59 protein-coding genes and 1 tRNA gene (2 of these 60 running past the window's edge) are annotated in these 56,225 nt (G+C 73.6%); 47 read left to right on the forward strand and 13 right to left on the reverse strand.

All coding sequences use genetic code 11. From position 1 onward, the window contains the following. Together G9H71_RS06160 and G9H71_RS06165 are read right to left on the reverse strand one after the other, a co-directional pair. On the reverse strand, positions 1-785 hold the 5' portion of the coding sequence (locus tag G9H71_RS06160; protein ID WP_166279659.1) for a baeRF2 domain-containing protein. 343 nt of this gene lie to the left of the window's left edge; only the first 785 of its 1,128 coding nucleotides appear in the window; its start codon is at positions 783-785; its stop codon lies beyond the left edge, outside the window. Further along, positions 782-1,435, reverse strand: coding sequence for a nucleotidyltransferase family protein (locus G9H71_RS06165; RefSeq protein ID WP_166279662.1), 654 nt, complete (start codon positions 1,433-1,435; stop codon positions 782-784). Before G9H71_RS06165 ends, G9H71_RS06160 begins: the two co-directional genes overlap by 4 nt. 132 nt (positions 1,436-1,567) lie before the next feature. On the opposite strand from G9H71_RS06165, the gene G9H71_RS06170 reads away from it, so the two are divergent. Both G9H71_RS06170 and G9H71_RS06175 read left to right on the forward strand, forming a co-directional pair. Beyond that, positions 1,568-1,981: a DUF2795 domain-containing protein gene (locus tag G9H71_RS06170; RefSeq protein ID WP_166279665.1), complete on the forward strand. Its 414-nt coding sequence runs from the start codon at positions 1,568-1,570 to the stop codon at positions 1,979-1,981. Between the two features lie 119 nt (positions 1,982-2,100). Continuing rightward, positions 2,101-2,766, forward strand: coding sequence for a VOC family protein (locus tag G9H71_RS06175; protein WP_166279667.1), 666 nt, complete (start codon positions 2,101-2,103; stop codon positions 2,764-2,766). Positions 2,767-2,781: 15 nt separating this feature from the next. On the opposite strand, the gene yczE is transcribed toward G9H71_RS06175, so the two are convergent. After that, positions 2,782-3,447, reverse strand: a complete 666-nt coding sequence (gene yczE / locus G9H71_RS06180) for a membrane protein YczE (RefSeq protein WP_166279670.1) — start codon at positions 3,445-3,447, stop codon at positions 2,782-2,784. A gap of 150 nt (positions 3,448-3,597) precedes the next feature. On the opposite strand from yczE, the gene G9H71_RS06185 reads away from it, so the two are divergent. After that, on the forward strand, positions 3,598-4,872 hold the full coding sequence (locus G9H71_RS06185; RefSeq protein ID WP_166279673.1) for an FAD-binding protein: 1,275 nt from the start codon (positions 3,598-3,600) through the stop codon (positions 4,870-4,872). A 133-nt stretch (positions 4,873-5,005) separates the two neighbouring features. On the opposite strand, the gene G9H71_RS06190 is transcribed toward G9H71_RS06185, so the two are convergent. Continuing rightward, a complete protein-coding gene (locus G9H71_RS06190) occupies positions 5,006-5,644 on the reverse strand; it encodes a YitT family protein (protein ID WP_166279676.1) in 639 nt (212 codons plus the stop codon). 101 nt (positions 5,645-5,745) lie between these two features. Here G9H71_RS06190 and G9H71_RS06195 point away from each other — a divergent pair, with 101 nt between their 5' ends. Then, complete coding sequence (locus tag G9H71_RS06195; RefSeq protein ID WP_331272784.1) at positions 5,746-6,210, forward strand: Lrp/AsnC family transcriptional regulator; 465 nt, start codon at positions 5,746-5,748, stop codon at positions 6,208-6,210. A 54-nt stretch (positions 6,211-6,264) separates the two neighbouring features. Here the strand turns inward: G9H71_RS06195 and G9H71_RS06200 are convergent. Beyond that, positions 6,265-6,339: transfer RNA gene (locus G9H71_RS06200), tRNA-Arg, on the reverse strand. A gap of 111 nt (positions 6,340-6,450) precedes the next feature. Between G9H71_RS06200 and G9H71_RS06205 the strand changes: the two genes are divergently transcribed. The 30 genes from G9H71_RS06205 to G9H71_RS06350 all read left to right on the forward strand — a co-directional run bounded on the left by G9H71_RS06205 (position 6,451) and on the right by G9H71_RS06350 (position 35,123). Next, positions 6,451-6,846 carry a response regulator transcription factor gene (locus G9H71_RS06205; RefSeq protein WP_166279679.1) on the forward strand — a complete coding sequence of 132 codons (396 nt, stop codon included), beginning with the start codon at positions 6,451-6,453 and terminating at the stop codon, positions 6,844-6,846. Positions 6,847-6,953: 107 nt separating this feature from the next. Next, a complete protein-coding gene (gene argS, locus G9H71_RS06210) occupies positions 6,954-8,615 on the forward strand; it encodes an arginine--tRNA ligase (protein ID WP_166279681.1) in 1,662 nt (553 codons plus the stop codon). Positions 8,616-8,617: 2 nt separating this feature from the next. Then, positions 8,618-10,036, forward strand: a complete 1,419-nt coding sequence (gene lysA / locus G9H71_RS06215) for a diaminopimelate decarboxylase (protein ID WP_166279684.1) — start codon at positions 8,618-8,620, stop codon at positions 10,034-10,036. A gap of 1 nt (position 10,037) precedes the next feature. After that, the gene (locus G9H71_RS06220) at positions 10,038-11,321 is read left to right on the forward strand and encodes a homoserine dehydrogenase (RefSeq protein WP_331272785.1); all 1,284 of its coding nucleotides are present in this window, start codon (positions 10,038-10,040) and stop codon (positions 11,319-11,321) included. Positions 11,322-11,435: 114 nt separating this feature from the next. After that, positions 11,436-12,506, forward strand: coding sequence for a threonine synthase (thrC, locus tag G9H71_RS06225; RefSeq protein WP_166279687.1), 1,071 nt, complete (start codon positions 11,436-11,438; stop codon positions 12,504-12,506). Positions 12,507-12,572: 66 nt separating this feature from the next. Then, positions 12,573-13,484 (forward strand): homoserine kinase, encoded by a 912-nt coding sequence (gene thrB, locus G9H71_RS06230; RefSeq protein WP_166280535.1) that lies wholly within the window; start codon positions 12,573-12,575, stop codon positions 13,482-13,484. Positions 13,485-13,967: 483 nt separating this feature from the next. Continuing rightward, the gene (gene rho, locus G9H71_RS06235; protein ID WP_331272787.1) at positions 13,968-16,304 is read left to right on the forward strand and encodes a transcription termination factor Rho; all 2,337 of its coding nucleotides are present in this window, start codon (positions 13,968-13,970) and stop codon (positions 16,302-16,304) included. A gap of 267 nt (positions 16,305-16,571) precedes the next feature. Then, positions 16,572-17,558: an SPFH domain-containing protein gene (locus G9H71_RS06240; protein WP_166279690.1), complete on the forward strand. Its 987-nt coding sequence runs from the start codon at positions 16,572-16,574 to the stop codon at positions 17,556-17,558. A 1-nt stretch (position 17,559) separates the two neighbouring features. Continuing rightward, positions 17,560-17,835, forward strand: coding sequence for a hypothetical protein (locus G9H71_RS06245; RefSeq protein ID WP_231134274.1), 276 nt, complete (start codon positions 17,560-17,562; stop codon positions 17,833-17,835). 145 nt (positions 17,836-17,980) lie between these two features. Beyond that, the gene (rpmE, locus tag G9H71_RS06250; protein WP_166279693.1) at positions 17,981-18,214 is read left to right on the forward strand and encodes a 50S ribosomal protein L31; all 234 of its coding nucleotides are present in this window, start codon (positions 17,981-17,983) and stop codon (positions 18,212-18,214) included. A 114-nt stretch (positions 18,215-18,328) separates the two neighbouring features. After that, entirely contained in the window at positions 18,329-19,417 is a 1,089-nt protein-coding gene (prfA, locus tag G9H71_RS06255; protein WP_166279696.1) for a peptide chain release factor 1, read from the forward strand. After that, entirely contained in the window at positions 19,414-20,295 is an 882-nt protein-coding gene (prmC, locus tag G9H71_RS06260; protein ID WP_331272788.1) for a peptide chain release factor N(5)-glutamine methyltransferase, read from the forward strand. Before prfA ends, prmC begins: the two co-directional genes overlap by 4 nt. Further along, entirely contained in the window at positions 20,292-20,939 is a 648-nt protein-coding gene (locus tag G9H71_RS06265; protein ID WP_166279699.1) for an L-threonylcarbamoyladenylate synthase, read from the forward strand. The genes prmC and G9H71_RS06265 overlap by 4 nt, the downstream gene beginning before the upstream one ends. A gap of 100 nt (positions 20,940-21,039) precedes the next feature. Continuing rightward, complete coding sequence (tsaE, locus tag G9H71_RS06270; protein WP_331272789.1) at positions 21,040-21,534, forward strand: tRNA (adenosine(37)-N6)-threonylcarbamoyltransferase complex ATPase subunit type 1 TsaE; 495 nt, start codon at positions 21,040-21,042, stop codon at positions 21,532-21,534. After that, positions 21,531-22,217 carry a tRNA (adenosine(37)-N6)-threonylcarbamoyltransferase complex dimerization subunit type 1 TsaB gene (gene tsaB / locus G9H71_RS06275; protein ID WP_166279702.1) on the forward strand — a complete coding sequence of 229 codons (687 nt, stop codon included), beginning with the start codon at positions 21,531-21,533 and terminating at the stop codon, positions 22,215-22,217. Before tsaE ends, tsaB begins: the two co-directional genes overlap by 4 nt. 26 nt (positions 22,218-22,243) lie before the next feature. Further along, complete coding sequence (locus tag G9H71_RS06280) at positions 22,244-22,861, forward strand: L-threonylcarbamoyladenylate synthase (RefSeq protein WP_231134275.1); 618 nt, start codon at positions 22,244-22,246, stop codon at positions 22,859-22,861. After that, entirely contained in the window at positions 22,851-23,846 is a 996-nt protein-coding gene (tsaD, locus tag G9H71_RS06285) for a tRNA (adenosine(37)-N6)-threonylcarbamoyltransferase complex transferase subunit TsaD (protein ID WP_166279705.1), read from the forward strand. The genes G9H71_RS06280 and tsaD overlap by 11 nt, the downstream gene beginning before the upstream one ends. Before the next feature lie 117 nt (positions 23,847-23,963). Continuing rightward, positions 23,964-25,259 carry a serine hydroxymethyltransferase gene (locus tag G9H71_RS06290; protein WP_166279708.1) on the forward strand — a complete coding sequence of 432 codons (1,296 nt, stop codon included), beginning with the start codon at positions 23,964-23,966 and terminating at the stop codon, positions 25,257-25,259. Between the two features lie 27 nt (positions 25,260-25,286). Then, positions 25,287-26,393, forward strand: a complete 1,107-nt coding sequence (locus G9H71_RS06295; protein WP_166279711.1) for a glycosyltransferase family 4 protein — start codon at positions 25,287-25,289, stop codon at positions 26,391-26,393. Between the two features lie 201 nt (positions 26,394-26,594). Beyond that, a complete protein-coding gene (locus tag G9H71_RS06300; RefSeq protein WP_166279714.1) occupies positions 26,595-27,026 on the forward strand; it encodes a hypothetical protein in 432 nt (143 codons plus the stop codon). 24 nt (positions 27,027-27,050) lie between these two features. Continuing rightward, positions 27,051-27,263 (forward strand): hypothetical protein, encoded by a 213-nt coding sequence (locus G9H71_RS06305; protein ID WP_166279717.1) that lies wholly within the window; start codon positions 27,051-27,053, stop codon positions 27,261-27,263. A 55-nt stretch (positions 27,264-27,318) separates the two neighbouring features. Continuing rightward, positions 27,319-28,149 carry a F0F1 ATP synthase subunit A gene (gene atpB / locus G9H71_RS06310; protein ID WP_166279720.1) on the forward strand — a complete coding sequence of 277 codons (831 nt, stop codon included), beginning with the start codon at positions 27,319-27,321 and terminating at the stop codon, positions 28,147-28,149. Positions 28,150-28,204: 55 nt separating this feature from the next. Then, positions 28,205-28,411, forward strand: coding sequence for an ATP synthase F0 subunit C (atpE, locus tag G9H71_RS06315; protein WP_166168766.1), 207 nt, complete (start codon positions 28,205-28,207; stop codon positions 28,409-28,411). A 38-nt stretch (positions 28,412-28,449) separates the two neighbouring features. Continuing rightward, on the forward strand, positions 28,450-29,055 hold the full coding sequence (locus tag G9H71_RS06320; protein ID WP_166279723.1) for a F0F1 ATP synthase subunit B: 606 nt from the start codon (positions 28,450-28,452) through the stop codon (positions 29,053-29,055). Position 29,056: 1 nt separating this feature from the next. Beyond that, entirely contained in the window at positions 29,057-29,866 is an 810-nt protein-coding gene (locus G9H71_RS06325) for a F0F1 ATP synthase subunit delta (RefSeq protein WP_166279726.1), read from the forward strand. Positions 29,867-29,961: 95 nt separating this feature from the next. Next, positions 29,962-31,659: a F0F1 ATP synthase subunit alpha gene (atpA, locus tag G9H71_RS06330; protein WP_166279729.1), complete on the forward strand. Its 1,698-nt coding sequence runs from the start codon at positions 29,962-29,964 to the stop codon at positions 31,657-31,659. 3 nt (positions 31,660-31,662) lie between these two features. Further along, on the forward strand, positions 31,663-32,565 hold the full coding sequence (locus G9H71_RS06335; RefSeq protein WP_166279731.1) for a F0F1 ATP synthase subunit gamma: 903 nt from the start codon (positions 31,663-31,665) through the stop codon (positions 32,563-32,565). 29 nt (positions 32,566-32,594) lie between these two features. After that, positions 32,595-34,046: a F0F1 ATP synthase subunit beta gene (gene atpD / locus G9H71_RS06340; RefSeq protein ID WP_166279734.1), complete on the forward strand. Its 1,452-nt coding sequence runs from the start codon at positions 32,595-32,597 to the stop codon at positions 34,044-34,046. 220 nt (positions 34,047-34,266) lie between these two features. Beyond that, positions 34,267-34,635, forward strand: coding sequence for a F0F1 ATP synthase subunit epsilon (locus G9H71_RS06345; protein ID WP_166279737.1), 369 nt, complete (start codon positions 34,267-34,269; stop codon positions 34,633-34,635). Between the two features lie 47 nt (positions 34,636-34,682). Continuing rightward, complete coding sequence (locus G9H71_RS06350) at positions 34,683-35,123, forward strand: DUF2550 domain-containing protein (protein ID WP_166279740.1); 441 nt, start codon at positions 34,683-34,685, stop codon at positions 35,121-35,123. A gap of 109 nt (positions 35,124-35,232) precedes the next feature. On the opposite strand, the gene G9H71_RS06355 is transcribed toward G9H71_RS06350, so the two are convergent. Further along, positions 35,233-35,823: a cob(I)yrinic acid a,c-diamide adenosyltransferase gene (locus tag G9H71_RS06355; protein ID WP_166279743.1), complete on the reverse strand. Its 591-nt coding sequence runs from the start codon at positions 35,821-35,823 to the stop codon at positions 35,233-35,235. Between the two features lie 15 nt (positions 35,824-35,838). On the opposite strand from G9H71_RS06355, the gene murA reads away from it, so the two are divergent. Next, on the forward strand, positions 35,839-37,170 hold the full coding sequence (gene murA / locus G9H71_RS06360; RefSeq protein ID WP_166279746.1) for a UDP-N-acetylglucosamine 1-carboxyvinyltransferase: 1,332 nt from the start codon (positions 35,839-35,841) through the stop codon (positions 37,168-37,170). A 64-nt stretch (positions 37,171-37,234) separates the two neighbouring features. On the opposite strand, the gene G9H71_RS06365 is transcribed toward murA, so the two are convergent. Continuing rightward, a complete protein-coding gene (locus G9H71_RS06365; RefSeq protein ID WP_231134277.1) occupies positions 37,235-37,564 on the reverse strand; it encodes a hypothetical protein in 330 nt (109 codons plus the stop codon). Between the two features lie 176 nt (positions 37,565-37,740). Between G9H71_RS06365 and G9H71_RS06370 the strand changes: the two genes are divergently transcribed. The 3 genes from G9H71_RS06370 to G9H71_RS06380 all read left to right on the forward strand — a co-directional run bounded on the left by G9H71_RS06370 (position 37,741) and on the right by G9H71_RS06380 (position 40,772). Then, the gene (locus G9H71_RS06370) at positions 37,741-38,049 is read left to right on the forward strand and encodes an STAS domain-containing protein (protein WP_166279749.1); all 309 of its coding nucleotides are present in this window, start codon (positions 37,741-37,743) and stop codon (positions 38,047-38,049) included. Between the two features lie 124 nt (positions 38,050-38,173). Beyond that, positions 38,174-40,060: a Na+/H+ antiporter gene (locus G9H71_RS06375; RefSeq protein ID WP_331272791.1), complete on the forward strand. Its 1,887-nt coding sequence runs from the start codon at positions 38,174-38,176 to the stop codon at positions 40,058-40,060. Positions 40,061-40,127: 67 nt separating this feature from the next. After that, complete coding sequence (locus G9H71_RS06380; protein ID WP_166279755.1) at positions 40,128-40,772, forward strand: HD domain-containing protein; 645 nt, start codon at positions 40,128-40,130, stop codon at positions 40,770-40,772. Between the two features lie 148 nt (positions 40,773-40,920). Here G9H71_RS06380 and nucS read toward each other — a convergent pair whose 3' ends face one another. Together nucS and G9H71_RS06390 are read right to left on the reverse strand one after the other, a co-directional pair. Beyond that, positions 40,921-41,595, reverse strand: coding sequence for an endonuclease NucS (gene nucS / locus G9H71_RS06385; protein WP_166279758.1), 675 nt, complete (start codon positions 41,593-41,595; stop codon positions 40,921-40,923). A gap of 110 nt (positions 41,596-41,705) precedes the next feature. Further along, a complete protein-coding gene (locus G9H71_RS06390; protein ID WP_166279761.1) occupies positions 41,706-42,137 on the reverse strand; it encodes an STAS domain-containing protein in 432 nt (143 codons plus the stop codon). A 101-nt stretch (positions 42,138-42,238) separates the two neighbouring features. Here G9H71_RS06390 and G9H71_RS06395 point away from each other — a divergent pair, with 101 nt between their 5' ends. The 4 genes from G9H71_RS06395 (at position 42,239) to G9H71_RS06410 (ending at position 45,064) form a co-directional block, all read left to right on the forward strand. Next, positions 42,239-42,526 carry a hypothetical protein gene (locus G9H71_RS06395; protein ID WP_166279764.1) on the forward strand — a complete coding sequence of 96 codons (288 nt, stop codon included), beginning with the start codon at positions 42,239-42,241 and terminating at the stop codon, positions 42,524-42,526. A gap of 9 nt (positions 42,527-42,535) precedes the next feature. Next, positions 42,536-43,318, forward strand: coding sequence for an alpha/beta fold hydrolase (locus G9H71_RS06400; protein ID WP_331272792.1), 783 nt, complete (start codon positions 42,536-42,538; stop codon positions 43,316-43,318). A 324-nt stretch (positions 43,319-43,642) separates the two neighbouring features. Then, a complete protein-coding gene (locus G9H71_RS06405) occupies positions 43,643-44,596 on the forward strand; it encodes a tetratricopeptide repeat protein (RefSeq protein ID WP_166279767.1) in 954 nt (317 codons plus the stop codon). A gap of 99 nt (positions 44,597-44,695) precedes the next feature. Then, positions 44,696-45,064, forward strand: coding sequence for a phosphomannose isomerase type II C-terminal cupin domain (locus tag G9H71_RS06410; RefSeq protein WP_166279770.1), 369 nt, complete (start codon positions 44,696-44,698; stop codon positions 45,062-45,064). On the opposite strand, the gene G9H71_RS06415 is transcribed toward G9H71_RS06410, so the two are convergent. From G9H71_RS06415 to G9H71_RS06430, 4 genes are all read right to left on the reverse strand, one after another. Further along, positions 45,049-45,630: a metal-dependent hydrolase gene (locus G9H71_RS06415; protein ID WP_166279773.1), complete on the reverse strand. Its 582-nt coding sequence runs from the start codon at positions 45,628-45,630 to the stop codon at positions 45,049-45,051. The two genes, G9H71_RS06410 and G9H71_RS06415, sit on opposite strands and share 16 nt — an antisense overlap. 20 nt (positions 45,631-45,650) lie before the next feature. Continuing rightward, entirely contained in the window at positions 45,651-46,874 is a 1,224-nt protein-coding gene (locus tag G9H71_RS06420) for a right-handed parallel beta-helix repeat-containing protein (protein ID WP_331272793.1), read from the reverse strand. After that, the gene (locus tag G9H71_RS06425) at positions 46,871-48,841 is read right to left on the reverse strand and encodes a right-handed parallel beta-helix repeat-containing protein (protein WP_166279775.1); all 1,971 of its coding nucleotides are present in this window, start codon (positions 48,839-48,841) and stop codon (positions 46,871-46,873) included. Before G9H71_RS06425 ends, G9H71_RS06420 begins: the two co-directional genes overlap by 4 nt. A gap of 75 nt (positions 48,842-48,916) precedes the next feature. Beyond that, a complete protein-coding gene (locus G9H71_RS06430) occupies positions 48,917-50,179 on the reverse strand; it encodes a glycosyltransferase (protein WP_407939681.1) in 1,263 nt (420 codons plus the stop codon). Positions 50,180-51,082: 903 nt separating this feature from the next. On the opposite strand from G9H71_RS06430, the gene G9H71_RS06435 reads away from it, so the two are divergent. The 5 genes from G9H71_RS06435 to G9H71_RS06455 form a co-directional block, all read left to right on the forward strand. Continuing rightward, positions 51,083-52,300: a glycosyltransferase gene (locus G9H71_RS06435; protein WP_166279781.1), complete on the forward strand. Its 1,218-nt coding sequence runs from the start codon at positions 51,083-51,085 to the stop codon at positions 52,298-52,300. Between the two features lie 163 nt (positions 52,301-52,463). Further along, positions 52,464-53,954 (forward strand): CpsD/CapB family tyrosine-protein kinase, encoded by a 1,491-nt coding sequence (locus G9H71_RS23485; protein WP_166279784.1) that lies wholly within the window; start codon positions 52,464-52,466, stop codon positions 53,952-53,954. Beyond that, positions 53,951-54,814, forward strand: a complete 864-nt coding sequence (locus G9H71_RS23490) for a glycosyltransferase family 2 protein (protein WP_166279787.1) — start codon at positions 53,951-53,953, stop codon at positions 54,812-54,814. Before G9H71_RS23485 ends, G9H71_RS23490 begins: the two co-directional genes overlap by 4 nt. Next, entirely contained in the window at positions 54,811-56,157 is a 1,347-nt protein-coding gene (locus G9H71_RS06450) for a hypothetical protein (RefSeq protein ID WP_231134278.1), read from the forward strand. The genes G9H71_RS23490 and G9H71_RS06450 overlap by 4 nt, the downstream gene beginning before the upstream one ends. 17 nt (positions 56,158-56,174) lie before the next feature. Beyond that, on the forward strand, positions 56,175-56,225 hold the 5' end (the start) of the coding sequence (locus G9H71_RS06455) for a glycosyltransferase family 4 protein (RefSeq protein ID WP_166279793.1). It continues 1,014 nt past the right edge of the window; only the first 51 of its 1,065 coding nucleotides appear in the window; its start codon is at positions 56,175-56,177; its stop codon lies beyond the right edge, outside the window.

Below are 56,225 nucleotides of genomic sequence, written 5' to 3' on the forward strand. Positions count from 1 at the left end.
CGGAACAGCTCGACCTGGTCCTGGGTGTCCCGCACGACCTTCGCGGCGATCGCCTGGCGGACGTCCTCCTGCACGGCCTGCTCGTCGGACCCGGCCGCGCGGCCGCCGGAGTCGAGCGTGACCACCGCTTCCTTGCCGCGGGTGCCGAGGTGCTGCTGGAACAGCTCGTTGGCCCGGGTGTCACCGGTCACCGCGAGCAGCGGGATCGAGGTCTCGGCGAGGATCGTGTCGATCTGCTTGGCGACGTCGGTCGCGTTCGACTCCCAGAGGTTCTCCGCGCGGTGCTCGTAGCGACGGTAGGACCAGCCGCCCGCGTGGACCTTCGAGATGTGGTGCTCGCCGCCCTTGACCTCGGTGTGCTGCTCGGACTGGCCGAGCGGGCCGACCACGTCGATGTCGGCGCCGGTGCGGTCGATGTGCACCAGGACGTACGGCAGGGTCTGCCCGAGCGTGAGGGCCAGCGGCCCGAGGTCGGGCACCGGGGCGTACGACGCCCGCTCGGGGATGCGCCCGGGGACCGCCGAGGAGAAGAGCACCTCGGTGCCGGCGCCGACGAGGACGAGCGTGTTGTCGCCCGGCACGCCGGTCGGAGCGGTCGCGACCGGCTCCAGCGCGTCGAGCAGCTCGTCGGGGGCGCCGGCCTCCGCGAGCTGCTCGCGCTGGGCGCGCCAGCGCAGCTCGACCTCGTGGGCGCCCGTCTCGGTGGAGCGTGTCGCGTCGAGGTACGCGGTCACGAACGGCCCCTTCGCGGAGTACAGGTCGCGAAGGTGGGACAGGCGGGTCATGCGCTCTCCTCCTCGGAAGTGCTGCTGCTGTGCGAGACGCCGCTGCCGGCGATCGCGTAGACGCCCTCGTGGACGGGCTGCGTCCCCTCCTGCCCCTCGGGAGGGGCGGTGATGCCGAGCCCGTCCGTCAGCGTGAGAAAAGCTCGGGCGTACGGCGAGTCCGCCGTCTCCTCGCGGACGCGCCCCCAGTCGACCTGCTCGCGCAGGGACCGCGCCACGGCGAGCAGCGGGGACATGTTGCAGTGGTGGGCGGAGAGCGCGAGCAGCTTGCCGATGAGGATGTCGCTGGCGTCGAGCACCGGCATCCGGACCGACCCGACCTCGACCTCCTCCGCGCGCTCGAGCATGGCGTCGGTCACGGGGCGCCCGTTGGCCGCGTGGATGAGGTCGACGAGCCGGTCGTCGTGGAACACCTTGACCAGCCAGTCCTCCGGGCAGCTCTCGTGCTTGAGGCCGGCCTCCGTCAGGGCGTCGATCGCCCGCGGCACGTCGGCCTCGCGCAGGAAGAAGTCGGTGTCGTGGATGCTCGGCGGGCCGCCCCGCGCGTAGACCGCGTACCCGCCGGCGAGCGCGAACGGGATGTGGGCCTTCTTGAGGGTGACGGCGACGACCTTCGTCGTCTCGATGAGGTCGGACTCCAGCGCGCTCATGCCGAATCCGGTACCCGCGGCTGTCGGAACGGAACCGGACGTTACCGATCACCCCCTCCGGGTACGGCTCCGACACGACCGCAGGGCCGACCGAGAAACGGCAGGTCGACCGACAGAGGAGGACGGCGAAGCATGACCATCGAGCGCGGCAGTGACAAGCACGGGGCACGCGCGGACGAAGCCCTCGCCGGCGAGGTGGAGGGCGCGATGCGCGCCGGCCGCTCCACCCACGCCCAGGAGTGGAAGGACCCCGAGCCCTCGGGCGAGGACCAGCCCGACGTCGACCTCAACCCCAACGGCACGCTGACCGGCGGGACCGCAGCGGGCGTCGACAGCGGGGACATCGAGGGCCGCAGCCAGTTGGCGACGTTCCTCGGCAAGGAGGTCTGGCCGGCGACCGCGGACGTGCTGCGGGCGACGGCGGAGGAGAACCAGGCGCCGGACCGGGTGCTGCAGCAGCTCGCAGGGCTGCCCGCGGGCCGGTCGTACGACAACGTCCAGCAGGTCTGGGAGGACCTCGGCGGCGGCCGCGAGGAGCGCTTCTAGCACCGGCTCGACGGCTCCTCGGGCGGGTGCTGCAGCCCGCCCGGGGAGCCGACGGCCAGGGACGGGACGGGGCGCCGGGGCTCTCCGGCCGTGGTGCCCGGCCGCTAGCCTGCTGCGGCATGGGGCTGGTGCGCTGGAAGGACCTCTGCATCGACGCGACCGGCCCGGACCGGGTGTCGCGCTTCTGGTCGGCGGCTCTGGGCCGCGAGCGGGAGCTCCAGGAAGGCGGCGACGCGGTCCTCCGCGGCGCGGTTCCGGCGCAGACGGTCTGGGTGAACCAGGTGCCCGAGGCGAAGACGGTCAAGAACCGAGTCCACCTCGACCTCGTCGCGCCCGACGTGCAGCCGCTCCTCGAGGCCGGCGCGACCCGCTCCGGCGAGTTCGGCTACGACGGGCACGAGTGGACGGTCCTGCTCGACCCGGAGGGCGGGGAGCTCTGCGTCTTCAGCGACCCGCGCGAGCCGACCGCCCTCGTGGTGGACAGCAACGACTCCGTCGCCGACGCCGCCTGGTGGGCCGAGCTGCTCGGCGGGACGCCGACGACGGCGCCCGGCGGGCTGCCCCGCTGGGTGTCGGGGGTCCCCGGCCTCCCGTTCGACGTGCTGAAGTTCGTCGGCGTGCCCGAGCCGAAGACCGTCAAGAACCGGGTGCACTGGGACGTGACCGGGCGGGTCGAGGACGTCGTCGCGCGCGGCGCCCGGGTGCTCGCCGACCCGCACGGGCAGGCGCGCTGGCACGTCCTCGCGGACCCGGCCGGCAACGAGTTCTGCGTCTTCGCACCGTGACGATCGGCAGGGGCCTCAGCCGCCTGTACGCACCTCGAACCGCGGCAGCATGGCCTGGACGAGCGGCCCGATCGCGAGGGCGTAGAGCACTGTGCCGACCCCGATCGTGCCGCCGAGGGCCCAGCCGATCGCGAGCACGGTGAGCTCGAGCGACGTCCGCACGAGCCGGACCGACCGCCCGGTACGCCGCACGAGCCCGGTCATCAGGCCGTCACGCGGTCCCGGGCCGAGCTGGGCGCCGATGTAGGCGGCCCCGGCGACGGCGTTCAGCACGACGCCGGAGACGAGGAAGGCCACCCGTGCCCACATCGGGCCGGGCGTGTCGACGACCGCGAGGGTCGCGTCGACGGCCACCCCGATGACGAGCGCGTTGCTCACCGTGCCGACGCCGGGCCACTGGCGCAGTGGGATCCAGAGCAGCAGGACGAGCACGCCCGTGACGATGACGACGGTGCCGAACGACAGCGACGTGCGGGCGGCGACGCCCTGGTGGAACGCGTCCCACGGGTCGAGCCCGAGCCCGGCCCGGATCATGAGCCCCATGGAGAACCCGTAGAGCACGAGCCCCGCCTGCAGCTGCACGAGCCGGCGGGCCAGCCGGCCGGCGCGCAGCTGGGCGAGCGGGGAGGGCAGGGGCGGAAGGCCGGCGGCCGGGCGGACGACGTCGGTGGCACTGGTCACGGGCAGACCCTGCCACGATTGGCTCTCCTGTTGCAGGTCCATTTCTGCAGCAGTGGCCCACGCCCAGGTCCGAGCCCGCCGGGCCGGACCCCGGAAGCCCGGTTAGCGTGGGCGGACCACTGCACTCGAGAACGGGCGGCGACGGGCGGCATGACGCGATCGGCGATGAACTGGGCCGGCAACATCACCTTCGGTGCCGAGCGCTGTGCCGCACCCGCCTCCGTGGCCGAGCTGCAGCGGCTCGTCGCGGGCGCCGAGCGCGTGCGGGCTCTCGGCTCTGGGCACTCGTTCAACCGGATCGCCGACACGAACGGGCTGCAGATCGCCGTCGAGACCCTGCCGCGCAGCGTCGAGGTGTCGGGGGAGAGCGGGCGCCCGGTCGCGGTGGTCCGCGGCGGCGTCCGCTTCGCCGACCTGACCGGAGAGCTCGAGGCAGCGGGCTATGCGCTGCACAACCTCGGGTCGCTGCCCCACATCTCGGTCGCAGGGGCGTGCGCCACGGGCACGCACGGCTCGGGTGTGGGCAACGGCTGCCTCGCCACCGCCGTGTCCGCCCTGGAGCTGGTCACCGCCACCGGCGACCTTGTCACCCTGACCCGCGCGGGCGACCCGGACCGGCTCGCCGGCGCCGTCGTCGGCCTGGGCGCCGTCGGCATCGTGGTGGGCGTCACGCTCGACCTGCAGCCGACGTTCTCGGTCCGGCAGTACGTCTACGAAGGGCTGACGGCCGGCGTGCTCCGCGAGCGCTTCGAGGAGGTGCTGTCGGCGGCGTACAGCGTGAGCGTGTTCACCGACTGGCGCTCTGACGACCTGCGCCAGGTGTGGCTGAAGCAGCGCGTCGACGAGCCGGCCTCCGCGGTCGGCGGCGCGGAGTGGCTCGGCGCCCGGCTGGCCGACGGCCCGCGCAACCCCGTGCCGGAGATGTCGTCGATCCACTGCACCGAGCAGCTCGGCGTGCCGGGGCCGTGGCACGAGCGGCTGCCGCACTTCAAGCGCGGGTTCACCCCGAGCAGCGGCGAGGAGCTGCAGAGCGAGTACTTCGTGTCGCGCCAGGACGCCGTCGCCGCGTTCGACGCGCTCTCCTCGATCCGGGAGCAGATCGCGGGCGTGCTGCAGATCAGTGAGATCCGCGCGATCGCCGCCGACGAACTCTGGATGAGCATGTCGTACGGCCAGGACGCCGTCGCGTTCCACTTCACCTGGATCAAGGACACGGCCTCGGTCATCCCGGTCGTGCGCGCCGTCGAGGAGCAGCTCGAGCCGTTCCGCGCGCGCCCGCACTGGGGCAAGGTCTTCGAGACCCCGGCATCGGTGGTGGGCGGCCTCTACGAGCGGATGCCCGACTTCGTGGGCCTGCTCGCGGAGCTCGACCCCGAAGGGAAGTTCCGCAACGCGTTCCTGGACGAGTACGTCCCGCGCGGCTGAGCGCCGGAGGCAGGAAGTGCGCACGTGTGAACGCGTGTTCGCATGTGCGCACGCGCGCCTCCATCCGGGTGATGCGCACGCCCTGCCCCCACGAGGCGTGACGGGGGCTCGTTCCTCCCGAGAGGGGGGGCCGTCACGCCCCGAGATAGCGCCCCGGCCGGTGGTTCATCGCGAGCACGAGGTTCACGACGAGGGCGCCGGCGACCGAGACGAGCACGGTGCCCGCCGGCAGCACGAGCGCGGACAGGGCGAGGACGCACGCGTCCAGGGCCAGCTGCACGTAGCCGGCGCGCCAGCCGAGCCGTTCCTGCGCGAGCAGCGCGACGACGTTGAAGCCGCCGAGGCTGGCCCGGTGACGGAAGAGGATGAGCATCCCGACGCCGGCGGAGAGGTTGCCGACCAGCGCGCCATAGACCGGCTCCAGCGCGGAGACCGACATCGCGTGCGGGTGCAGCAGCAGGAACGCGGTGACGAGCACCGTCGCGACGACGGAGCGGACGGCGAAGCCCCAGCCCTTGCGCAGGCCGGCGAGGAGGAGGAACGGCGAGTTCACGGCGACGTAGACGGCGGCGAACGGGACCGGCAGCGCGTGGCCCAGCAGCAGCCCGACGCCGGCCGTGCCCCCGGTCACCGCGCCGGCGGTGTCGATCAGGAACAGGCCGAGCGAGGCCAGGAAGGCGCCGGTCACCAGGCTGACGAGGTCCTCGACCGCGGAGTGCCGCGGCGGGGGCGCGGCCTCCGGCGCCGGGCGGGCCACCGAGTCGACGATCATGGGCTACAGGATGGTGTCGGTGCTGCAGGACGAGCAACAGGCGTGCGACGCGCTGAGCATTCTGCCGCGCTGAGCGGGATCAGGTGTGTCACTCTGCTCAGGTGGACCAGCTGGACGCCCGGATCCTCCTCGCCCTCGACGACGACCCTGACGCGACGAGCCTCGCCCTTGCCCGCCGCCTCGGCATCGCGCGCAACACGCTGCAGGCGCGGCTCCAGCGGCTGGCGGCCTCGGGTGCGGTGCGCGAGTTCAGCCGCCGGGTCGACCCGGCGGCGCTCGGGCGCGGGCTGGTGGCGTTCGTCTCGATCGAGCTGAGCCAGACGACGGGCCGGCGCGCCCCGGCCGCGCTGCGGGCGTACCCCGAGGTAGTCGAGATGCACTCCACGACCGGGCAGAGCGACCTGCTGCTCAAGGTGGTCGCCCGCGACCCGGCCGACCTGCACCGGCTGACGGGGGAGTTCCTGACCGTGCCGGAGGTGGTGCGCACGAGCACGACGATCTCGCTGCAGGAGGAGATGCCACTGCGGCTGCGGGCGTTGCTGGAGGCCGTGGCGGGGGAGGGCTGAGGGGCCGCGCACCCGGTGGCCGCCCCGGCGCGGAGCCGCCGGGAGAGGTCCTGCTGGTGCCCCCGGCAGGATTCGAACCTGCGCACACGGCTCCGGAGGCCGATGCTCTATCCCCTGAGCTACGGGGGCTCGGGCGGGCCAAACGATACCAGCGTGCCGGGCGGGTGCGCGGTCGCCCCGGCGCGGGGCCAGTTCCCGATCGCCCCGCGGGGCGGCATCGGCCGCGGCTAGCCTGGCCGCGTGGCGCGCGTCCTCGTCGTCGACGACACCGACAACATCCGGAACCTCATCGTCATGAACCTCACCCTCGAGGGGTTCGAGGTCGTCACCGCGGTCGACGGGCTCGACGCCCTCGAGAAGGTGGTCGACGCCGCCCCCGACGTGATCACCCTCGACGTGGTCATGCCGCGGCTCGACGGCTTCAAGACCGCGGAGCGGCTACGGGCGGACCCGCGGACCCGCCACATCCCCATCGCGATGGTGAGTGCGTCGGCGCAGGCGTCGGACCTGCGGCGCGGCACGGAGACCGGCGTCGACGCCTACGTCACCAAGCCGTTCGACCCCGACGAGCTGGTCCGGGTCGTACGCGGGCTGGCCGAGACGGGCAGGAGCCCGGTCCCGGACAGCCCGGCCTGAGAGCACCCGCCGCCGTCGCCTGCGCCCGGCCGACCGGGCCGGCGGCGAGCGGGTGAGCGCGGGACGACGGCGCAGGACCGGGGTGGCCAGCCCGGTAGGCTCGACGGGTGACTCCCTCCGATCTCGCCGATGCCGTCCTCCGCGCCGTACGCGAGGCCGTCGACGCGGGTGAGCTGTCGGTGACGCCTCCCGCCGCCGTGGCCGTGGAGCGCCCGAAGCAGAAGGAGCACGGCGACTACGCGACCAACATCGCGCTGCAGCTCGCCAAGCCCGCCGGGCGCCCGCCGCGCCAGGTCGCCGAGCTGATCGCCGCCCGGCTGCGGCCGACGCCGGGCATTGCCGAGGTCGACATCGCCGGGCCGGGCTTCCTCAACGTACGCCTGGAAGCCGCCGCGGCCGGCGTGGCCGCGCGCCGCATCGTCGAGGCCGGCGCGGAGTACGGCCGCAACGACTCCCTCGCCGGGCAGCGCGTCAACCTCGAGTTCGTCTCGGCCAACCCGACCGGGCCGCTGCACCTCGGGCACGTGCGCTGGGCGGCGGTCGGCGACTGCCTGGGCCGCCTGCTCGACGCCTCCGGGGCGGCGGTCACGCGCGAGTTCTACGTCAACGACGCCGGCGCCCAGATGGACAAGTTCGGCGCCTCCATCAGGGCCCGGGCGCTGGGGGAGGAGCCGCCCGAGGGCGGCTACCTCGGGGCGTACGTCAACGACCTCGCGCGCGAGGTGCTGGCCGCCCGGCCCGACATCCTCGAGCTGCCCGAGGACGAGCAGAGCGCCGCGTTCCGCGAGGAGGGCTACAAGGCCCAGCTCGCCGAGCAGCAGCGCACGCTCGAGTCGTTCCGCACGCACTTCGACGTCTGGTTCTCCGAGCGCACGCTGCACGCGGGCGGCGGCGTCGAGAAGGCGATCGCGACGCTGCGCGAGCAGGGCCACGTCTACGACTCCGAGGGCGCGGTCTTCCTGCGCACGACGGACTTCGGCGACGACAAGGACCGCGTCCTGGTCAAGAGCGACGGCAGCATGACCTACTTCGCCGCCGACTGCGCCTACTACCTGGACAAGCGCGGCCGCGGCTTCGACCGGCTGGTCTACATGCTCGGCGCGGACCACCACGGCTACGTCAACCGGCTGCGCGCCATCGCGGCCTGCGCCGGCGACGACCCGGAGACGACGGTCGAGGTGCTCATCGGGCAGTTCGTCAAGGTCGTGCAGGGTGGGGAGGAGCTCAAGCTCTCCAAGCGCGCCGGCAACGTGGTCACCCTCGAGGACGTGGTCGACCTGGCCGGGGTCGACGCGGTCCGCTACGCGCTCGCGCGCTCGTCGACCGACTCGACGCTCGTCCTGGACATCGACCTGCTGACCAAGCAGGCCAACGACAACCCGGTGTTCTACGTGCAGTACGCGCACGCCCGCATCAGCGGCGTGCTGCGCAACGCGCGCGACCTGGGGATCGAGCGGGGCGACGCCGAGAGCTTCGACCCGTCGCTGCTGTCGCACGAGCGCGAGGCGGACCTGCTCGGGGCCCTCGGCGAGTTCCCGCGGGTCGTCGCCACCTCGGCGGAGCTGCGCGAGGCGCACCGCGTGGCGCGCTATCTCGAGGCGCTCGCCGGCACCTACCACCGGTTCTACGACGCGTGCCGCGTGCTGCCGATGGGCGACGAGGAGCCAACCGACCTCAACCGCGCCCGGCTCTGGCTCTGCGAGGCCACGCGCGTCGTGCTCGCCAACGGCCTGGCGCTGCTGGGCGTCAACGCTCCGGAGCGGATGTAGCCATGCGCGCACACGAGGCCGGCGCCCTCCACGGGCAGGCCGGGGACCACGGCCCCGCCTGGCTGCGGGTGCCCGACGACGTCAACGCGCTCGTGCCGGTCCTCTGGTCCGAGCACGTGGCGCGCGCCGAGGACGGGGCGCTGCGCGTGGCCGGCCTCGACGTCCGCGAGCTGGCGCAGGAGTTCGGGACGCCGGCCTACATCCTGGACGAAGCAGATTTCAGGAACCGGGCGCGTGCCTTCCGTGAAGCGTTCGCGCCGGCGACGGTCTACTACGCGGCCAAGGCGTTCTTCTCCGTCGCCGTCGCCCGCTGGGTGCTCGAGGAGGGGCTCAGCGTCGACGTGAGCACCGGCGGCGAGCTCGCCGTGGCCCTCGCGGCCGGGGTGCCCGGCGAGCGGCTCGTCTTCCACGGCAACAACCGCTCGGCGGCGGAGCTGGGCCGGGCGATGGACGCCAACGTCGCGCGCATCGTCGTGGACTCCTACGACGAGATCGAGCGCGTGGCGCGGGTCGCGGCCGAGCGCGGCATCCGGCAACGCGTGATCGTGCGGGTCACCGTCGGGGTCGAGGCGCACACCCACGAGTTCATCGCGACCGCGCACGAGGACCAGAAGTTCGGGCTCTCGCTCGCCGGCGGTGCGGCCGACGAGGCCGTACGCCGCATCCTCGCGGCGCCCTCGCTCGAGCTCGTCGGCCTGCACAGCCACATCGGCTCGCAGATCTTCGACACGGCCGGCTTCGAGATCGCCACGCGCCGGCTGCTCGGCATGCTCCACCGGCTGCGCGGCGAGCACGGCATCGAGCTGCCCGAGGTGGACCTCGGCGGCGGCTTCGGCATCGCCTACACCACCCAGGACGACCCGCAGCCGCCCAGGGTGCTCGCCGAGAGCATGCGCGCCATCGTCGAGCGTGAGTGCGCCGCGCTGGGCATGGACGTCCCGCACGTGTCGATCGAGCCGGGCCGCGCCATCGCGGGGCCGACGACGTTCACCCTCTACGAGGTCGGCACGGTCAAGGACGTCGCGCTCGACGGCGGCCGCCGCCGCACCTACGTCGCCGTCGACGGCGGCATGAGCGACAACATCCGCACCGCGCTCTACGACGCGAGCTACTCCGCGACGCTGGCGTCGCGCCGCTCGGACGCCGGGCCGGTGCTCTCGCGGGTGGTCGGCAAGCACTGCGAGAGCGGCGACGTCGTGGTCAAGGACGAGTTCCTGCCCGCCGACGTGGCGCCGGGCGACCTCGTCGCCGTGCCCGGCACGGGCGCCTACTGCCGGTCGATGGCCAGCAACTACAACCACGTCCCCCGGCCGCCGGTCGTGGCCGTGCGTGACGGGGCGGCCCGGGTGCTGCTCCGGCGCGAGACCGAGCAGGACCTGCTGCGCCTCGACACCGGGCTCGACGTGGAAGAGGGGGCCTGAGGTGGACAAGCCGCTGCGCGTGGCGCTGCTGGGCTGCGGGGTCGTCGGCAGCGAGGTCGCGCGACTGATCGTCGAGAACGGCGACGACCTGGCCGCCCGCGTCGGGCGGCCGCTCGAGCTCGCCGGCATCGCCGTGCGCCGCAAGCGCGAGCGTCCCGGCCTGCCCGTCGACCCCGACCTCTTCACCACCGATGCCACCGGCCTCGTCAGCCGGGACGACATCGACCTCGTCGTCGAGGTCATCGGCGGCATCGAGCCCGCGCGGTCGCTCATCCTCGCGGCGATGAAGAACGGCGCGTCGGTCGTCAGCGCCAACAAGGCACTGCTCGCCGAGGACGGCGCGACGCTCTTCGCGGCCGCTCAGGAGCACGGCGTGGACCTCTACTACGAGGCCGCCGTGGCCGGTGCCATCCCGATCCTGCGCCCGCTGCGCGAGTCTCTCGTCGGCGATCAGGTGCAGCGTGTTTTGGGAATCGTGAATGGCACGACGAACTTCATCCTTTCGAGCATGGACGAGACCGGCGCCGGCTTCGCGGAGGCGCTGGACGAGGCAACGGCGCTCGGCTATGCGGAGGCCGACCCGACCGCCGACGTCGAGGGCTTCGACGCCGCCGCGAAGGCCGCGATCCTCGCCTCGCTCGCCTTCCACACCCGCGTCCCGCTGGGGGCCGTGCACCGCGAGGGCATCACGGAGGTCACCGCCGCGGACGTCGCGAGCGCCAAGGCGATGGGGCACGTGGTCAAGCTGCTCGCGATCGCCGAGCTCGTCGACGGCGCCGTGGCCGTCCGCGTCCACCCCGCCATGATCCCGCGCGAGCACCCGCTCGCCAGCGTGCGCGACGCGTTCAACGCCGTCTTCGTCCAGTCCGCCGCCGCCGGCCAGCTGATGTTCTACGGCCGCGGTGCCGGAGGCGCGCCCACCGCGAGCGCGGTGCTCGGCGACCTCGTGGCGGTCGCCCGCCACCGCACCGGGGGCGGGCTCGGGCCGGGGGAGTCCTCGTACGCCGACCTGCCCGTGCGCCCGATGGGCGACACGCTCACGCGCTACCACGTCAGCCTCGACGTCGACGACCGCCCCGGCGTCCTCGCCGCGGTCGCCACGGCATTCGCCCGGCACGGCGTGTCGATCCAGACGGTGCGCCAGGAGGGCCACGCGGACGACGCGGTGCTCGTCCTCGTGACGCACACGGCACGCGATGCCGACCTCGCCGCCACGGTCGAGGAGCTGCGCGCGCTCGAGATCGTGCGCGACGTCAGCAGCGTGATGCGCGTCGAGGGCGTCTGAGGTCCACGCTCCGGAAACGTCGTCTCACATCGTGAGCGGCGACGCCGAAAACAGCGGGCCAGCCCGCAAAATTCGCCTACGCTGTACCCGCATCCCACGCACCTGGAGGCCCGCGTGAGCCCGCGCACCGCCCCGTGGCGGGGTGTCGTGGAGGAGTTCCGCGACCGCCTGCCCGTCACCGCCGACACCCCGGTCGTCACCCTCCTCGAGGGCAACACCCCGCTCGTGCCCGCCGGTGAGCTGTCCGCCCGCACAGGCTGCGACGTCTATCTCAAGGTCGAGGGCGCCAACCCGACCGGCTCGTTCAAGGACCGCGGCATGACCGTGGCCATGAGCGTCGCTATCGGTGAGGGGGCCAAGGCGGTCATCTGCGCCTCGACGGGCAACACCAGCGCCTCGGCCGCGGCGTACGCGGCCCGGGCCGGCGTGCGCAGCGCGGTCCTCGTGCCGCAGGGCAAGATCGCCACCGGCAAGCTGGCGCAGGCCGTGATCCACGGCGCGACGATCCTGCAGGTCACCGACGGCGGGTTCGACGAGTGCCTCGTCCTCGCCCGCGAGCTGTCCGAGCGCTTCCCGGTGGCCCTGGTGAACTCGGTCAACCCGGTCCGCCTGCAGGGGCAGAAGACCGCCGCGTTCGAGGTGGTCGCCGCCCTCGGCGACGCGCCCGACGTGCACTGCCTGCCCGTGGGCAACGCCGGCAACGTGTCGGCCTACTGGATCGGCTACACCGAGGACCACGCCGCGGGCAACGCCACCCGGCGGCCGCGCATGTGGGGCTTCCAGGCGGCGGGCGCCGCTCCGCTCGTCTCGGGCCAGCCGGTGCCCAACCCCGAGACCATCGCGACGGCCATCCGCATCGGCAACCCGGCCTCGTGGGCGCTCGCGGTCGCCGCGCGCGACGAGTCCGACGGCGTCGTGGAGGCGGTGACCGACCAGCAGATCCTCGCCGCACAGCGGCTGCTCGCCGACCGCGAGGGCGTCTTCGTCGAGCCGGCGTCGGCGGCGGGCGTCGCCGGGCTGCTCGCGCGGACGGAGCGCGGCGAGGTCGACCCCGGCCAGCGCATCGTCTGCACGGTCACCGGCCACGGCCTCAAGGACCCGCAGTGGGCCATGCCCGAGGGCGTGCAGCCGGTCGCGGTCCCCGTCGACGCCGGCGCCGCCGCTGCCGCGCTCGGGCTCGCCTGACCGGCGGTGGCAGGCTCCCCCGCCGATGGCGGCGGCCTCGGCCCGGTCGACGTCGATGCCCCTGACCTGGGGGGCGCGGCACTCGTGGACGGCCCCGTGCGGCTGCAAGTGCCCGCGACGAGCGCCAACCTCGGCGCCGGGTTCGACGCGTTCGGCCTCGCCGTCGGCCTGTTCGACGACCTCACGTTCCAGGCGGCGCAGTCCGGCGTCCAGGTCGAGGTCGAGGGGGAGGGCGTGGACGACGTCCCCCGGGACGAGCGACACCTCGTGGTGCGCGCCATGGCCGCGGCGTTCGACGCGATGGGCGTGCGCATGCCCGGCGTCGCGCTGGCCTGCCACAACCGGATCCCGCACGGCCGCGGGCTGGGCTCGTCGTCCGCCGCGATCGTCGCCGGAGTGCTCGGCGCGCGTGCGCTGGTCACGGACGGGGAGCGGCGGCTGGACGACGCCGCGGCGCTCGACGTCGCCGCCCGCCTCGAGGGCCACCCCGACAACGTGGCGCCCTGCCTGCTGGGCGGCTTCACGATCGCGTGGCAGGAGGACGCCGGGGCGCGCGCCGTACGCCTCGAGCCGGCCGCCGGCCTCGCCGCCGTGGCCTACGTCCCCGCCGAGCCGGTCGCGACCGAGCACGCCCGCCGGCTGCTCCCGGCGACGGTCCCGCACGCCGACGCGGCGCGCAACGCCGGCCGCGCCGCGCTCCTGGTCCACGCGCTGACCGCCGACCCCTCGCTGCTGCTTCCGGCGACGGAGGACCGGCTGCACCAGGGCTACCGCGAGCCGGCCATGCCGCGCAGCGCGGCCCTCGTGGCCCGGCTGCGGGCGGACGGCGTGCCGGCCGTTATCTCGGGTGCCGGCCCGACGGTGCTGGCACTTGTCCCGGCCGCTGACGCCGAGGCGCTCGCTGCGGCGGGGGAGCCGGGCTTCCGCGCCCTGCCGCTGACGATAGAGCGCGCCGGCGTCCGGCGCCCCGCCGGCTGACGCAGGACGACCGCTCGCCACCCCGTCAGCTCGTGGGCCGACGGATGACGCGCGTCGTCCCCGTCGACGTGCCGCTCCCGCACCACGCTCGGCTCGGGGGCTGGGCGTCAGCCCGCCGCGCCAGGTATCCTCGTGTCGGGCAGATCGCGCGGCACTTCCGCGTTATAGTCGTTGTGCGCCGACCGACCTTCGGGCTTCCGGTGCGTTCGACCGTCTCGACGGCTCCCGCTGCGATGTGGCGCTCGCGACACATCGACCCCCAAGCGTGCTGCATGCCCGTGCCGCCCCCGGGCTGCTGGTCGCTTCTCGGTACGCGGGAGGCGCGAGCCCTTCGACCCGTCGCCGAGGCGACGGTTCACCCCCCATTCAGCCCGCCGATCCCGGCGGGAACACCCCGGTAGCCCCGGGGTCGCTGACCGGGACCCTCCCCGACAGGGGCAGGGACGCATCTCCCGGCCGAGCTCGTCAAGGGAAGGACCCTTCGTGAGCGACACCATCGACCTCCTCACCGCGCCCGATGGCGGGCGTGCCGAGGAGCCGCGCGGAGCACAGGCCCCGGCCGACTCCGCGCCAGCATCCGGTGCCGACGCAGACGTACCCGCGCAGTCCCCCTCGCGCGGCCGCCGCCGTGCTCCCGGCCTGGCCGGCATGGTGCTCCCCGAGCTCCAGTCGCTCGCGGCCGAGCTGGGCATCGGCGGGACCGCCCGGATGCGCAAGCCCGCGCTGATCGAGGCGATCCAGGCCCGCCAGGCGGGCGGCACGAACGGCGCCGCCGCGGCCGACGCCGCGCCGTCCAACGGCGCCGCTGCCGCGCAGGCCCCCGCCGCCGATGCGCCGGCCGCCACCCGCCCGGCCCGGACCCGGCGTACGCGTGCCGAGCGCCCGACCGAGCAGCCCGCGCTCGACCTGCAGAACGGTGCCGCCGCAACTGCTCCGGCCGAGGCCACGGAGCTCGCGCGTACGGCTGCCCCGTCGACCGAGGAGCGCCCGACCGAGGAGCGCCCGACCGAGGAGCGCCCGGCCGAGACCGCGCGCGCTGCGACGCCGGAGCCTTCCACGCCCGACACCGAGAGCGCGCCCGAGCGCGAGCCGCGGGGTGACCGGCGCGACCGTCAGGAGCGCGGGGACCGCCAGGACCGTGGCGAGCGCGGGGACCGCCAGGAGCGCGGCGACCGGCAGGACCGCGGCGAGCGCGGAGACCGTCAGGAGCGCGGGGACCGTCAGGACCGTGGGGACCGGCAGGACCGTGGGGACCGGCAGGACCGCGGCGAGCGCGGAGACCGTCAGGAGCGCGGGGACCGCCAGGAGCGCGGCGACCGCGGCGAGCGCGGCGAGCGGCAGGACCGCGGCGAGCGCGGCGACCGCCAGGACCGTGGCGAGCGGCAGGAGCGCGGCGACCGCCAGGACCGTGGCGAGCGGCAGGACCGTGGCGAGCGGCAGGACCGCGGCGAGCGGCAGGACCGCGGCGAGCGCGCCGACCGCCAGGAGCGCGGTGACCGTGGCGACCGCAACGACCGTGGCGACCGCAACGACCGTGGCCCGGCGACCGAGGACGACGACGACCTCGACGGCGGGCGTGGCCGGCGTCGGCGCGGCCGCTACCGCGACCGCGCCGGGCGCCGACGCGGCCGTGACGGTCAGCTGCTCGACGCGCCGGGCGAGCCGGAGGTCGGCGACGACGACGTCCTGGTGCCCGTCGCCGGTGTCGTCGACATCCTCGACAACTACGCCTTCCTGCGCACCAGCGGATACCTCCCCGGGCCGAACGACGTCTACGTCTCGCTCGCCCAGGTGCGGCGGCACGGCCTGCGCAAGGGCGACGCCGTCACCGGCGCGGTCCGCCAGCAGCGCGACGGCGAAGCGCGCCGGGAGAAGTTCAACGCCCTGGTCCGGGTCGACTCCGTCAACGGCGGGGACCCGGAGAAGGCGCGTGCGCGCGTCGAGTTCAACAAGCTGACGCCGCTCTACCCGCAGGAGCGGCTGCGGCTGGAGACCGACCCGAGCGTCTTCACCACGCGGATCATCGATCTCGTGGCCCCCATCGGGAAGGGCCAGCGCGGGCTCATCGTGTCCCCGCCGAAGGCCGGCAAGACGATGGTCCTGCAGGCGATCGCCAACGCCATCGCGGTGAACAACCCCGAGGTCCACCTCATGGTCGTGCTCGTCGACGAGCGCCCCGAAGAGGTCACCGACATGCAGCGCTCGGTCAAGGGCGAGGTCATCGCCTCGACCTTCGACCGCCCGGCCGACGACCACACCACGGTCGCCGAGCTCGCGATCGAGCGGGCCAAGCGCCTGGTGGAGATGGGCCACGACGTCGTCGTGCTGCTCGACTCGATCACCCGCCTCGGACGTGCCTACAACCTCGCCGCTCCGGCGAGCGGGCGCATCCTCTCCGGCGGTGTCGACTCGGCGGCGCTCTACCCGCCGAAGCGCTTCTTCGGTGCTGCCCGCAACATCGAGAACGGCGGCTCGCTGACCATTCTCGCGACAGCGCTCGTGGAGACCGGGTCCCGCATGGACGAGGTCATCTTCGAGGAGTTCAAGGGCACCGGGAACATGGAGCTCAAGCTCGACCGCAAGCTCGCGGACAAGCGGCTCTTCCCGGCCGTCGACGTGGACGCCTCCGGCACCCGCCGTGAGGAGATCCTCATGGACCGCTCCGAGCTGCAGATCGTCTGGAAGCTGCGCCGGGTGCTGTCGGCGCTCGAGCAGCAGCAGGCGCTCGAGCTCGTCATCGGCAAGCTGCGCGAGACCAAGAGCAACGCCGAGTTCCTGCTGCAGATCCAGAAGACCACGCCGGGCGCCGACCACGACTGACGCGCGCGGCCGCGAGGCCGGATCCGGGACGGCCGGGCACCCCCTCACGGGGTGCCCGGCCGTTCTGCGTCCCGCCACCACGTACCCCGAGGCCCTCTCGCGGTCCGGAGGTCACCTCCGCGGTGCCAGGCCGCCGCGAAGGTGACCGCCACGCCGCCGAGGTCGTTGGCGCTCGCGCCCGGGCCGATGCCTCGGGGAGGTGCGCTCGGCGGCAAAAAGTGATATCACTTTGCTATCGCACATCACCGCACACCGAGGGGGTAGCCGATGACCGCCACCACTCCCGCACCGGCCGGCCAGGGCAGCGTCCCGCCGGTCGACGCGCCGCCGCAGGACCGTCCGGTCGGCCACGCCGGCACCCGGGTCGAGATCGACGAGCACACCGCCTGGCAGGCGAACGGGCTCTGGGCCGTGCTCGGCGTGCTGGCCCTGGTAGCGCTGGCCGCGTGGCAGGTCGTGCGGGTCGTCGGCTTCGAGGAGCAGACGCCGGCGAACGTCGTCCCCGCCGCCGTGATCGCGGGGGTGTGCGTGCTGCTGGTGCTCGTCGTCCTCGGCTCGCTGACCGTCGTCGCCCCCGGGCGCACCAACGTCGTTCAGTTCTTCGGCCGCTACGTCGGCACCGCGCGCCGCACCGGCCTGGTCTGGCTCCCTCCGCTCACCAGCCGGCGGGGCATGAGCGTCCGGGTGCGCAACTTCGAGACCAGCCACCTCAAGGTCAACGACGCCGACGGCAACCCGGTCGACATCGCGGCGATCGTCGTGTGGCAGGTCGCGGACACCGCGAAGGCGACGTTCGCGGTCGAGGACTACACGGCGTTCGTGGAGATCCAGGCCGAGGCGGCGCTGCGTCACGTGGCGACCACGCACCCGTACGACAGCGGCGACCCTGGCGCGACGTCGCTGCGCGGGTCGACCGACGAGGTGGCCGGCGAGCTCGCCGTCGAGGTGGCCGAGCGGGTCGCGGTCGCCGGCGTCGAGATCGTCGAGGTGCGCATCAGCCATCTCGCGTACGCCCAGGAGGTCGCGCAGGCCATGCTGCAGCGCCAGCAGGCCGGGGCCATCGTGGCGGCCCGCGAGCGGATCGTCGACGGTGCGGTCGGAATGGTCCGGATGGCGCTGGACAAGCTCGCGGACGAGGCGATCGTCGAGCTCGACGACGAGCGCAAGGCGGCGATGGTGTCGAACCTGCTCGTCGTCCTCTGCGGCGACAGCCGGGCGACCCCCGTGGTGAACACGGGCACGCTCTACTCCTGACGTGTCCGGCGACCAGAGCGCGGACGAGCAGGGCGCGCCGCCCCCGCAGCGGGGCAAGGGGCGCCACAGCGTGCTCCTGCGGCTCGACCCCGGCGTTCACGAGGCGCTGGTGCGCTGGGCCGGGGACGAGTTGCGCAGCGTCAACGCGCAGATCGAGCTGCTGCTGCGGCGCGCCCTCGCCGAGGCGGGGCGGCTGCCGGGGGACGTACGCCCGGTACCGCGCCGCGGGCGGCCGCGGCGTACCGAGGACGACGGCCGGCCCGACCAGCGGGGCTGACCGGCGGGAATCGCAGCCCGGGGCCCCGCGTTGATGCGTCTGGCACACTGTGCCTGACGGTTCCGGTCCACGGCGAGGCGGCGCGACGAGAGCGCCGGGCACACCAGCCGACCCGGCGACCCCCAGACCCGAGAGGCGGTTCGGCATGAAGCCCGAGATCCACCCGCAGTACAACGTCACGACCGTGACCTGCACCTGCGGCAACACGTTCCAGACGCGCAGCACGGCGGCGAACGGCGTCATCAACGCCGACACGTGCTCGGCCTGCCACCCGTTCTACACCGGCAAGCAGCGCATCCTCGACACCGGCGGCCGCGTGGCCCGCTTCGAGCAGCGCTTCGGCAAGAGCGGCAAGGGCGCGCAGGCTCCCACCAAGTAGCGACTCCACGGCGCCGGTCCGGCGGGCAGCAGCCCGTCCGGCCGGCGCCGTTCGCATGTCCGGGCGAGTGCCACGCTGGCCCGGGACGTCAGCACCCCCGAGGAGGAGCCTCCCGTGAGCGACCCCGCCACCCCGGCCTCGCTCGACGCGCTCGTCTTCGAGCACGCCGAGCTCGAGAAGCGGCTCGCCGACCCTGCCGTGCACGCCGACCAGGCGGAGGCGCGGCGGCTCGGGCGGCGCTACGCCGAGCTCAGCCCGATCGTCGAGGCCGTCCGGCAGCTGTCCGGCGTCGAGGACGACCTGGCCACCGCGCGCGAGCTCGCGGGGGAGGACCCCGCCTTCGCACAGGAGGCGGTCGAGCTGGAGCAGCGGCGCGCCGAGACCGAGGAGCGGCTGCGCCACCTGCTGCTGCCGCGCGACCCCGACGACGACCGCGACGTGATCCTGGAGATCAAGGCGGGCGAGGGCGGGCAGGAGTCGGCGCTCTTCGCCGGCGACCTGCTGCGGATGTACCTGCGCTACGCCGAGCGGCAGGGCTGGAAGGCCGACGTCATCGACTCCGAGGAGAGCGACCTCGGCGGCTTCAAGGACGTCAAGGTCGCCGTGAAGGCGCGCGGCCAGGTCGAGCCGGGCGCCGGGGTGTGGGCGCGGCTGAAGTACGAGGCGGGCGTCCACCGCGTCCAGCGCGTCCCCGTGACCGAGTCCCAGGGCCGCATCCACACCTCCGCGGCCGGTGTGCTCGTGCTGCCGGAGGCCGAGGACGTCGACGTCGCGATCGACATGAACGACCTGCGCATCGACGTCTACCGCTCGTCCGGCCCCGGCGGGCAGAGCGTCAACACGACCGACTCCGCAGTGCGCATCACCCACGTGCCGACCGGCGTCGTCGCCAGCTGCCAGAACGAGAAGTCCCAGCTGCAGAACAAGGAGCAGGCGCTGCGCATCCTGCGCGCCCGGCTCCTGGAGAAGGCCAAGGAGGAGGCCGACGCCGCCGCCTCCGCCGAGCGCAAGAGCCAGGTGCGCACGGTCGACCGCTCCGAGCGCGTGCGCACCTACAACTTCCCGGAGAACCGCATCTCCGACCACCGGGTCGGCTACAAGGCGCACAACCTCGACGCGGTGCTCGACGGCGACCTCGACGGCGTCGTCCAGGCGCTCGTCGACGCCGACACCAACGCCAAGCTGGCGGCGGCCGGCGCGTGACCGCGTCCGGCAACCCCGCGCAGGAGCTGCTCCGCGTCGGCGCCCAGCGGCTCGCCGACGCGGGCGTCGCCTCCGCTCGCCACGACGCCGAGGCGCTGCTCGCGCACGCCAGCGGGCTCAGCCGCACGCAGCTGCTCACGCTGGGAGCCGGCGACGAGGTTCCGGGGGCGGCGGCGTACTCCGCACTCGTGGAGGAGCGGGCCGCGCGCGTCCCGCTGCAGCACCTGACCGGGCGGGCGTGGTTCCGCCACCTCGAGCTCTCGGTGGGGCCGGGGGTCTTCGTGCCACGGCCGGAGACCGAGATCGTGGCGGGGGAGGCGGTCGACGAGGCGCTCCGGCTGCTCGCAGCCGGCCGTGCGCCGACCGTCGTGGACCTGGGGACCGGGTCCGGCGCGATCGCAGCCTCCGTGGCCACCGAGGCCCGCGGCGCGCGCGTGCTGGCCGTCGAGAAGGACGTCGACGCGCACGCCTGGGCGGCCCGCAACCTCGAGGGCACGGGGGTGGAGCTGCGCCTCGGCGACCTGGGCGACGCCTTCGACGACCTCGACGGGCAGGTGGACGTCGTGGTCAGCAACCCGCCCTACATCCCGCCGGACGCGGTGCCGGTGGACCCCGAGGTCCGCGACCACGACCCCGAGCTCGCGCTCTACGGAGGCGGGGAGGACGGGCTCGACGCGCTGCGCGCCGTGGAGCGTACGGCCCGCCGGCTGCTGCGCCCCGGCGGCCTCCTCGTGATCGAGCACGCGGACAGCCAGGGGGAGTCGGCGCCCGCCGCGCTGCTGGCTACGGCAGCATGGCGCGACGTGACCGACCTGCCAGACCTCGCGCACCGACCCCGCTACGTTCGAGCCCGTCGCGTCGAGGGGAGCCGGCGGTGAGCCGTCGCTTCCACACCGACGACGTCTTCATGCGCAAGCGCGGGCTGGACGCCGCAGCGGCGGCCGCCAAGCGCGGCGACCTCGTGGTGCTCCCGACCGACACCGTCTACGGCGTCGGCTGCGACGCCTTCTCCCTCGACGGGGTGGCCCGGCTGCGGGAGGCCAAGGGGCGCGGGCGGGACATGCCCCTGCCGGTCCTCGTCTCCGGCCCCAAGGCGCTCGACGGGCTTGCCTACGGCCTGCGCCCGGTCGCGCGCGACCTGGTGTCCGCGTTCTGGCCCGGGCCGCTGACGCTGCTGTGCACGGCCCAGCCGTCGCTGCAGTGGGACCTCGGCGAGGCGAACGGCACCGTCCAGGTCCGGATGCCGCTGCACCCCGTCGCCATCGAGCTGCTCACCGTCGTGGGGCCGATGGCCGTCACGGCGGCCAACCGGGCCGGCTTCCCGGCGCCGCGTACCGCCGAGGAGGCGCGCGAGCAGCTCGGCGAGTCCGTCGCGGTGATCCTCGACGCCGGGGCCAGCGAGCAGGCGGTCCCGTCGACCATCGTCGACGTCACCGGCGTCGTGCCGCGCGTGCTCCGCGAGGGGGCGCTGTCGATGGAGCTGCTGCAGGAGGTCGTGCCCCACATCGGCACGGCGGTGTGAGCCTTCGGGCGCAGGCTCCGGGGCGGCCCGCAGCCCCGGCGATAGACTTTGTGCCGCCCCGGCGGCGGGCAAACGACGGAAGACGGCTTCAGGAGCTGGGGTGCACGAGCTGACGTACGCGGTGGCGGGCCGCGCGGGCACCACCGAGCTCGCGGCCCGCCTCGCCCCGGAGCTGCGCGCAGGTGACGTCCTGCTGCTGCGCGGCACCCTGGGCTCGGGCAAGACGGCCTTCGTGCAGGACCTGTCGGCGGCCCTCGGCTACGAAGGCCCGGTCACGAGCCCGACCTTCACCCTCGCCAACTTCTACGAGTGCCCCGGCCTCACGGTGCTGCACGTCGACGCCTACCGGCTCGACAGCGTCGCGGAGTTCCGCGACCTGGGGCTCGTGGACTACGCCGAGCGCAGCGTCACGGTCGTCGAATGGGGCGACCTGGTGGCCGAGGACTACCCGGGCCACCTGCTCGTCGAGGTGGCGCTCGTGCCCGACTCGGAGGAGGCCCGCGTGTTCACGCTCTCCGGGGGCTCGCCCCGCTGGGCCGCCCTGCTGGACGGCCTCGCGGCGCTGCCGGGCAGCGAGCTGCGGGTGACCGGATGAGCGCGTCGACGTCCGCGAGCCCGAGCGCGGCCTCGCTCGCCGTCGAGACCTCGCGCTCGACCTACTCGGTCACGCTGACCCGCGGCGGCGAGCGCTCGAGCGACCGGACGAGCCGCTTCGACGCGGACTTCGACGGCATCGCGGGACTGGTCCGCCGGGTCCTCGCGGCCGCCGACTGCCCGGTCTCCGACGTCGAGGCGATCGCCGTCAACAGCGGCCCGGGCAACCTCACCTCGGTACGCGCGGGGCTGTCCTACGTCAACGGGCTGTCCTTCGCGACCGGGGCCCCGGTGCACTACGCCTCGACGCTCGAGGTGCTGGCCTTCCTCGCCGAGGGCGAGGCGGCCGGCCGTCCCGTGCTCGTCGCCCACCCGGCCCGCGGCGCGCAGAGCTCGATCAGCTACCTCGGCCTCTTCGGAGCGCAGGGCGCGCCCTCGTTCTGGTTCGGGCCGGTGGAGGAGGCCGCCGAGCGCCTCGCCGGCCTCCCCGAGGTCGTGGTCGCGGGCGCCAACCGGCGCTACGCCCTCGGCGGGCTGGCCGGCCTCGCGCTGCACGACTCCGGCGTCGACGCGGCGTCGTCCGACGGCCTGGCTGCGATGCTCGACGCGGGACGGCTGCAGCTCGCGACGGCACCGGTCGCGCCGGTCACCGAGGAGTCCGCGCTCTTCGCCCAGCCCGCCTGACCTGCCCCGCCACGGGAGGAGCCCACATGGCGACCGTCATCACCCAGGACCGCATGGGCGAGGCGGCCGACGTCGTCCTCGGCGGCGGCGTCGCGCTCGTTCCGACCGACACGGTCTACGGCCTCGCGGTGTCGCCGCTGGCCCCCGAGGCGGTCGACCGCGTCTTCGCGATGAAGGGGCGCCCGGGGTCGAAGAACCTGCCCGTCATGGTCGGAGACGTCGGCGCGGTCCCGGCGCTCGGTGTGGACGTCAACGACGCGGCGCAGCGGCTGCTGTCCTCCGAGCTCGTCCCCGGCCCGCTGACGATCGCGTTCGGGTTCGGCCCCGGCGACGAGCGCCCCGAGTGGCTCGCCGGGCGGGTCGAGGTCGCCGTGCGGATCCCGGCGCACGACCTGCTGCGCGGGCTGCTGCGCCGGACCGGGCCCCTGCTGGTCACCAGCGCGAACCGCAGCGGCGAGCCGACGGCGGAGAACCTCGAGGCGATCCTGGCCTCGCTGCTCGAGCCGCCGGACCTCGTCCTCGACGGCGGCCAGCTCTCCTCGACGCCGTCCACGTTGATAAATTGCCGGCCCGTCCCGCCCGTCGTCGAGCGCGTCGGCGCCGCTGCGCCGGAGACGGTGGAAAGGATCCTCCATGGCGCGTGAGCTGATTCTCGGCATCGAGTCCTCCTGCGACGACACGGCTGCCGCCGTTGTCGCCGAGGACGGCACGGTGCTCTCGTCGGTCATCGTCTCGCAGGCGGAGATCCACAACCGCTACGGCGGCGTGTTCCCCGAGCTGGCCAGCCGGGCCCACATCGACAAGGTCATCCCCGCCATCCGGATGGCGATCGAGGACGCCGGCATCCGCCCCGCCGACCTACACTCGATCGGCGTCACGCGCGGGCCGGGGCTCATCGGCTCGCTGATGGTGGGCGTCGACACCGCGCGCGGGCTCGCCGACGGCTGGGGCCTGCAGGTGCGCGGGGTCAACCACTTGCGCGGCCACCTGCGCAGCGCGGACCTCAACGAGCGCCGGGTGGCCTACCCCGCGATGATCCTGCTCGTGTCCGGCGGCCACACCTTCCTGGCCCGGATGGAGTCCCCCGAGCGCATCGAGCAGATCGGCTCGACCCGTGACGACTCCGTGGGCGAGGCCTACGACAAGGTCGCGCGCATGCTCGGCCTCGGCTACCCCGGCGGCCCCGTCATCGACCGGCTCGCCAAGACCGGGACCCCGCGCTACCCGCTCCCGCGCCCGATGCTCACGCAGGGCTTCGACTTCTCCTTCTCCGGGCTCAAGACGGCCGTCCGCCGGCTGCTCGAGGCCGAGCCCGACGCGAAGCCCGAGGACGTCGCTGCCTCCTTCGTCGAGGCCTGCATGGACGTGCTGCTGGCGAAGGCCGGGTCCGCGCTCCGGGCGTACCCGTCGGAGTCGCTCGTCGTCGTCGGCGGCGTCTCCGCGAGCCCGCAGCTGCGCGAGCGGGCCGAGCAGCTGTGCGCGGGGCTGGGCGTGCGCCTCAGCCTGCCTCCGCTCAAGTGGTCGACCGACAACGCGGCGATGATCGCGCTCGCGTCGTGGGACTACGTCCACGCAGGGGCCGATGTCGACCTCGCCCCGGTCTCGACCCTGAGCATCGAGCGGTTCTGACCGATCCGCCGGGATCGGCGCTGGGTCGGCGCGCGGAAGGGCCTTCGGCGGGTTCGGCGGCCACGGTGCGCGCCGCTAGGGTTGGCATCGCTGTTCGGGGCCGTACGAGGAGGACACATGACCGACGCGACCGCGACTCCCGAGGACTCCGGGACCCCGTTCTACGGGCCGGACTTCGGGTCGCTGCAGCAGACCGACCCCGACATCGCGCAGGTGCTCGTCGACGAGCTCGACCGCCTGCGCGGCGGCCTGCAGCTCATCGCCAGCGAGAACTTCACCTCGCCCGCGGTGCTCGCGGCGCTCGGCTCGACGCTGTCGAACAAGTACGCCGAGGGCTACCCGGGCAAGCGCTACTACGGCGGCTGCGAGGTCGTCGACCGGGCCGAGGAGATCGGCATCGCGCGCGCCAAGGAGCTGTTCGGCGCCGAGCACGCGAACCTCCAGCCCCACTCCGGCGCGCAGGCGAACTTCGCGGTCTACGCCGCGTTGCTGAAGCCGGGCGACAAGGTGCTCGCGATGTCGCTCCCGCACGGCGGCCACCTCACCCACGGGTCGAAGGTCAACTTCTCCGGCAAGTGGTTCGAGCCCGTGCCCTACACCGTCCGCAAGGACACCGAGCTCATCGACTACGACGAGGTCCGCGACCTCGCCCGTGAGCACCGCCCGCAGATGATCATCGCCGGCGCCACGGCGTACCCCCGGTTGATCGACTTCGCGAAGTTCCGCGAGATCGCCGACGAGGTCGGCGCCTGGCTGGTCGTCGACGCGGCGCACTTCATCGGCCTCGTCGCCGGCGGCGCGATCCCGTCGCCGGTGCCCTACGCCGACGTCGTCAGCTTCACGACGCACAAGGTCCTGCGCGGCCCACGCGGCGGCATGATCGTGTGCAAGCAGGAGCTCGCCCAGCGCATCGACAAGGCGGTGTTCCCCTTCGCCCAGGGCGGCCCGCTGATGCACGCGGTCGCGGCCAAGGCGGTCGCGCTCAAGGAGGCCGCGTCCCCGGCCTACCAGCAGTACTCCCGCCAGGTCATCGCCAACTCCCAGGCGCTGGCCGAGGCGCTGTCGGCCGAGGGCATGCGCCCGACCTCCGGCGGCACCGACAACCACCTCGCCCTGCTCGACCTCGCCGCGACCGGCGTGACCGGCGCCGAGGCGGAGGCACGCTGCGACGCCGCGGGCATCTCGCTCAACAAGAACGCGATCCCGTACGACCCGCGCCCGCCGATGGTCGCGTCCGGCATCCGCGTCGGCACCGCGGCGGTGACGACGCAGGGGCTCACCGAGCCCGACATGAAGGAGGTCGCCTCGCTCATCGCCCGCGCGGTGCGCGACGCCGACGGGTCGGCCAGCGCGGAGATCCGCGCCGGTGTGCGGGCGCTCGTCGAGAAGCACCCGGCCTACCCGCACGCGTAGGCGCGGCGCGGCGGCAGCCCGCTCGCGGTGCGCGCCTATCTGCTGACGGTCCTGGTCGCGGCCGCCGTCACCTACCTGCTCGTCCCGCCGGTCCGCCGGCTGGCCGTGTGGGGCCGGGTGATGACGCCGGTCCGCGACCGGGACGTCCACGCGACGCCGATCCCGCGCATGGGCGGGGCGGCGATGCTCGCCGGGTTCGCGGCGGCGCTGCTCGTCGCGCAGCGCCTGCCGCTGACCGGCGAGGTCTTCACGAGCTCGAGCGACCCGCAGGCGCTGCTCAGCGCCGCGGCGCTGATCTGCCTGCTGGGCGCGGTGGACGACCGGTGGAGCCTGGACCCGCTGACCAAGCTCGCGGGCCAGTGCCTCGCGGCCGGCGTCATGGTGCTGCAGGGCGTGGAGCTGGAGTGGCTGCCGCTGCCGACCGGCACGACCTACGTCCTGCGCCCGGACGAGGCGGCGATCTACACCGTGCTCGTCGTGCTCGTCATGGTGAACGCGGTCAACTTCGTGGACGGCCTGGACGGGCTCGCGGCGGGCATCGTGCTCATCGCGGCGGGGGCGTTCTTCGTCTTCTCCTACCTGCTCTGGGTGGAGGAGGGGGTCCAGCGGGCGGGCACGTCCACGCTGACGACCGCGGCGCTGGTCGGGATCTGCGCAGGCTTCCTGCCGCACAACTTCCATCCCGCCCGGGTGTTCATGGGCGACACCGGGTCGATGCTGCTCGGGCTGCTCCTGGCGGCCTCCGTCGTCAGCCTGACCGGGCAGGTCGAGCCCGGAGTGGTGAGCGCGAGCCGCCTCGGGCCAGCCGTGCTGCCGCTCGTGCTGCCCGTCGTGGTGATCCTCGTCCCGCTGCTCGACCTCTCCCTCGCGGTCGTGCGCCGCACCCGGGCCGGTCGCAACCCCTGGGCCCCGGACAAGCAGCACCTGCACCACCGGCTGCTCGAGATCGGCCACTCGCACCGGCGCGCGGTCACGATCATGTACGCCTGGTCGGCCCTGGTCGCGTTCGGCGTGGTGGTGCTCAGCCTGGTCGGCGGCCCGTGGCCCAAGGTCTCGGTCGGGGTCGTGCTCGCCCTCGCGCTGGCGGCGACGCTCGGGCTGGACCGCCGGCGGTGGGTGCGCCGCGGCGGGTGAGCCTGCGCACAACAGGCGACGGCACGCCCGTTTCGCCCTGCTCCGGCGTCGGCCCCGCCGCAAAGACCTGTTAACGTTCCGGCATCCCCGCGCGGCCCGGACACGGGCCGCGCGTACCTGTACGTCGGCGCAGGAAGCTCCCGCAGCGATCTCGCCGCAGCTGGACCGAAGACGCCCTACCAACGACGCAGGACGGCCTCCATGCAGACGCACGACGCGGAGCAGTTCCGCGGCGCGGCCCTGCCTGCGGCCGTGGTCACCGCTGCGGCGGTCCTGATCGCCGGCCTCGCCGCCGGGGGCCAGGGGGCGGCGAGCGCGCTCGCCGCCGGCGCCGTCGTCACGGCCTTCTTCGGGGTCGGGCACCTGGTCTCCAGCCGGGTGGCCGACGTCGCGCCGACCGCCGTGATGGCGGTCGCGCTCGCGACGTACGCGGTCAAGGTCCTCGTCCTCGGTGTGCTGCTCGTCCTCGTGGGCGGCAGCTCGGCGGTGGACGGCACGGCGTTCGGGGTGACGGTGTTCGCGGTCACGACGACGTGGCTGGCGGCGCGGGTCCGGGTCTTCGCCCGGCTCCGGCTGTTCTACGTCGACCCGGTCCCGTCGGTTCCCGCCGCTCGGGTGTCGGGACCGTCGTGACCTGCTGCTATCGTGCGCCCCGCCATGGCAGAGGAACCTCCGCGGGCGCGGGCCGACGACGGCTGGGGTGTGCTGTCGACGCTGCTCACCGGGGTCTTCATGTGGGGCGGGCTCGGCTGGCTGGCCGACTGGCTGCTCGGGACGACGGTCTTCCTGCCGGTGGGCCTCGTCGGCGGAGCCGGGCTGGCGATCTTCACGATCTACGCCCGCTACAGCCGGCCGCCCGGACCGCCGTGAGCCCCTTCCCGTTCTTCCCACCGTTCGCAGCACTCGGAACTCGAAAGGACCGCCGATGAGCCTCGTCGCCACGGCCCTCGGGCACTCGGCCGGGAGCGCGGTGCCCGTGCCGCTCGCGGCGGGGGAGGGCTTCGAGTCTCCCGGGGTCACCGACTTCTGGCAGCCGCTGATCGGCGAGGGCGCCTGGGCCATCACCCGCGCGAGCATCGTGATGGTGCTCAGCGTGGTCTTCCTGGCCTGGGTGATGGTCGCCGTGACCCGGCGCCTGGCAGTGGTGCCGGGCAAGGCCCAGTTCGCCGCCGAGGCCGGCTACAACCTCGTGCGCAACGGCCTGGGCCGTGAGGTCATCGGCAGCCCGGACTTCCTGAAGTTCCTGCCGCTGCTGGTCACGTTGTTCTTCCTGATCCTCGTGAACAACGTGTTCGCCATCATCCCGGTCATCCAGTTCCCGACGATGAGCCGCGTCGGATTCCCCGCCGCGCTCGCCCTCGTCGTCTTCGTGGTCTACCACTTCGTGGCCATCAAGAAGAAGGGGCTCGGGCCCTACCTGAAGTCCCTGGTCCCGCCGGGCCTGCCCGGCTGGCTCGTGCCGTTCATCTTCCTGCTCGAGCTGGTCACCTATTTCTTCACCCGTCCGGTGACGCTCGCGCTCCGTCTTTTCGGCAACATGTTCGCGGGCCACCTGCTGCTGCTGCTGTTCACCCTCGGCGGCGAATACATGCTCCTGCACAGCGACGCTCCCGTCCTGCAGGTGCTGTCCGTCGGCTCCTTCGCCGGCTCGTTCGTGATGACTGCGTTCGAGCTGTTGGTCGAGGTCCTGCAGGCTTATATCTTCACCCTGCTGACGGCGCTCTACATCGCCGGCAGCCTCGCCGACGAGCACTGACCCAACCCCCCGACCGCAGCGACGCACAGCGTCCGATCGAGAGGAACCCAGGTTCATGGAAGGCAACATCGCGATCCTCGGCTACGGCCTGTCGGCCATCGGCCCCGGCATCGGCGTCGGCCTGATCTTCGCCGCCTACATCAACGGCGTCGCCCGTCAGCCCGAGGCACGCGGCCTGCTCCAGCCGATCGCGTTCCTCGGCTTTGCGCTCGCCGAGGCGCTCGCCATCTTCGGCCTCGCGCTCGCCTTCGTCTTCCGCTGACCGACGCCCCCACCTAGCCGGACTCCGGGAGACACATGATGCTGGCGACCACGCTGCTCGCCGCTGCCGAAGAGGGCGGCGAGGACGGCGGCTTCTGGGCGGACGCCTACCCGATCATCCCGCACCCCGCGGAGCTGATCGTCGGCCTCCTCGCGTTCGCGGTCCTCTACTGGGTCGTGGCGAAGAAGGTCGTGCCCGCGTTCGAGAAGCTCTACCAGGAGCGCTCGGAGGCGATCGAAGGCGGGATCGCCCGGGCCGAGCAGGCCCAGGCCGAGGCCCAGCAGGCGCGCGAGCAGTACAGCTCGCAGCTGGCCGAGGCGCGCGGCGAGGCCGCTCGGATCCGGGCCGAGGCCCAGTCCGAGCGCAAGGCCATCGTCGAGGCGGCGCGCACGGAGGCCGCTGAGGCCGCCGCGCGCGAGACCGAGCGTGGCCGTGCGCAGCTGGCGGCCGAGGTGACCCAGGCGCGCAGCGAGCTGTCGCGCCAGGTGGGCGAGCTGGCCGTCGAGCTGGCGAGCCGGATCGTGGGGGAGAGCCTCGCCGGCTCCGACGCCACGACCCGCACGGTCGACCGTTTCCTCGCCGACCTGGAGGAGCGGGCGCCTTCGGGCAGCGCTGGCGGGGCGACCTCGCTCGGGAAGGCCTGACGTGCTGAGCACCAGCAGGGCGGCCCTGGACGAGCTGCGCGAGCAGCTGCGCGGGCGGCTCGAGGGCGAGAGCCGCGCGACAGTCGCGAGCGAGCTGCTCGCGGTCGCCGCGCTGCTCGGCCGCGAGAGCGCGCTGCGGGCGACCTTGTCGGACCCGTCCGCGGCCGCCGACGCGAAGGCCGGGCTGGTCGACACCTTGCTGGGTGGCCGGCTCAGCCCCGTCGCACTGGACACGACCCGTGCCGCGGTCCGCGCGCGCTGGTCGCGCGCGGCCGACCTCCCCGACGCCGTCGAGGCGCTCGGGGCCGAGGCCGCCTTCGCCGAGGCCGAGGCGACCGGCGCCCTGGACCGGGTGGAGGAGGAGCTGTTCCGCTTCTCCCGCACCGTCGTCGGTGAGGCGCAGCTGCGTCGTGCGCTCAGCGGGGGCACCCTCCCCGTCGAGGGGCGTGTGGCCCTGCTGCGCGACCTGCTCGGGCAGCGCGCCTCGCCGGTGACCGCCCAGCTGCTCGAGCACGTCGTAGGCTCGTTGCGGGGACGTCGCCTCGAGGAGGCGCTCGACACGCTCGTCGAGCTCGCCGCGGAGCGACGCTCCGAGGTCGTGGCCGAGGTGACGGTCGCCGCTCCGCTGTCCGCGGAGCAGGAGACGCGCCTGGGCACCGTCCTCAGCCGGATCTACGGGCGCGCCGTGCGCCTGCAGGTCGAGGTGGACCCGTCCGTCCTGGGCGGGGTGGTCGTGCGCGTGGGTGACGAGGTCGTCGACGGCAGCGTCCTGCACCGCCTGGACCAGGCGCGCCGGGCGTTCAGCAAGTAGCCCGGCGAGCACCGAGCGGGGGCTCCCGCTCGACCGACGTAGTAGTACCGAAGAAGCCGACCCCTTTCGCATCGAAGAAAACGGGAGCAACACCGATGACGGAGCTGACGATCCGGCCGGAGGAGATCCGGGACGCGATCGAGCGCACCCTTTCGGCGTACGCGCCGGAGACGACGCGCGAGGAGGTCGGCACGGTCATCGAGGCCGGCGACGGCATCGCGCGCGTCGAGGGGCTGCCCTCGGTCATGGCGAACGAGCTGCTGCAGTTCGAGGACGGGACCCTCGGCCTCGCCCTCAACCTCGACGAGCGCGAGATCGGCGTCGTCGTCCTCGGCGAGTTCGCAGGCATCGAGGCCGGCCAGCCGGTCAAGCGGACCGGGGAGATCCTCTCCGTGCCCGTCGGCGACGGCTTCCTCGGCCGCGTCGTGGACCCGCTCGGCAACCCGATCGACGGCCTCGGCCCGATCCAGGCCGAGGGCCGCCGCGCGCTCGAGCTCCAGGCGCCCACCGTGGTGCAGCGCAAGGAGGTCAAGGAGCCGCTGCAGACCGGCATCAAGGCCATCGACGCGATGACCGCGATCGGCCGCGGCCAGCGCCAGCTCATCATCGGCGACCGCCAGACCGGCAAGACCGCCGTTGCGATCGACGCGATCATCAACCAGGGCGAGGCCTGGCGCGCGGGCGACCAGAAGGCCCGCGTCAAGTGCATCTACGTCGCGATCGGCCAGAAGGGCTCGACGATCTCGCAGGTGCGCGGCGCCCTCGAGGCCGCCGGCGCGCTGGAGTACACGACCATCGTCGCCGCCCCGGCCTCCGACCCGGCGGGCTTCAAGTACCTCGCCCCCTACACCGGCTCGGCCATCGGCCAGCACTGGATGTACGCCGGCGACGCCTCGCTGATCGTCTTCGACGACCTGTCCAAGCAGGCCGACGCCTACCGCGCCGTCTCGCTGCTGCTGCGCCGCCCGCCGGGCCGCGAGGCCTACCCGGGTGACGTCTTCTACCTGCACTCGCGGCTGCTCGAGCGCTGCGCCAAGCTCTCCGACGAGCTCGGCGGCGGCTCGCTGACCGGTCTGCCGATCATCGAGACCAAGGGCAACGACGTCTCGGCGTTCATCCCGACCAACGTCATCTCGATCACCGACGGCCAGTGCTTCCTCGAGACCGACCTGTTCAACCAGGGCGTGCGCCCGGCGATCAACGTCGGCATCTCGGTCTCGCGCGTCGGTGGCTCGGCCCAGACCAAGGCGATGAAGAAGATCGCCGGCCGTCTGCGCGTCGACCTCGCGCAGTACCGCGAGCTCGAGGCCTTCGCCGCCTTCGGCTCCGACCTCGACGCCGCCTCCAAGGCCCAGCTGGCCCGCGGGTCGCGCATGGTCGAGCTGCTCAAGCAGCCGCAGTACTCCCCGTTCTCCATGGAGCAGCAGGTCGTCTCGATCTGGGCCGGCACCCAGGGCAAGCTCGACGACGTCCCGGTCGAGGACATCCGCCGTTTCGAGAGCGAGCTGCTCGACTTCGTCGGCCGTGAGCGCCGCGAGATCTTCGACTCCCTGACGCAGACCCGCGAGCTCTCCGACGACACGGTGCGCCTGCTCGAGCAGGCGGTGAACGACTTCAAGAAGCAGTTCACCACCTCCTCCGGCGAGCAGCTGGTCAAGGACGAGCCGGTGACCCCGCTGGGCGCCGGCGACGTCTCCCGCGAGGGCGTCAAGCGCCACGTCCGCACGGAGGAGCAGGTCCGCCAGGCGTCCGGGCCGGTCGGCCGCGGCGGCTCCGAGATCACGCCGGGCTGACGGATGCCCGCACAGGTACGCGTCCTTCGTCGACGCATCCGGTCCGTCCAGGCGACGAAGAAGATCACCCGCGCCATGGAGCTCATCTCCGCGTCGCGGATCGTCAAGGCGCAGGGCCGCGTCAACGAGGCGCGACCCTACGCCGATGAGCTCACCCGGGCGCTGACCGCTGCGGCGTCGAAGGCCACGGTGGACCACCCGCTGACGACCGAGCACGCGTCGGCGAAGCGGGCGATCATGATCGTGGTGACCTCCGACCGCGGCCTGGCCGGGGCGTACTCCTCGACGGCGATCCGGGAGGGCGAGGGCCTGGCCGGGCTGCTGCGCAGCGAGGGCAAGGACGTCGTCCCGTTCCTCGTCGGGCGCAAGGGCGTCTCGTTCTACCGGTTCCGCGGTCGGGAGATCGGCGGCGAGTGGACCGGGTTCTCGGACAACCCGCGCTACGCCGACGCACGGGAGATCGCGGACGCCGCGGTCGAGCGCTTCCTCGCCCCGACCGAGGAGGGCGGGGTGGACGAGGTCCACATCGTCTTCACCGAGTTCGTGAACATGGGCACCCAGCAGGCTGTGGCGCGCCGGATCCTGCCGCTGGTCGTCGAGGAGACGACGGAGGCGCCCGAGCAGGCGCTCCCGCTGTACGAGTTCGAGCCCTCCGCCGAGCGGGTGCTCGACGCACTGCTGCCGAAGTACGTCGTCAGCCGCGTCTTCGACGCCCTCCTGCAGTCGGCCGCCTCCGAGCACGCCGCCCGCCGGCGCGCGATGAAGGCCGCGACGGACAACGCGGAGGAGCTGGTCAAGGCCTACACCCGTGAGGCCAACGCCGCACGGCAGGCGGCGATCACCCAGGAGATCAGCGAGATCGTGGGCGGCGCGAACGCGCTCGCCGACGCGACGGCCGCCAAGTAGAGCGTTCGAAGAAGAGGACGGACACCACCATGACAGCCACCCTCGACGCGCCGACCGGCTCTGCCACTGGCGGGGCGACCGGACGCGTCTCCCGAGTCATCGGCCCCGTCGTCGACGTGGAGTTCTCCGCCGACACGATGCCCGACATCTACAACGCGCTCCACGTCGACGTGTCGCTGGGCGAGCTGTCCAAGACGCTCACGCTCGAGGTCGCCCAGCACATCGGCGACAACCTGGTGCGCGCGATCTCCATGCAGCCCACCGACGGCCTCGTCCGTGGCGCGGAGGTCACCGACACCGGCGGCCCGATCTCGGTGCCGGTCGGCGACGTCACCAAGGGGCATGTTTTCAACGCCCTCGGCGAGCCGCTCGACGTCGACAAGGCGTCGCTGCAGATCACCGAGCGCTGGCCGATCCACCGCAGCGCTCCCGCGTTCGACCAGCTCGAGTCCAAGACCGAGATGTTCGAGACCGGCATCAAGGTCATCGACCTGCTCACGCCCTACGTCCAGGGCGGCAAGATCGGCCTCTTCGGCGGTGCGGGCGTCGGCAAGACGGTGCTCATCCAGGAGATGATCTACCGCGTCGCCAACAACCACTCCGGTGTGTCGGTGTTCGCCGGCGTCGGCGAGCGCACCCGTGAGGGCAACGACCTCATCGGTGAGATGACCGAGACCGGGGTCATCAACCAGACCGCGCTCGTCTTCGGCCAGATGGACGAGCCGCCGGGCACGCGTCTGCGTGTGGCGCTCTCGGCGCTGACGATGGCGGAGTACTTCCGCGACGTCCAGAACCAGGACGTGCTGCTCTTCATCGACAACATCTTCCGGTTCACGCAGGCCGGCTCCGAGGTCTCGACGCTTCTCGGCCGCATGCCGAGCGCGGTGGGCTACCAGCCGACGCTGGCCGACGAGATGGGCGTGCTCCAGGAGCGCATCACCTCGACCCGCGGCCACTCGATCACCTCGCTGCAGGCGATCTACGTCCCGGCCGACGACATCACCGACCCGGCGCCGCACACGACGTTCGCGCACCTGGACGCCACAACGGTGCTCTCGCGCCCGATCTCCGAGCTCGGCATCTACCCGGCCGTGGACCCGCTGGACTCGACCAGCCGCATCCTCGACCCGCGCTACGTCGGTGACGAGCACTACAACACCGCGCAGCGCGTGAAGGAGATCCTGCAGCGCTACAAGGACCTGCAGGACATCATTGCGATCCTCGGCATCGACGAGCTGTCCGAGGAGGACCGGCTCCTCGTCAACCGCGCCCGCCGGATCCAGCGCTTCCTCTCGCAGAACACCTTCGTGGCCAAGGCGTTCACCGGCCTCGAGGGCTCGTTCGTCCCGATCTCGGAGACGATCGAGGCGTTCACGAAGATCGCCGACGGTGAGTTCGACGACGTGCCGGAGCAGGCGTTCTTCCTCTGCGGTGGCCTCGAGGACCTGCAGCGCAACGCCGACCAGCTCAAGAAGGCCTGACCCGCATCTGGCCTTGCCGGCGTGGGGCGCCGGGCGCGATCGCGCCCGGCCTCCGCACCGGCCCGACGCGCCGGCTCCCGGCTCGCCCCGTTAGGGGCGGCCGAGGGAGCCGGCGCGTTCACGTAGTTGCCAGTACCAGCGAATGGCGCCTACTCCCCGGCGAGCCGTCCGGGATCACAGGTAGGCTGCCCCCCACTCCGACACCGCTGAAGGAGCTGTCGTGGCCCTGTACGTCGAGCTCGTCTCGCCCGAACGATCGGTCTGGTCCGGCGAGGCGTCCCGCGTCATCACCCGCACGATCGAGGGTGACATCGGGATCCTGCCCGGCCACACGCCTCTGCTCGCGGTCCTCGCCAACGGCCTCGTCCGCATCGTGGCCGAGGGCGGCCCGGAGGTGCGGGCCGTCGTCCTCGGCGGCTTCCTCAGCGTCGCCGACGACCGGGTCTCGATCCTGGCGGAGTGGTCGCAGCCGGCCGACGAGGTCGACGTGGCCTCTGCCGAGGCGGAGCTGCGCCAGGCCGAGCAGGCCGGCGACGCCGATGCCGCGAGCCGCGCTCGCGCCCTGCTCGCCGCCGCGTCCGGCGCCTGAGGCGCGCACCGTAGGCGCGGCGGGACAGGGCTGAAAGGGCGCGGGCCGTGGACTTCCTCCTCGTTCTCGACGTCCTGGGCGCGATCCTGCTGCTGGCCGTCCTCGGCCTCGCCGCGCTGGCCATCCGCCGGCGCATGATCCAGCGTCGCGGCGGCACGTTCGACTGCTCCATGCGCAAGCGCTCCCGGCCGGCGCCCAAGGGCTGGATGCTCGGGGTCGGCCGCTACGCGACCGACACGGTGGAGTGGTACCGCGTCTTCAGCTACTCCCCGCGGCCCCGTCAGGTGATCGAGCGTCGCGACATCGTGGTGCTCTCGCGGCGGGCACCCGACGCCGCCGAGGCGCTGGCGCTGTTGCCCGGCGCCGTCATCGTCGAGTGCACCTCGGGCGGGCAGACCCTGGAGCTGGGGATGAGCGCGGACGCCCTCACCGGCTTCCTCGCCTGGCTCGAGGCGGCCCCGCCCGGCCAGCATCCCGTCGTCGCCTGAGGCGGTCGCGGGCCCGGCGGCTCCGTGCGAGCGTGGCGCCGCAGTGCGCGGTGCTCGGTGGCCGGTGCCCGGGAGGGTGACGTCTCTCCGGCTGGGCCGCCCGCCGATGTCAGCCGCCGGGCTTCCAGAGCACGTCCCCGTGCTCGAGGTTCGCGTGCCGGCACAGGATGAACAGCAGGTCGGAGAGCCGGTTGAGGTACTGCACGACAGCGGGGGAGACGCCGCCGTCGCCGGTTCCGAGCGCCTCCACCGCGGCCCAGGTCGAGCGCTCGGCCCGACGCGTGACGGTCCGGGCGACGTGCAGCAGCGCGGCCCCCGGAGTGCCTCCGGGCAGCACGAACGAGCGCAGCGGCGGCAGCGGCTCGTTGTAGCGGTCGCAGGCCTCCTCCAGCGCGGCCACGTACGCCGGGCGCACGCGGAGCGGTGCCTGCGGGTCGCCGTCCGGCGGTTCGTCCGCGGCCAGCGGGCGGCAGAGGTCTGCGCCCACGTCGAAGAGGTCGTTCTGGACGGCCGTGAGCAGCTCCACGACGTCCGGCGCGAGCCCGCCGAGGGCGAGGGCGACGCCGATCGCGCTGTTGGCCTCGTCGACGTCGGCGAACGCGGCCAGGCGCAGGTCCGTCTTGGGCACGCGCGTGCCGTCGCCGAGCGCCGTCGTGCCCGCGTCGCCGGTGCGGGTGTAGATCCGTGTCAGGTGCACCACGAGCGGGAGCCTACGATGCCGGGCGTGGAACGCTTCCGGGTAGAAGGCGGCGGCCGGCTGCAGGGCGAGGTCCGCGTGACCGGGGCGAAGAACAGCGTCCTCAAGCTCATGGCGGCCGCACTGCTGGCCGAGGGGGAGTCGACGATCGTCGACGTCCCCGCCATCCTCGACACCGAGATCATGGCCGAGCTGCTGCGTCGGCTCGGCTGCGGCGTGGAGCTCGACCAGGCGACGGACGGGGGGCCCGGGGCCGGCGGGTCCGTTCGCATCGACGTGCCGGCGGTGCCGGGGCACGAGGCCGACTACGACCTCGTGCGCCGCATGCGCGCGTCGATCTGCGTGCTCGGCCCGCTGCTGGCCCGCTGCGGGCAGGTCAGCGTCGCCCGGCCGGGCGGTGACAACATCGGCTCACGCCCGCTGGACATGCACATCTCCGGCCTCGAGCGGCTCGGCGCCACGATCGAGACCGAGCACGGCTTCATCGTGGCCAAGGCCCCGCGGGGGCTGACCGGTGCGCAGGTCTGGCTGGACTTCCCGAGCGTGGGCGCGACCGAGAACATCCTCATGGCCGCCGTGCTGGCCAAGGGCACGACGGTGATCGACAACGCGGCCCGCGAGCCGGAGATCGTGGACCTCTGCTTCATGCTCGAGCAGATGGGCGCCAAGATCGGCGGTGCCGGCACCTCGACCCTGGAGATCCAGGGCACGGACCGGCTGACGCCGACCCGCCACGTGTCGGTCCCCGACCGGATCGTGGCCGGCACCTGGGCGTACGCGGCGACGATGACCCGCGGGGACGTCTTCGTGCGCAACGGGCGGGCCGAGCACCTGGAGATCGCGCTCGACAAGCTCGTGCGCTCCGGAGCGACGGTCGAGCGGGTCGCCCCGGGCGAGGGCGACGAGGGCGGCTTCCGGGTGCGCATGGACGAGCGGCCCAAGGCCGTCGACGTCGTGACGCTGCCGTTCCCCGGCTTCGCGACCGACCTGCTGCCGATGGTGCTCGCGCTCAACAGCGTGGCCGATGGCGCTGCGATGGTCACGGAGAACGTCTTCGAGGCGCGCTTCATGTTCGTCGACGAGCTGGCCCGGCTGGGCGCCGACGTCCGCACCGACGGCCACCACTGCGTCGTACGAGGCAAGGAGCGGCTCTCGGGGGCCCCCGTGCGCGCGCACGACATCCGCGCCGGCGCGGGGCTGATCATGGCCGGGCTCGTCTCCGACGGCGTCACGACGGTGAGCGACGCCTACCACGTCGACCGCGGCTACCCCGGCTTCGCCGAGCAGTTGCGATCCCTCGGCGTGGACGTCACGCGCGAGACCGACCCGGACGCCCTGCTCGAGGGCTGAGGGCGACGGGCGCGGGTGGCGGGCCCGTCCGCCCGCGAGCCTCGGCCAGGCGGTGCCCGACCGGTCAGCCGGACAGCCCGGCCAGGACCCGACGGGCCTGGCGCTCGTCGCTCGCGAAGACCATGAGGCGCGGCCCGTCGGTCGTCGTCGCCAGCGTGGCGCGCAGCCCGGCGTCGTCGAGGGTGCGCCGGAGCAGCTCTCCCTGGACGTAGGTCTGGGGGGCAGCGACCGCGACGAGCAGGCCGTAGTCGCCGGCGCCCCCGGGCCGCGCGGGCCGGGCGACGACGGACTTGCCCCGGCTGAACGCCCAGCGCAGCAGCAGCGCCAGCACCCCGACGACGAGGAAGGACATGACGGGGCCGAAGAGGTAGGAGTAGCTCTGCCAGGCCGGCACGCCCCCATTGTCCTCCCTGCGGCCGGTGATCGCCGGGCGAGGACGCTTCAGCCGGTGCCGCGACACGCCGAAGGTGTGCGTTGGGACAGACGCACGGAACCCCCGCGTACCGTCGAATGCAACCCATCGCGCCTCCGGCGCGTCTACAAGGTGTGGGAGAGCGGCGAGGAGCGATCATGCAGATCCGGGTCTGCACCGGCAGCGAGGTCGTGCTGGCCGGCCGTCTCGACGCCTCGACCGTCGGTGACGTGCGCACCGCGCTGCACCGTGCGCTCGACGCCGGGTCCGGGCAGCTGCTCGTCGACGTGTCCGAGGTGGAGGTCGCCGACGCGACCGGCCTCGGCGTGCTCGTAGGTGCCCACCGCAAGGCCGAGCGGCTCGAGCGCTCGCTCGTCCTGCGCGGCGTGCCTCCCCGCCTCCAGCGCCTGCTCCGCGCGACCCGTCTCCACCGCATCCTGCGCGTCGCGGACTACGCGCTGACCTGACACGCCTGCCTCGCCCGGTGCTCCTGCATGGCGCGCCGGGGGCGGGAAGCTGCCGACGTAACCTCCCTCGGGCAGGATGCCCCGACGTGACGGCCGGTCGCGGCCGGTTCCCGGGGAGGTCGGAGTGGAGTCGCACAGCGACGTTCTGTTGCTGGTCGTGGGCGTCGCCGCCGCGTACGGCCTGGCTCGGCGGGTCGGGGTGCTGCCGCCGCTGCTGCTCACGGTGGTCGGCGTCGTCGTGTCGTACGTGCCGGGCGTCCCCGACTACCACCTCGAGCCCGAGGTCGTCCTCGCGCTCTTCCTGCCGCCGCTGCTCTACTCCGCGGCGATCTCGACCTCGTTGCCGAGCTTCAAGCGCAACCTGCGCCCGATCGCGCTGCTCGCGGTGGGCCTGGTCGTGTTCACCACGCTGTCGGTCGGGTTCGTCCTGCACTGGGTGCTGCCGGAGATCCCGCTGGCGGCGGCCCTCGCCCTCGGCGCCGTGGTCGCCCCGCCGGACGCGGTGGCCGCCACCGCCGTCGCCCGTCAGACCGGGCTGCCGCGCCGGCTCGTGAGCCTGCTGGAGGGCGAGAGCCTGGTCAACGACGCGACTGCGCTGACGATCCTCAGCGTGGCGTCGGCGGCGATCGTCGACCCCGGGACGCCGGGGCCGGTGGACGTGGCGTGGGAGTTCCTCGTCGCGAGCGTGGGCGGGGTCGTCGTCGGGGTCGCGGTGGCGTACGCCATCGCCCTCGTCCGTCGGCACGTCGACGAGCCGCTGATGAGCTCGACGCTGTCGCTGGTGACGCCCTTCGCCGCGTGGGCGCTGGCCGAGGAGATCCACTCCTCGGGCGTGCTCGCGGTCGTGGTGGCCGGGCTGATCCTCGGGCACAAGTCGCCGCAGCTGCTGTCGGCGGAGGCACGGCTGCAGCAGCGGGCGATCTGGGAGACCGTCGAGTTCCTGCTCCAGGGCGTGCTGTTCGCGCTCGTCGGGCTGCAGCTGCCGTTCCTGGTCGAGCAGCTCGACGAGGACCTCTCCACGGTGGTGACGGCCACGCTCGTCGTCGTCGGGGTGGTCCTGCTCGCCCGGCCGGTCTGGGTCTTCCCCGCGACCTACCTCACCCGGCTCGTCCCGCGCGTACGCCACAACGACCCGCCGCCGACGCCTAAGGTCCCGGCGGTGATCTCCTGGGCCGGCATGCGCGGGGCGGTGTCGCTGGCCGCCGCGCTCTCGCTGGAGGAGGAGACCCCGCACCGCGAGCTGCTGGTCTTCGTCACGTTCGTGGTCATCGCGGTGACCCTCGTCGGGCAGGGCGCGACGCTGCCGATGCTGATCCGCAGGCTGCGCATCGAGGGCCCGGACCCGGTCCAGGACGCGCTGCAGGAGGCATCGGTGAAGCAGGACGCGGTCCGGGCTGCGGAGGAGGCGCTGGACCGGCTCGTGGCCGAGCACCCGCTCCCGCACGGGGTCGAGGAGCGGCTGCGCCAGGGCGCCGACCACCGGGCGATGGCGGCGTGGGAGCGGCTCGGCGCGGGCGGCGGTGCCCACGCACCGGGGGAGGAGGCAGTGGAGACGCCGTCGGAGGCGTACCGCCGCGTGCGGCACGCCATGCTCGTCGCGGAGCGGGACGTCCTGGTGAAGGCGCGCGACGAGGGCCGGATCGACGACGAGGTGATGCAGGCCGTGCTGCGCGACCTCGACCTCGAGGAGACCCTGCTCAGCGGGGTCGACGAGCGCCGGGGCGGCCGCCGGCAGGAGTCCACGGTCCTCATGGACGCGTGCGAGCACCTGGCCACCGCACCGGCGGACGCGGTGCCGTCGACGACCCAGGGCTGCGAGGACTGCCTGCGCGAGGGGACCGCCTGGGTCCACCTGCGCCTCTGCCTCGGCTGCGGCCACGTCGGCTGCTGCGACTCCTCGCCGCGGCGCCACGCGACCAAGCACTGGCAGACCGACGCCCACCCGGTCATCCGGTCGTTCGAGCCCGGGGAGGACTGGCGCTGGTGCTACGCCGACGAGGTGGTCAGCTAGCGCCTCCGCCCGACTGGGCGTGGGCGGCGCCGCGCCGTGGCCCAAGCCGGGCTGGGAGGATCACGACGTGGACAACACCGGCCTCGTCGTCGACCGCAGCCCGCTTCCCCCCGAGATCGACGGGCGGGTCGCCGCCCAGCTGACCTTCGTCGCCGAGGCGGACCGGCTGAAGACCGTGCTGCGGGCCTCCCCGCTCGCGGCGGCCGACCGCCGCGAGAACGACGCCGAGCACTCGTGGCACCTGGCCCTGATGGTGCTGCTGCTGGCCGAGCACTCCGACGAGCCGATCGACGTGGGACACGCGCTGAAGCTCGTGCTCGTGCACGACCTGGTGGAGGTCTACGCGGGAGACAGCCCCGTCTTCGACGCAGCGTCCGTCGTTGACCAGCACGAGCGCGAGGCCGCGGCCGCGGACCGGCTCTTCCCGCTGCTGCCCGCGGACCAGGCACGCACGGTCCGCGAGCTCTGGGAGGAGTTCGAGGCCGGGGTGACGCCCGAGGCCCGGTTCTGCAAAGCGATGGACCGGCTCGAGCCCATGCTGCTCAACTGGCTGAACCGGGGCGGCACGTGGCAGATGCCGGGCGCCACCGAGGCGACGGTGCGCGCCCGCGAGGCAGGGGTCGTCGCGGCGTCATCATCGCTCGGTGCGGCCGCGGACCTGCTGGTGGAGCACGGCCTGCGCAACGGGTGGATCCGCCGCTCGCCCTCCTGACGCGGGCCGACGGCCGGCGTACCCCCGGGTGGGAACGCGCCCGGCCCCGGCAGGGCCCACCGCCGCACTCCGAGCGCCAGCCCGCCGAGCGGGAGACCCTGCGCGCCAGAGGTCGACGGTCCCCGGCGACGGCCCCGCGATGGCCCGTTCAGAAGAGCCGCGAGCTCGGGTCGTCCATGCCGCGCAGCAGGTCGTAGTCGAGCACGACGCAGGAGATGCCGCGATCGGTCGCGAGCACCCGCGCCTGCGGCTTGATCTCCTGCGCGGCGAACACGCCGCGCACGGGCGCGAGCAGCGGGTCGCGGTTGAGCAGCTCGAGGTAGCGGGTCAGCTGCTCGACGCCGTCGATCTCGCCCCGGCGCTTGATCTCGACGGCCACGGTGGCGCCGTCACTGTCGCGGCAGAGCAGGTCCACCGGGCCGATCGCAGTGGGGTACTCGCGGCGTACGAGCCGCCAGCCCTCGCCGAGCATCTCGGGGGAGTCGGCGAGCAGCTCCTGCAGGTGCGCCTCGACGCCGTCCTTGGTCAGGCCGGGGTCGACGCCCAGCTCGTGCGAGCTGTCGTGCAGCACCTCCTCGACGGTGATGACGAGCCGCTCGCCGGCCTTGTTCTCCACCGTCCAGGTGCCGCTGCCGTCCTCGGCGACGTCCTGGCGCAGCGTGCACGGCGGGCTCATCCAGTTGAGCGGCTTGTAGGCCCGGTCGTCGGCGTGCACGGACACCGAGCCGTCGGACTTGAGCAGCAGCAGCCGCGGCGCGCTGGGCAGGTGGGCGGTGAGGCGGCCGACGTAGTCGACGCTGCAGCGGGCGATGACGAGACGCACGGGGCGCCACGGTAGCCGCCCACCGGCGCTTCACCCGGGAACGGCAGGGGCGTGCCCGGGAACGACGTGGCCACACCGCGGGAGACGCGGCGCCGGCTCGCACGCCCCGGTCAGGCCGGGCTCGGCTCCAGCAGCTCGGCGAGCCCGAGCAGGGTCAGCAGCCGGGCGACCGCGGAACTGGCCGACGGCAGCACGAAGGCTCCGCCGCGGCGGGCGAGCACGGCGCGGGCGTGCAGCAACGGGGACACCCCGGCCGCATCGATGAAGGACACCTGCGCGGTGTCGACCACCAGGCGGTCGACCCGAGGCGTCCGCCGCTGTCGCAGCAGCCGCTCCAGGACGCCCTGCAGCAGGCCGCTCGTGGCCAGGTCCAGCTCCCCGCGCAGCCGGACGGTGACCGTGCTGCCCGCGTCGTCGACGTCGAGGCCCAGGGTGGCGGACCCCTCGTCGGGGGAGCCCGGTGCGCTGGCCCCGTCCTGCGCCGCGCCCTCCCCGACCAGGTCGGGAGGGAGCACCGTCAGGGGCTCGAAGAGGCTTCCCATGCCAGGAGCGACGAGCCGCGACGATCAACGGTTCCCGGTCGTGGCGGTCGTCACCCCGTCCCGGCGCCCGGCGTCCGTCCCGCGCCCGGACAATGGCAGGCATGGGCCGCCGCTTCACCCGCCGCGAGCCGGCGCCCCGCCCCCTCGGCCCGGGCCCCGGCGCGGACCGCGTGGAGGAGCTCGACGGCGAGGAGTGGTACGTCCGCAGCGTCACCGGCGCGGCCGCGACGAAGACCTACCGCTGCCCAGGCTGCGACCACGAGATCCTCCCGGCCACCCCGCACCAGGTCGCCTGGCCGGTGCACGGCGGGCTGACCGAGCGGCGCCACTGGCACTCGGCCTGCTGGCGGGCGCGCGGCCGGCGGCGCCCCTCGGGCCGCCGTCACTAGGCTGCGACCGTGAGCGCGCACGAGCCTCCTCCCGCCCTCGTGCTGCTGCACGCCTTCCCGCTGTCCCCGCGGATGTTCGACCAGGCCCGGCTGCTGCTCGAGCCCGACGTACGCGTGCTCGTGCCCGGCCTCGCCGGGTTCGGGGGCACCCCCGTCCCGGCCGCCGGCCCTTCGCTCGACGTGCTCGCCGACGAGGTCGCGGCCCTGCTCGACGAGGCCGGGCTCGCGTCGGCCGTGGTCTGCGGGGTCTCCATGGGCGCCTACGTCGCCCTCGCCCTCGCCCGCCGCCACCCGGCGCGGCTGCGCGGCCTGGTGCTCGCGTCCAGCCGCGCGGGCGCCGACGCGCCGGAGGCCCGCGAGCGGCGCGAGCGCATCGCCCGGGCCGTGCTGGCCGAGCGCGACGTACGCGTCCTGCACGAGGAGGTCGCGCCCGGCCTGCTCGGGGCCACGACGCATGAGGTCCGCCCCGACGTGGTCGAGGACGTGCGCCGGCTGGTGGGCGAGGCGCCGGTCGAGGCCGTGGCCTGGGCGCAGCGCGCGATGGCGGCCCGCCCCGACTCCACCGACGTGCTCGCGGACGTCAGGGTGCCGGCCCTCGTGCTGGTCGGCGAGGAGGACGCCATCGTGCCGGTCGACGAGGCGCGGGCGATCGCCGCGGCGCTGCCCGTCGGCCGGCTGATGGCCGTTCCCGGCGCCGGCCACCTGGTCCCGCTCGAGCGGCCGGCGGAGTTCGCGGCCGCTGTCACGCAGTTGGTCCAGCAGGTCGTCGCGCAGCGCGGTGGTCCCGCGTAGCGCGGTGGTCCCGCGTAGCGGCGTGGTCCCGCGTAGCGGGCCGCCAAGGGGGTGCGGCGAATGACGGCTAGAGCCAGAATGACTGGTGGAAAGCCCAACTGCCCTGGAGAGTGATCCGTGCTCGGACTACTCGCGGCGCTGCGACGTCGGCGCGGGCGTCCCTGCAGGGCTTGTGGCAAGCCGCTCGAGACCGGGAGATTCTGCGACATCATCTGCCGCGGGGACTGGGAGAATCGCCTCTCAGCTGGCGACGGATAGAGCACCAGGCGCGAGGACCTGACCCCGACGTCGATCTCTGACGCTGCAGGGAGGGAGGATGGCCTCATGACGCAGCCGACCTTCAACGCGTACGGCGCGGTCGACCTCGGCAAGCTGGCGGCCCGCTCGGCCGCGCCCGCCGCAGGCGCCGCGCGCGCGGGCAGCCCCGACGGCGCGCCGGCGGTGGCCGCCGGCTCCTACGTCGTCGACGTCACCGAGGCCGACTTCCAGGCCGTGGTCCTCGAGCAGTCCATGACCGTCCCGGTGGTCATCGACTTCTGGGCCGACTGGTGCGGCCCGTGCAAGCAGCTGAGCCCGGTCCTCGAGCGGCTGGCGGCCGCCGGCGAGGGGCGCTGGCTGCTGGCCAAGATCGACGCGGACGCCGAGCAGGGGCTGGCGGCGGCGTTCCGGGTGCAGAGCATCCCGTCCGTCTTCGCGGTCGTCCGCGGGCAGCCGGTGCCGCTGTTCCAGGGCGCGCTGCCCGAAGCGCAGGTGAAGCAGTTCCTCGACGAGGTGCTGCGGGTGGCGGCGACCGCGGGGGTCACGGGCCGTCTCGCGTCGGCGGCCGGCGCGGGCGACGGGGACGCCGGCCACATCGAGCCCGAGGGCGACCCGCGGCTGGACGACGCCTACGACGCGGTCGAGCGGGGCGACCTGGACGCGGCTGTGGCGGCGTACTCCGCCGTGCTGGCCGACACCCCGGACGACGTCGAGGCGAGGACCGGGCTGGCCCAGGTCGAGCTGCTGCGTCGGGTGCAGGACAGCGACCCTGCCGCGGTGCTCGCGCGCGCCGCACAAGCGCCGCAGGACGTGTCGGCCCAGTGCGCCGCCGCCGACGTCGAGCTGGCCTCGGGCCGGGTGGAGGAGGCGTTGCGCCGCCTCGTCGACACCGTCCGGATGACCAGCGGGGCCGAACGGGACACCGCGCGGGCCCACCTGCTCGGCTTCTTCGAGCTGCTCGGCCCCGAGGACCCGCGGGTCCCGGCGGCCCGGCGCGCGCTCGCGTCCGCGCTGTACTGAGCTTGTCCTCACGGGGTGTCCTTCGCCGGTTCGGCCGTCTCAGGCGCGCGAGCCGCTTACCCTTCTTAGGTACCAGCGGGGAACGCGAGGAGGACAGACGTGACGGAGCAGGTGGCCGAGCGCCCCGAGGCTCTGGTGGATGAGCGGCCATGGGGACGTTTCGAGCGGCTCGCTCTGAACGAGACCGTGACCGTCAAGGTGATCACGGTGGAGCCGGGCCACCGGCTGTCGCTGCAGCGCCACACCACCCGTGACGAGTCCTGGCAGATCCTGGACGCCGGCCTCTACGTCGAGATCGACGGCAAGCGCTGGTCGCCGGTCGTGGGGGAGCAGGTCTGGATCCCGCGCGGCGTGACCCACCGGGTCGGCAACGACGGCACGGCGTCGGCGCGGTTTCTCGAGGTGGCCTACGGCTGGTTCGACGAGGACGACATCGAGCGCATCGAGGACGACTACTCGCGGGCCTGAGCCCGCAGCACCCGCCCCGGCCGCGCCACCACGAGCGCGGCCGCGGCGGTGAGCGCGCAGCCATAGGCGACGTACGGGATCGTGACGTGGCGCGGCGTCAGCGGCCACCAGAGCGCCACCGGCGCCGTGGCCAGGTCGCGCAGCAGATGCAGAGCCACCCCCGTCGCGATCCCGGCAGCGACGACGCGCAGCCGGCCGCGTGCCGCGAGCGCGACGAGCGCCGCCAGCGCCAAGGTCGTCATCGAGTGCGGGTAGGGCCGGGGCGTACCCGACGTCAGCACCTGGGAGTCGAAGACCGCGTCGGGGACGTGGTCGGCATCGATGAGCACGGACGCGGCGAGCGCCACGAGCACGTAGGCCCGGGGGAGCGGTCGCGGCCAGAGGGCCGCCAGCGCCGCGAGGCAGAGCGCCGCCGTCGTGAAGTGAGCGGGCTCGTCGACGAGGCCGAGCACGACGTACGACGGGGACTCGGCCTCGACGAAGCGGTCGATCAGCAGCACCAGGGCCAGCCCGAGCGCGGCCGCGAGTACGACCGCTCTGGGCCGCAGCCGCGGTGGAGGGGCCACCCTTCCCGGCTGCGCTGCCGTCACCGGCAGGCGACGTTCGCCAGGCCCTGCTTCGCCCCGGAGGCCTTGTTGTCGCACGAGACCCGGTTGTCGTTGACCGGCGTCAGCGAGAACCCGTGGCCCGGGCCGTTGACTCGCGCGACGTTGTCCCGGAAGACGTTGCCCTGGCCCCAGCCACCGAGGATCTCGTGGGTCTGGAAGCCGTCCTCGGGGCTGTTCACCCCGGTGTTGCCCTGCACGACCCAGTCGTTGCCCTTGACGTCCACCCACGAGTCCGCGCCGGCCTCGTCGATGGCGGACCCGTCGAAGGTGTTGTCCACGAGCTTGCCGCCGGTCGTGCCCTCCTTGATGTCCACCGCCTCGGCGGTCGTCTCGGAGATGGTGTTGCCGCGCACGACGTTGCGGTCGGAACGGTCCGGCTCGCAATCGGTGATGTCGCACCAGTTGCTCTTGGCCGTGCCGATGTAGATGCCCTCGCCGTACTTCGGCTTGCGCAGCCCGGTCCGGCGGACCGTGTTGCCCTCGACGAGGTTGTCGGTCGAGAACCCGCGCAGGTGGATGGCCTCGTCGCCGATGTCCTCCACCGTCAGCCCGGAGATCACGGTCGAGACGGCGCCGTCGGCCATGACGCCCTTCTGCCCGTCCCGCACGGTGAACCCGGCGACCCGCCAGTGCGAGACGCCGTCGAGGTGCAGGACGTAGTCGTCGTCCGGCCCGTTGCCCTCGAGCACGGCGTCGGCCGGGCCGCAGAGCGCGATCGGCGCGTCCTGCGTCCCCGCACCGGTCGCGACGAAGGCGCCGTTGTAGGTGCCGGGAGCCAGCGCGATGCTGTCACCGGCCTGCGCCGTCGCCAGCGCGTCGGTCAGCTCGTCCGCGGTCGCGACGGTGACCGTCGGGTCCGGGCACGAGGGGTCGCCGGCGCCCGCGACCTGGTCGCCGGGCGAGGGGTCGCTGTCGCCGGAGGGGTACGGCTCCGGGGTCGACGGCGGCTCGTACGCCCCCGTCTCCTCGGGCGCGGGGACGGCGTTGTCGTACGCCGTCGCAGAGGGGGTCGGGGACGGCGACGGCGAGGCGGCCGGCTGCGGCCCGACCGCGCGCAGGTCGGCGCCGACGTCGTCGGCCGCGTCGTCCGCGAGCGCGCTGGCCCCGAGCAGGAGGACGGCCGTGGTGCCGGCCCCGGCGAGGAAGGGCAGCACGGACTGGCGTGACGGCCGCTTGAGCTGCCGCCCGAAGAGCAACGTCACACGATCGCCATGTCGTCGTCGTGCGTGCTCCCACCGGTCCGCTTGGTCCCGTTGGCCTTGCGGATGTCGATGGTGCGGGCCGCCGGGCGGGAGACGACCTCCTCGCCGTACGCGGTGGCGGCGGTGACCTGGTGCGGCAGCTGCGCGGAGTACGGCGCCCCCATCACGCCGCGGGCGCGGCGGCCGCGGGCGGCGGTGAAGAGGATGAGGAAGGCGATGAAGAGCCAGATCAGCGTCATCGGGTGGATCCAGCTCTTGAGCTTGACCCAGATGCTGCTCGTGTCGACCCAGCTCGAGGTTACGTTGTCGCTGACCTCGACCTTGCCGGACGAGCGGTGGTCGTCCAGCGCGCTGGACCCCTCGCCGGCGAGGAAGTTGTTGGTGATCGAGGAGCCCGCGACGGCGCCGACGAAGGACACGCCGTGGCCGTCGGCGTCCTTGACCGTGTTGCCGAGCACCTCCGCGACCGACCCGCGGACGTAGATGCCGGTGGTGCCCCCGCTGATCGCGTTGCCGCTCACGGTCGCATCGGTGACCCCGTCGCGGACCGAGACGGCGTGCCGCGCGTTGTCGACCAGCCGGTTGGCGGTGACGCTGACCTTGCTCGCGGCGGACCGGACGACGATGCCCATGTCGTTGCCGGTGATCTCGTTGTTGTTGACGTCGAGGTTGACGCCGCCGACCACTTCGATGCCGTTGTGCGCGTTGTTGCGGGAGTAGCTGTTGGCGACCGTGTTGGAGCCCCACGGCTTGGTCTGCGCACCGGTCACGGACGGGCCGTCGGCGAGCGCTTCGCCCGACAGGTAGAACCCGTCGCCGCGGTTGGCCTCCGCGATCGAGTCCTGGATGTTGATGTGCTGGGCGGCGCGCGCCAGCGTGAACCCGGTGCCGCCGTTCAGCTTGGACGTCATGCGCTCGATCGAGCCGCTGGAGACGTAGCGGTGCAGGACCAGCCCGTCGACGAGGCTGCGCTGGATCACCGTGTCGGTGATGTTGAGCGACTTGGCGCCAGAGACGAAGAGGCCGAACGCGTTGCCGGTGAAGGTGCTGTCGGAGACCTCGCCGGAGACGAAGGTGTCCTCGTCGGTGGCGAACTCGGGGTCGTCGAGCACGTTGAGGTCGGTGATCCCGTTCTTGGCCAGCACGTCGTTCTGCGCCTGCTCCTGGCGGCGGGCGTCTCGTGCGGCGTTGCGCTCGGTCTTGCCCGAAGGCTTCGCGGGCTCGCCGGAAGCGATGCGGGTCGGGTCGATGGAGTTCGAGCGGTCGGTGCCGGTCAGGGCGACGCCGGCGGTGGAACCGCTCCAGAAGCCGAGGTCGGAGAAGTCGGCGTGCCGGACCATGACCTCGCCGCCGATGGCCCTGATGTAGGCGCGGCCGTCGTTGGTGAGGGTGTCGGGCTCGTTGGCCTGCGGGTCCCAGCTCTGGACGACGAGCGGCTTCTGCTCCGTGCCCGACAGGTCGAGCGCGCCGCCGATCGAGACGATGCTGACGAAGGTGCCGTCGGCACCGCTGCGCATGCGGATGGGGCCGCTGGCACCACCCAGCGAGAGCGTGGACTTCGGCGGCAGGAAGAGGTTGTTCTCGAGCAGGAGGCCGCCGTCCGCCTGCTTGGTGAGGATGCCGACGGCGAGCAGGTCGTTCACCGTGTACGCGGCGCGGTTGGTCTTCGGGATGAGGATGACCGTGTTGTCGTTCGGCTCGTCGAGCTTGGGCTTGCCCGCCCGGTAGGTGTCCTGGTCCTGCCAGCGGATCAGCGAGACCTTCTTCCGGACCGCGAGGATCCGCTCCTCCTCGGCCTCGACCAGCGCGGCCTCATGGTCCGCGTCGCCCTGGTACGTCGCCGGCGGAGCGGCGTCCCACGGCTTGGCGTCGGCCGCCGAGGCCGTGCCGGCGGCGGCGCCCCCCAGCGCCACCGAGCCGAGCAGGGTCAGGGGGAGCAGCGCGCAACCGCGGCGCAGAAGGGACACGAGCATCGTCCTACCTGTTGATGTTGGCGCGTGCAGGGGGTTCGCCGGGAAGTACGCCATGTGGGCGCGCGAGGTTCAGGCCGGCTCGGGGGCGAGGGTCGACGAGCCCTGGGCCTCGGCGCCCACGGAGTCGGCCGACCGGGTCAGCCAGCCCTGCTTGTTCATGGTCACGAACGCGTAGAGCTTGATCGGCAGGGCGATGAGCACGACGACCACCGCGACGACCGGGAGCAGGAGGAGCTCCTGCGGGTGGCGGCGCAGGTGCGCGGCGCCCCGGATGCCGCGGCCGACGAGCAGCCAGGCGGCGGCCAGCAGGATGCCCATGCCGACGCCCGAGCTGAAGTCCAGACGGGAGAAGAGCAGGTAGGTGATCGTCAGGCCCATGGTCAGCGGCGTGAGCAGGATCTGCAGGACGGTGACCTTCGTGATGAAGGGGACTCGCCAGAGCCAGCCCTTCCACAGCGCGGTGAGGTAGGTGCGGTAGGAGTTGCGGCTCCACCGGATGCGCTGCTTGGCGAAGGCGCGGAACGTGTCGGGGAACATCGACAGGGCCTTGGCGCTGCTCTGGTGGACGGTCTTGAACCCGGACGCGAGGACCAGCCAGGTGAGCCGGCCGTCGTCACCGGACACGCACCGCTTGCCGAGGAAGAACTCGTGCTCGAGGTGCTGCAGGACCGGCAGGACGGCCGCGCGCCGGTAGACCGCGGTGCGCCCCGACACGCAGGCCACCGCTCCCGCCCGGCCCATGGCCGGGACGTAGTCCAGGTAGCGCAGGTTGACCAGCCAGTCGGCGACCCGCCGCCAGATGCTGGTCGTGCGCTGGTAGACGTTCTGCTGCGTGCTGACCGCGCCGACCTTCGGGTCGACGAACGGCATCTGCACGGCCTCGAGCAGGCCCGGGCGCCACGAGGTGTCCGAGTCGCAGAGGATGAGCAGCTCGCCCTTGGCGGCGCGGATGCCGACGCCGAGCGCCGAGCGCTTGCCGTGGTGGGCGAAGCGGATGACGCGCAGCCGGGGGTCCTCGACGGTGGCCAGCGCCTCCATGCAGGCGGCGTCGGCGACGTCCACGACGACCAGGACCTCGGTGGGGTCCTGGGCGAGCCAGGAGCGCAGGCAGCGCAGCAGCGTCTCGGGGTCCTCGCGGTAGGACGGGACGACCACGGAGGTGGTGGTGCGGTAGTCGTTCACCACGGGGTGCGCTCGCCGCGACAGCACGAAGCGGTAGATCCAGAGCGACCAGACCACGAGGCCGGCGACCCCGACGGGCAGGACCTCTTTCCAGGAGCCCTGCCCGAGGTCGTGGAGGACCTCCGCGAGCGTCGTCTGGACAGCGTCCAGCAATGGAACGCACCCCCTGGGGTCGGCGTCGTGTTCGTCGGAGTCGAGGAAGACCCTACGGTCCCCTCCGGCAACCGAGAACGATGTTACGGACTGTTCATGCGCTTGCCAGGTGCCTTCGGGTGAGTCACCCAAAGTGACCACGGGCGGGGTCCAACACGGTCCCGAGTGTGTGTAACGGACGTGTTTCGGGTGTCTGCTGACGCTCAGGCAACTCTCAGTAAGCGGTCGGAGGGGTGCGCCTGCGGTCGTCCCCGACCAGGGGGCCGATGTCGCCCTGCCAACCGTGTGAGCGTGCCCGCGAGTGACTCTCCGCGGCGCCCGACGGGTGGGGCGGCCCGGTGCCGGAGTGGCGTCCGTCACGCTCCGGCCGTGTCCGTCGACCCCTCCGGATTAAGTCTGCGTGAACCCTCGGCGCTGCGGCCTGTCCCGGGATGGCCATGTGCGCGAGGACCGGGCAAGGTGCCGTCCCGGAGTGCACAACCAAGGCCGTGCAGCTTCGGTGACCATGTCGCGACGGAGAGTGATATACGGAGGTCGACGGTGCCAGCCTGGATGCCCGCCGTGCCGTCGTCGCGCAGGGGCAGGGCGAACGCACGCGAAACCCACTCCTCGAGTGGTGGAAAGAGGTCACTCGGTGTCGCTGGGTCCTGACGCACTGTCTATTCCGCATGGTGTGGCAAGGCACGTAGATTGGCCGCGGTCGGACAAGCTGGGGTGTGCGCCAAAGCGAGAGGGATTTCCCGCCGGTGGGGAATTGGCGGCTTCGACCGCACTCGTGCCGCTACGGCAGGCAGTGCGCCGACGGTGACGGCACCGCCGCTGAACCGGGGTGACGAGGGGGCGTCAACGCGCTCCGACGGTCGCGCGCGAACCGTCGGAGCCACGGAAGGGGCAGGCGCAATGAGGGTTCTGCACGTCAGTCAGCCCGTCGCGGAGGGCGGTGTCGCCCGGTGGGTGAGCCTGCTCGCCCGCGATCAGACGGCCAGGGGCTGGGACGTCCACGTCGCCTCTCCGGTCGTCGGGTCCTTCCGGCAGGACGTGCACCGGCTGGGATGCACGCACCACGACTGGCGCGCGTCGCGCTCGCCGGGCCCGGCGTCCGTCGTGGAGGTTCGCCGGCTGGCCCGGGTCATCGAGCGGGTTCGCCCGGACGTGCTCCACCTGCACAGCAGCAAGGCCGGGCTGGCCGGTCGGCTCGCGGTGCGGGGGAGGACGGCCACGATCTTCCAGCCGCACGCCTGGTCCTTCCAGGCCATCACCGGGCCGATGGCGTCGGCCGCCGCCGGCTGGGAGCGCGTGGCCGCTCGCTGGGCGCACCGTGTGGTCTGCGTCAGTGAGCACGAACGCCAGGTTGGGCTTGCGAGCGGCATCAGCAGCGACCGGCTCGAGGTCATCGCCAACGGCGTCGACTCCGAGGAGTGGCCGTACGCCGACGGGGCCGCGCGGGCGGGCGCCCGCGCCGCGCTCGAGGTCCCGGCCACCGCGCCCATCGCGGTGTGCGTGGCCCGGCTGGTGCGGCAGAAGGGCCAGGACCAGCTGATCTCGGCCTGGGCCGCGGTCCGTGCCCGGGTACCCGACGCCCTGCTCTACGTGGTCGGCGACGGGCAGGAGCGTGAGCGCTTCGCCGAGCTGACGAGCAGCGTGCCCGGGGCGACCCTGGTCGCCGAACGGCAGGACGCTGCGGGCGTACGCGCCTGGATGACCGCCGCGGACGTCGTCGTCTTCCCGTCCCGGTGGGAGGGGATGGCCCTCGCCACGCTGGAGGCCGCGGCCACCGGCCGGAGCGTCGTCGCGACGGACACCGGCGGCATGGCCGAGATCCTCGGCACGGGCGCCGCCGCGGGCGGAGCCGTCGTGCCACTGGACGACGAGGCCGCGGTGGTCGCCCGGCTGGCCGAGGCCGTGGCCGACCGGCTGGGGGCGCGCGTGATGGCCGACGCGGAGGGCCGGCGCGGGCGTCGGCGGGTGCAGGAGCACTTCTCGCTGGAGAGGGCGCTGGCGCGCACCGCCCAGGTGGCGGACGAGGCGTACCTGCGGGCCAACGGCCGTGCCGTCGCTCCTGCCGTCATCGACCTGCGCGAGCGGGATAGGTCCGCGAGTGTGCGGGGGCAGCGATAGCGGCCGCGGGCCGCTCGACGTCCCGGCGACCGACGGAGGGGACGGTCGGCGCGACGCGGGGAGTGGCGGCTTCTGCACCTGTCGGGCGACCGCGCTGGACAGAATGCTCGCGCGGTAGGCGCCGGCTGGCCGGCCCGCAGGAGAACATCGGGAAAGGCACGAGATGACGACGACCACGGCAGGCGCGGCCCCGCCCTCCCGGCCCTTGCTCGACCGGAGGGCCCTGCGCCAATGGCCGGTCGTCCTCGGCGCCGCCGTGCTCGGCGCCGTCGCAGGCGTCCTGCTGCAGCTCGCCCAGGCCGACACGTGGACGGCCTCGACGCGCATCGACATGGCACCCGCCCAGAGCCTGTCGTCCCCGGACCAGACCGACCGGCTGATCCAGGCCGAGCTGCTCTACCTGACCGGCCCGGCGGGCGCCCAGGCGCTCGCGGCCGCGGTGCCGGACGCAGCCGACGTCGCGCTCAGCGCGCGCCAGGTCGGGCTGACCGACCTGCTCGAGGTGCAGGCGACGGCGCCGTCGCGGGACGCGGCGGAGGGGGCGGCCACGGCCGGCGCACGGGCGGTGGAGGAGCACGTCCGCCAGGGAGTCCAGGAGCGGCTGACCTCCCTGCAGCAGGAGTTCTCCGACGTGTCCGGGCGGCTGGCCGCCCTGCCGGCGTCCGGCGGGAGCGACGACGTCCGGCTCGAGCGGGCAAGCCTGCAGGCGCAGTACGACGCCCTGCTCGCCAGCCTGGCGCAGGCCCGGGTGGCGGCCAGCAGCCCGCAGACCCAGCTGGTGGACGGCGCTGCGGCGCTGGTGGCGCAGGACAGCGCGTCGCCTGCCCGCGGGGCGGCGCTCGGCGGCCTCCTGGGGGCCGTCGTGGGGCTCGCACTGGTGCTCGTCCGCCGCCGCGTCTGGCGGGTGGACGACGCGGAGGACCTCGAGGCGCTGAACGTCCGGGCGCTCGGCGCCCTGCCCACGTCCGGAAGCGAGGCCGTCGACCTGGCCGCGCTCCGCGACCGGCCCGCGGGCGACCCGGTGGAGTCCGCTGCCCGGCAGGTGGCCGGCCGACTGCTTCCCGTACGCGGGCGCGTGGCCCCGGTCGCCGTGGTCCAGGCGCTCGAGGCCGGCGCTTCGGCGGCCGCGTCCTCGGCCGCCCTGGACATCGCGGTCGCGCTCGCGCGGCAGGGCCCGACGGTGCTGGTGTGCGCCGCGGACGTCTACGAGCGGCGCATCGGGCGCTGGTTCAACCTCACCGACGACGCCTACGGCCTGGCCGATCTCAAGTTGGGCCAGGGGGCGCTGCCTCCCGCGGCGGAGATCCTGCAGCCGACGGGCGTGTCGGGCCTGTTCCTCCTGCCGGCGGGCAAGCCGGGCCCACGGGCGGTCGACCTGGCCGAGGACAACGTCGCCGGGCCGCTGCTGCAGACGCTGCGGGACGCGGACCTGTCCGTGGTCGTCGACGCGCCGTCCGCGGACCGCTCCGTGCTCGTCCACCGGCTCGCCGCGCTGGCCCCGGCCGTCGCGCTCGTGGCCCTCGCGGGCCGGACGCGCGTCGACGTCCTGGAGCGAGGCATCGAGGACCTCACGGCGTCCGGCGTCGACCCCGCCGGGGTCGTCGTGGTCGGCTCGGCCGGTGCGCGTCGCATCGCGCTGGGCAAGCACCGGTGAGCGACCTCGCCCTCTCCCTCGTCGTCAGCACTGTGGGGCGTCCGGCGGAGCTGGCCCGCCTGGTCCGCAGCGTCGAGGTCTCGACAGCGGCGTCCGAGGTCGAGCTCGTCGTCGTCGACCAGAGCGATGACCGTTCCTGCCTGCGCATGCTCGAGGCCGCCCCGCCTCGCGTCGCGTGGACCGGCACCACGTCCGGCAGGGGCCTGTCGGTCGGGCGCAACGTGGGGCTCGCACGAGCCACAGGCCAGGTGGTCGCCTTCCCTGATGACGACTGCTGGTATCCCGCTACGGTCCTAGCCTCGGCCCTGCAGCGCCTTCGGGCGGAGCCGGGCCTGGCCGGGCTGTCCGCGCGGCAGGCGACCGAGGACGGTCGGGACTCGATGCTGCGCTGGCACCGGGAGCCGGGCGCGGTGACCGGGCGCAACTTCTTCCACACGATGATCTCGAGCACCCTCTTCCTGCGCCGTTCCGCGGTCGACCGCGCGGGCGGGTTCGACGAGACCCTGGGGGCCGGCTCGGCTGGGCCCTGGCGCTCGGGCGAGGAGACCGACCTGGTGCTGCGGATCCTCGCGCTGGGGCTGGAGGTCGCGTACGACCCCCGGCTCACGGTGCTGCAGGACGAGCCGCGTGACGAGCCCGACCCCCTGTTCGCCGAGAAGATGGCGGGGTACGGCGCCGGGCTGGGCCGGCTGTGGCGGCTGCACAGGCTCTCCCCGCCGGTCTTCGGCTACCTCGCCGCCCGGAAGCTCGCCGGTGGGGCGGTGCGTACCCTGCGCGGCCGCCCGGACCTCGGGCGCTCCGATCTGGCCTACGTCCGCGGGATGCTCGCCGGCGTCCGGTCGCCTGCTCCGCGGCGGTGAGCGTGGCGTCCTCCCCGAGCACGCGCCGCGGGCTCGTCTGGTGGCTCGCGCCCACCGGCGCGGCCCTGCTCGTGCTGCCCGGCTCGCTGTACCTCGCCTGGGCCGCCGACGACACCCGCTACCGTCTGGCCTGGCGGGTCCCGAAGCTGCTGACCGACTCCACCGTCCTGCTGCTGCTCGTGGCGATCCTGCTGCTGGTGGCCGGCAGCCTCTGGCCGCTGGCGATGGCCCGCCGGCAGGTGCTGCCCGGGCCGTGGCCGGCGCTGCAGCCGGGGGCTCGCCGCCTGCTGGTCCGCGCGGAGCGGGTGCTCTTCGCCGGCACGATGCTCGGCTACGCGGGCCTGCTGCTGGCCGGTGTCTCCCGGGGGGTGACCCCTGCCTTCGCGATCCAGAGCCTGTTCGGCTCGGGCTCGTCCGACGACCTCAAACGCGCCTTCAGCCCGATCGCCGGGGTCACGACCTTCACCCAGCTCGGGATCCTGCAGGTGGTCGTCGCCTGCCTGCTGCTGGCCGCCGGTGGTGCACGCGGTGTCCGCCCCCGACTCGCCGTCGTCATCGCGCTGGCGACACTGCGGGCCTTCGCCCTCAGCGAGCGGCTCGCGCTCCTCGAGCTCGCCCTTCCCGCGGGCGCCGTCGCGGCGACGGCGCTCTACACCCGCGGCTCGCGCCTCACCCGCGGCCTGGTGCTGACTGCGCCACTGGTCTTCGCGCCGGCGGTCGTCGGCCTGTTCGCGGCGTCCGAGCGGCTACGCAGCTGGCGGTTCTACTCGACGCACGGCTACTCGTCGTTCTCGACGTTCATCACCGACCGGTTCAGCGGCTACTACGCCACGTCCTACAACAACGGGCAGCTCTCGCTGGACGCGGCGCCCTTCCCCGGCCGCCTCCCGTACGACAACCTGATCGCCCTCTGGTCGGCACCCGGGGTCGAGCAGGCCCACGCCTACACCCGGCTGTCCGGGCAGGACGCCTCAGCGGTGTTCCAGACCGCGCTGGCGCAGCAGGCCAACCCGGAGTTCAACAACCCCGGTGGGCTCGCGGCAGCGTTCGTCGACTTCGGGCACACCGGCGGGCTGGTCTACTTCCTGCTCGTGGGAAGCCTGCTCGGCCTCGCCTATGTCGCCTTCCTGGCCGGGCGGCTCAGCGGCCTGCTCGTCTACCCCGTGCTCCTGACCGGGCTGCTCGACCTGCCGCGCTACGTCTACTGGACGCAGGGCCGCGTGCTCCCGGCGTTCCTCGCCGCGGCCGTCGTCCTCGTGCTCAGCAGGTCGAGAGGCCGAAGGCAGCGCGAACGGCGCGCGTCCGCAGCGCTCCACGGGGCACCGAGAGAGGCACTGGCGTGAGACCGCTCCGTTGGCTGATGTTGGCTTCGCACATCCCACCCTCCGGGGCGGGCGGCGGGATGTTCCGC

The sequence above is a fragment of the Motilibacter deserti genome, from assembly GCF_011250635.1.
In the GTDB taxonomy this organism is placed as follows: domain Bacteria; phylum Actinomycetota; class Actinomycetes; order Motilibacterales; family Motilibacteraceae; genus Motilibacter_A; species Motilibacter_A deserti.

Excerpts from the sequence above, each read along its gene's own strand:
- G9H71_RS06165 (WP_166279662.1), bottom strand. The coding sequence starts at position 1,435 with ATGAGCGCGCTGGAGTCCGACCTCATCGAGACGACGAAGGTCGTCGCC.
- G9H71_RS06170 (WP_166279665.1), top strand. The coding sequence starts at position 1,568 with ATGACCATCGAGCGCGGCAGTGACAAGCACGGGGCACGCGCGGACGAA.
- G9H71_RS06175 (WP_166279667.1), top strand. The coding sequence starts at position 2,101 with ATGGGGCTGGTGCGCTGGAAGGACCTCTGCATCGACGCGACCGGCCCG.
- G9H71_RS06185 (WP_166279673.1), top strand. The coding sequence starts at position 3,598 with ATGACGCGATCGGCGATGAACTGGGCCGGCAACATCACCTTCGGTGCC.
- G9H71_RS06190 (WP_166279676.1), bottom strand. The coding sequence starts at position 5,644 with ATGATCGTCGACTCGGTGGCCCGCCCGGCGCCGGAGGCCGCGCCCCCG.
- lysA (WP_166279684.1), top strand. The coding sequence starts at position 8,618 with ATGCGCGCACACGAGGCCGGCGCCCTCCACGGGCAGGCCGGGGACCAC.
- G9H71_RS06240 (WP_166279690.1), top strand. The coding sequence starts at position 16,572 with ATGACCGCCACCACTCCCGCACCGGCCGGCCAGGGCAGCGTCCCGCCG.
- rpmE (WP_166279693.1), top strand. The coding sequence starts at position 17,981 with ATGAAGCCCGAGATCCACCCGCAGTACAACGTCACGACCGTGACCTGC.
- tsaB (WP_166279702.1), top strand. The coding sequence starts at position 21,531 with ATGAGCGCGTCGACGTCCGCGAGCCCGAGCGCGGCCTCGCTCGCCGTC.
- G9H71_RS06280 (WP_231134275.1), top strand. The coding sequence starts at position 22,244 with ATGGCGACCGTCATCACCCAGGACCGCATGGGCGAGGCGGCCGACGTC.
- tsaD (WP_166279705.1), top strand. The coding sequence starts at position 22,851 with ATGGCGCGTGAGCTGATTCTCGGCATCGAGTCCTCCTGCGACGACACG.
- G9H71_RS06290 (WP_166279708.1), top strand. The coding sequence starts at position 23,964 with ATGACCGACGCGACCGCGACTCCCGAGGACTCCGGGACCCCGTTCTAC.
- G9H71_RS06300 (WP_166279714.1), top strand. The coding sequence starts at position 26,595 with ATGCAGACGCACGACGCGGAGCAGTTCCGCGGCGCGGCCCTGCCTGCG.
- G9H71_RS06305 (WP_166279717.1), top strand. The coding sequence starts at position 27,051 with ATGGCAGAGGAACCTCCGCGGGCGCGGGCCGACGACGGCTGGGGTGTG.
- atpB (WP_166279720.1), top strand. The coding sequence starts at position 27,319 with ATGAGCCTCGTCGCCACGGCCCTCGGGCACTCGGCCGGGAGCGCGGTG.
- atpE (WP_166168766.1), top strand. The coding sequence starts at position 28,205 with ATGGAAGGCAACATCGCGATCCTCGGCTACGGCCTGTCGGCCATCGGC.
- G9H71_RS06320 (WP_166279723.1), top strand. The coding sequence starts at position 28,450 with ATGCTGGCGACCACGCTGCTCGCCGCTGCCGAAGAGGGCGGCGAGGAC.
- atpA (WP_166279729.1), top strand. The coding sequence starts at position 29,962 with ATGACGGAGCTGACGATCCGGCCGGAGGAGATCCGGGACGCGATCGAG.
- G9H71_RS06335 (WP_166279731.1), top strand. The coding sequence starts at position 31,663 with ATGCCCGCACAGGTACGCGTCCTTCGTCGACGCATCCGGTCCGTCCAG.
- atpD (WP_166279734.1), top strand. The coding sequence starts at position 32,595 with ATGACAGCCACCCTCGACGCGCCGACCGGCTCTGCCACTGGCGGGGCG.
- murA (WP_166279746.1), top strand. The coding sequence starts at position 35,839 with ATGCCGGGCGTGGAACGCTTCCGGGTAGAAGGCGGCGGCCGGCTGCAG.
- G9H71_RS06370 (WP_166279749.1), top strand. The coding sequence starts at position 37,741 with ATGCAGATCCGGGTCTGCACCGGCAGCGAGGTCGTGCTGGCCGGCCGT.
- G9H71_RS06390 (WP_166279761.1), bottom strand. The coding sequence starts at position 42,137 with ATGGGAAGCCTCTTCGAGCCCCTGACGGTGCTCCCTCCCGACCTGGTC.
- G9H71_RS06395 (WP_166279764.1), top strand. The coding sequence starts at position 42,239 with ATGGGCCGCCGCTTCACCCGCCGCGAGCCGGCGCCCCGCCCCCTCGGC.
- G9H71_RS06405 (WP_166279767.1), top strand. The coding sequence starts at position 43,643 with ATGACGCAGCCGACCTTCAACGCGTACGGCGCGGTCGACCTCGGCAAG.
- G9H71_RS06435 (WP_166279781.1), top strand. The coding sequence starts at position 51,083 with ATGAGGGTTCTGCACGTCAGTCAGCCCGTCGCGGAGGGCGGTGTCGCC.
- G9H71_RS23485 (WP_166279784.1), top strand. The coding sequence starts at position 52,464 with ATGACGACGACCACGGCAGGCGCGGCCCCGCCCTCCCGGCCCTTGCTC.